The organism is Roseivivax sp. GX 12232, assembly GCF_021272185.1.
Taxonomy (GTDB): domain Bacteria; phylum Pseudomonadota; class Alphaproteobacteria; order Rhodobacterales; family Rhodobacteraceae; genus Roseivivax.
Genome location: NZ_JAJSEC010000002.1, coordinates 279,671 through 334,418, shown reverse-complemented (window position 1 = coordinate 334,418; position 54,748 = coordinate 279,671). Strand labels below are relative to the sequence as shown.

53 protein-coding genes and 1 riboswitch (1 of these 54 only partly in view) are annotated in these 54,748 nt (G+C 71.0%); of the genes, 26 read left to right on the top strand and 27 right to left on the bottom strand.

Annotated elements, in window-relative coordinates; translation table 11 throughout:
* Together LR948_RS05535 and LR948_RS05530 are read left to right on the top strand one after the other, a co-directional pair.
* A protein-coding gene (locus tag LR948_RS05535) for a CbtA family protein (protein WP_232752983.1) crosses the window boundary here: on the top strand, positions 1-236 show its end. It extends 469 nt beyond the left edge of the window; only the last 236 of its 705 coding nucleotides appear in the window; its start codon lies off the left edge, out of view; its stop codon occupies positions 234-236.
* A gap of 26 nt (positions 237-262) precedes the next feature.
* Positions 263-769, top strand: coding sequence for a hypothetical protein (locus LR948_RS05530; RefSeq protein WP_232752982.1), 507 nt, complete (start codon positions 263-265; stop codon positions 767-769).
* 34 nt (positions 770-803) lie between these two features.
* On the opposite strand, the gene LR948_RS05525 is transcribed toward LR948_RS05530, so the two are convergent.
* From LR948_RS05525 to cbiE, 7 genes are read right to left on the bottom strand one after another with little or no spacing between them, the layout of a single operon-like run.
* Positions 804-1,130, bottom strand: coding sequence for a DUF1636 family protein (locus LR948_RS05525; protein ID WP_232752981.1), 327 nt, complete (start codon positions 1,128-1,130; stop codon positions 804-806).
* Positions 1,127-1,867: a precorrin-6A synthase (deacetylating) gene (gene cobF / locus LR948_RS05520; protein ID WP_232752980.1), complete on the bottom strand. Its 741-nt coding sequence runs from the start codon at positions 1,865-1,867 to the stop codon at positions 1,127-1,129. The genes LR948_RS05525 and cobF overlap by 4 nt, the downstream gene beginning before the upstream one ends.
* Positions 1,864-2,592 (bottom strand): uroporphyrinogen-III C-methyltransferase, encoded by a 729-nt coding sequence (cobA, locus tag LR948_RS05515; protein WP_232752979.1) that lies wholly within the window; start codon positions 2,590-2,592, stop codon positions 1,864-1,866. The genes cobF and cobA overlap by 4 nt, the downstream gene beginning before the upstream one ends.
* Complete coding sequence (locus LR948_RS05510; protein ID WP_232752978.1) at positions 2,589-3,917, bottom strand: cobyrinate a,c-diamide synthase; 1,329 nt, start codon at positions 3,915-3,917, stop codon at positions 2,589-2,591. Before LR948_RS05510 ends, cobA begins: the two co-directional genes overlap by 4 nt.
* On the bottom strand, positions 3,910-4,704 hold the full coding sequence (cobM, locus tag LR948_RS05505) for a precorrin-4 C(11)-methyltransferase (RefSeq protein ID WP_232752977.1): 795 nt from the start codon (positions 4,702-4,704) through the stop codon (positions 3,910-3,912). The genes LR948_RS05510 and cobM overlap by 8 nt, the downstream gene beginning before the upstream one ends.
* Positions 4,701-5,069 carry a cobalamin biosynthesis protein gene (locus LR948_RS05500; RefSeq protein WP_232752976.1) on the bottom strand — a complete coding sequence of 123 codons (369 nt, stop codon included), beginning with the start codon at positions 5,067-5,069 and terminating at the stop codon, positions 4,701-4,703. The genes cobM and LR948_RS05500 overlap by 4 nt, the downstream gene beginning before the upstream one ends.
* The gene (cbiE, locus tag LR948_RS05495) at positions 5,066-6,259 is read right to left on the bottom strand and encodes a precorrin-6y C5,15-methyltransferase (decarboxylating) subunit CbiE (RefSeq protein ID WP_232752975.1); all 1,194 of its coding nucleotides are present in this window, start codon (positions 6,257-6,259) and stop codon (positions 5,066-5,068) included. Before cbiE ends, LR948_RS05500 begins: the two co-directional genes overlap by 4 nt.
* Here cbiE and LR948_RS05490 point away from each other — a divergent pair.
* Positions 6,258-7,010, top strand: coding sequence for a cobalt-precorrin-6A reductase (locus tag LR948_RS05490; protein ID WP_232752974.1), 753 nt, complete (start codon positions 6,258-6,260; stop codon positions 7,008-7,010). The genes cbiE and LR948_RS05490 overlap by 2 nt on opposite strands.
* Here the strand turns inward: LR948_RS05490 and cobJ are convergent.
* Genes cobJ through LR948_RS05455 form a run of 7 tightly spaced genes read right to left on the bottom strand, consistent with a single transcriptional unit; the run spans position 6,983 to position 15,019 of the window.
* Positions 6,983-7,738 (bottom strand): precorrin-3B C(17)-methyltransferase, encoded by a 756-nt coding sequence (gene cobJ / locus LR948_RS05485; RefSeq protein WP_232752973.1) that lies wholly within the window; start codon positions 7,736-7,738, stop codon positions 6,983-6,985. The two genes, LR948_RS05490 and cobJ, sit on opposite strands and share 28 nt — an antisense overlap.
* Positions 7,735-8,466 carry a precorrin-2 C(20)-methyltransferase gene (locus LR948_RS05480; RefSeq protein WP_232752972.1) on the bottom strand — a complete coding sequence of 244 codons (732 nt, stop codon included), beginning with the start codon at positions 8,464-8,466 and terminating at the stop codon, positions 7,735-7,737. Before LR948_RS05480 ends, cobJ begins: the two co-directional genes overlap by 4 nt.
* Positions 8,463-9,092 (bottom strand): precorrin-8X methylmutase, encoded by a 630-nt coding sequence (locus LR948_RS05475; RefSeq protein ID WP_232752971.1) that lies wholly within the window; start codon positions 9,090-9,092, stop codon positions 8,463-8,465. Before LR948_RS05475 ends, LR948_RS05480 begins: the two co-directional genes overlap by 4 nt.
* A 1-nt stretch (position 9,093) precedes the next feature.
* Entirely contained in the window at positions 9,094-10,245 is a 1,152-nt protein-coding gene (locus LR948_RS05470) for a hypothetical protein (RefSeq protein ID WP_232752970.1), read from the bottom strand.
* Positions 10,242-13,583 carry a cobaltochelatase subunit CobN gene (gene cobN, locus LR948_RS05465; RefSeq protein WP_232752969.1) on the bottom strand — a complete coding sequence of 1,114 codons (3,342 nt, stop codon included), beginning with the start codon at positions 13,581-13,583 and terminating at the stop codon, positions 10,242-10,244. Before cobN ends, LR948_RS05470 begins: the two co-directional genes overlap by 4 nt.
* Positions 13,584-13,587: 4 nt before the next feature.
* Positions 13,588-14,640, bottom strand: a complete 1,053-nt coding sequence (gene cobW / locus LR948_RS05460; RefSeq protein ID WP_232752968.1) for a cobalamin biosynthesis protein CobW — start codon at positions 14,638-14,640, stop codon at positions 13,588-13,590.
* Between the two features lies 1 nt (position 14,641).
* Complete coding sequence (locus LR948_RS05455; protein WP_232752967.1) at positions 14,642-15,019, bottom strand: DUF1636 domain-containing protein; 378 nt, start codon at positions 15,017-15,019, stop codon at positions 14,642-14,644.
* A gap of 88 nt (positions 15,020-15,107) precedes the next feature.
* Positions 15,108-15,329, bottom strand: a riboswitch (cobalamin riboswitch).
* Positions 15,330-15,432: 103 nt separating this feature from the next.
* Here LR948_RS05455 and cobO point away from each other — a divergent pair.
* On the top strand, positions 15,433-16,041 hold the full coding sequence (gene cobO / locus LR948_RS05450) for a cob(I)yrinic acid a,c-diamide adenosyltransferase (RefSeq protein WP_232752966.1): 609 nt from the start codon (positions 15,433-15,435) through the stop codon (positions 16,039-16,041).
* A gap of 433 nt (positions 16,042-16,474) precedes the next feature.
* A complete protein-coding gene (locus tag LR948_RS05445) occupies positions 16,475-17,920 on the top strand; it encodes a cobyric acid synthase (RefSeq protein ID WP_232752965.1) in 1,446 nt (481 codons plus the stop codon).
* 132 nt (positions 17,921-18,052) lie between these two features.
* On the opposite strand, the gene cobD is transcribed toward LR948_RS05445, so the two are convergent.
* The 4 genes from cobD to LR948_RS05425 are packed head-to-tail and all read right to left on the bottom strand — an operon-like array spanning position 18,053 to position 21,393.
* A complete protein-coding gene (gene cobD / locus LR948_RS05440) occupies positions 18,053-19,048 on the bottom strand; it encodes a threonine-phosphate decarboxylase CobD (RefSeq protein WP_232752964.1) in 996 nt (331 codons plus the stop codon).
* 13 nt (positions 19,049-19,061) lie between these two features.
* On the bottom strand, positions 19,062-20,021 hold the full coding sequence (gene cbiB, locus LR948_RS05435; RefSeq protein WP_232752963.1) for an adenosylcobinamide-phosphate synthase CbiB: 960 nt from the start codon (positions 20,019-20,021) through the stop codon (positions 19,062-19,064).
* Entirely contained in the window at positions 20,018-20,803 is a 786-nt protein-coding gene (locus tag LR948_RS05430; RefSeq protein ID WP_232752962.1) for a propanediol utilization protein, read from the bottom strand. Before LR948_RS05430 ends, cbiB begins: the two co-directional genes overlap by 4 nt.
* On the bottom strand, positions 20,800-21,393 hold the full coding sequence (locus LR948_RS05425) for a histidine phosphatase family protein (protein ID WP_232752961.1): 594 nt from the start codon (positions 21,391-21,393) through the stop codon (positions 20,800-20,802). Before LR948_RS05425 ends, LR948_RS05430 begins: the two co-directional genes overlap by 4 nt.
* Before the next feature lie 43 nt (positions 21,394-21,436).
* Between LR948_RS05425 and cobU the strand changes: the two genes are divergently transcribed.
* The 4 genes from cobU (at position 21,437) to LR948_RS05405 (ending at position 24,807) form a co-directional block, all read left to right on the top strand.
* Positions 21,437-21,946 carry a bifunctional adenosylcobinamide kinase/adenosylcobinamide-phosphate guanylyltransferase gene (cobU, locus tag LR948_RS05420; RefSeq protein WP_232752960.1) on the top strand — a complete coding sequence of 170 codons (510 nt, stop codon included), beginning with the start codon at positions 21,437-21,439 and terminating at the stop codon, positions 21,944-21,946.
* Complete coding sequence (gene cobT / locus LR948_RS05415; protein WP_232752959.1) at positions 21,943-22,959, top strand: nicotinate-nucleotide--dimethylbenzimidazole phosphoribosyltransferase; 1,017 nt, start codon at positions 21,943-21,945, stop codon at positions 22,957-22,959. Before cobU ends, cobT begins: the two co-directional genes overlap by 4 nt.
* Positions 22,956-23,705, top strand: coding sequence for an adenosylcobinamide-GDP ribazoletransferase (locus LR948_RS05410; RefSeq protein WP_232752958.1), 750 nt, complete (start codon positions 22,956-22,958; stop codon positions 23,703-23,705). The genes cobT and LR948_RS05410 overlap by 4 nt, the downstream gene beginning before the upstream one ends.
* A 73-nt stretch (positions 23,706-23,778) precedes the next feature.
* On the top strand, positions 23,779-24,807 hold the full coding sequence (locus LR948_RS05405) for an extracellular solute-binding protein (RefSeq protein ID WP_232752957.1): 1,029 nt from the start codon (positions 23,779-23,781) through the stop codon (positions 24,805-24,807).
* Positions 24,808-25,548: 741 nt separating this feature from the next.
* On the opposite strand, the gene bluB is transcribed toward LR948_RS05405, so the two are convergent.
* Entirely contained in the window at positions 25,549-26,172 is a 624-nt protein-coding gene (bluB, locus tag LR948_RS05400) for a 5,6-dimethylbenzimidazole synthase (RefSeq protein WP_232752956.1), read from the bottom strand.
* Positions 26,173-26,176: 4 nt separating this feature from the next.
* Positions 26,177-27,829, bottom strand: coding sequence for an iron ABC transporter permease (locus LR948_RS05395; protein WP_232752955.1), 1,653 nt, complete (start codon positions 27,827-27,829; stop codon positions 26,177-26,179).
* A 165-nt stretch (positions 27,830-27,994) separates the two neighbouring features.
* Between LR948_RS05395 and LR948_RS05390 the strand changes: the two genes are divergently transcribed.
* From LR948_RS05390 to dusA, 4 genes are all read left to right on the top strand, one after another.
* Positions 27,995-30,475, top strand: coding sequence for a heavy metal translocating P-type ATPase (locus LR948_RS05390; protein WP_232752954.1), 2,481 nt, complete (start codon positions 27,995-27,997; stop codon positions 30,473-30,475).
* On the top strand, positions 30,472-30,861 hold the full coding sequence (gene cueR, locus LR948_RS05385) for a Cu(I)-responsive transcriptional regulator (protein WP_232752953.1): 390 nt from the start codon (positions 30,472-30,474) through the stop codon (positions 30,859-30,861). Before LR948_RS05390 ends, cueR begins: the two co-directional genes overlap by 4 nt.
* Before the next feature lie 418 nt (positions 30,862-31,279).
* Positions 31,280-32,284, top strand: coding sequence for a sulfotransferase (locus tag LR948_RS05380; protein WP_232752952.1), 1,005 nt, complete (start codon positions 31,280-31,282; stop codon positions 32,282-32,284).
* Between the two features lie 230 nt (positions 32,285-32,514).
* On the top strand, positions 32,515-33,519 hold the full coding sequence (dusA, locus tag LR948_RS05375) for a tRNA dihydrouridine(20/20a) synthase DusA (protein ID WP_232752951.1): 1,005 nt from the start codon (positions 32,515-32,517) through the stop codon (positions 33,517-33,519).
* Between the two features lie 169 nt (positions 33,520-33,688).
* On the opposite strand, the gene LR948_RS05370 is transcribed toward dusA, so the two are convergent.
* The 3 genes from LR948_RS05370 to ccmI are packed head-to-tail and all read right to left on the bottom strand — an operon-like array spanning position 33,689 to position 35,652.
* A complete protein-coding gene (locus tag LR948_RS05370) occupies positions 33,689-33,934 on the bottom strand; it encodes a DUF1289 domain-containing protein (RefSeq protein WP_232752950.1) in 246 nt (81 codons plus the stop codon).
* Between the two features lie 12 nt (positions 33,935-33,946).
* Positions 33,947-34,420: a Holliday junction resolvase RuvX gene (gene ruvX, locus LR948_RS05365; protein ID WP_232752949.1), complete on the bottom strand. Its 474-nt coding sequence runs from the start codon at positions 34,418-34,420 to the stop codon at positions 33,947-33,949.
* Positions 34,417-35,652: a c-type cytochrome biogenesis protein CcmI gene (ccmI, locus tag LR948_RS05360; RefSeq protein WP_232752948.1), complete on the bottom strand. Its 1,236-nt coding sequence runs from the start codon at positions 35,650-35,652 to the stop codon at positions 34,417-34,419. Before ccmI ends, ruvX begins: the two co-directional genes overlap by 4 nt.
* A gap of 204 nt (positions 35,653-35,856) precedes the next feature.
* On the opposite strand from ccmI, the gene LR948_RS05355 reads away from it, so the two are divergent.
* The 9 genes from LR948_RS05355 (at position 35,857) to rarD (ending at position 44,178) form a co-directional block, all read left to right on the top strand.
* A complete protein-coding gene (locus tag LR948_RS05355; RefSeq protein WP_232752947.1) occupies positions 35,857-37,101 on the top strand; it encodes a sarcosine oxidase subunit beta family protein in 1,245 nt (414 codons plus the stop codon).
* A gap of 142 nt (positions 37,102-37,243) precedes the next feature.
* A complete protein-coding gene (locus LR948_RS05350; RefSeq protein WP_232752946.1) occupies positions 37,244-37,606 on the top strand; it encodes a hypothetical protein in 363 nt (120 codons plus the stop codon).
* 90 nt (positions 37,607-37,696) lie between these two features.
* Positions 37,697-38,026: a sarcosine oxidase subunit delta gene (locus LR948_RS05345; RefSeq protein ID WP_232752945.1), complete on the top strand. Its 330-nt coding sequence runs from the start codon at positions 37,697-37,699 to the stop codon at positions 38,024-38,026.
* Complete coding sequence (locus tag LR948_RS05340) at positions 38,023-41,025, top strand: sarcosine oxidase subunit alpha family protein (protein ID WP_232752944.1); 3,003 nt, start codon at positions 38,023-38,025, stop codon at positions 41,023-41,025. The genes LR948_RS05345 and LR948_RS05340 overlap by 4 nt, the downstream gene beginning before the upstream one ends.
* A complete protein-coding gene (locus LR948_RS05335) occupies positions 41,018-41,578 on the top strand; it encodes a sarcosine oxidase subunit gamma (RefSeq protein ID WP_232752943.1) in 561 nt (186 codons plus the stop codon). Before LR948_RS05340 ends, LR948_RS05335 begins: the two co-directional genes overlap by 8 nt.
* A gap of 163 nt (positions 41,579-41,741) precedes the next feature.
* Positions 41,742-42,350, top strand: a complete 609-nt coding sequence (locus tag LR948_RS05330; RefSeq protein WP_232752942.1) for a superoxide dismutase — start codon at positions 41,742-41,744, stop codon at positions 42,348-42,350.
* A gap of 129 nt (positions 42,351-42,479) precedes the next feature.
* Positions 42,480-42,710: a hypothetical protein gene (locus tag LR948_RS05325; RefSeq protein WP_232752941.1), complete on the top strand. Its 231-nt coding sequence runs from the start codon at positions 42,480-42,482 to the stop codon at positions 42,708-42,710.
* On the top strand, positions 42,710-43,165 hold the full coding sequence (locus tag LR948_RS05320; RefSeq protein ID WP_232752940.1) for a host attachment family protein: 456 nt from the start codon (positions 42,710-42,712) through the stop codon (positions 43,163-43,165). The genes LR948_RS05325 and LR948_RS05320 overlap by 1 nt, the downstream gene beginning before the upstream one ends.
* A 95-nt stretch (positions 43,166-43,260) precedes the next feature.
* Positions 43,261-44,178 (top strand): EamA family transporter RarD, encoded by a 918-nt coding sequence (gene rarD / locus LR948_RS05315; protein WP_232752939.1) that lies wholly within the window; start codon positions 43,261-43,263, stop codon positions 44,176-44,178.
* Here the strand turns inward: rarD and LR948_RS05310 are convergent.
* Positions 44,100-44,672, bottom strand: a complete 573-nt coding sequence (locus tag LR948_RS05310; RefSeq protein WP_232752938.1) for a TIGR00730 family Rossman fold protein — start codon at positions 44,670-44,672, stop codon at positions 44,100-44,102. The genes rarD and LR948_RS05310 overlap by 79 nt on opposite strands.
* A gap of 127 nt (positions 44,673-44,799) precedes the next feature.
* Between LR948_RS05310 and LR948_RS05305 the strand changes: the two genes are divergently transcribed.
* The gene (locus LR948_RS05305; protein WP_232752937.1) at positions 44,800-46,854 is read left to right on the top strand and encodes a LysM peptidoglycan-binding domain-containing protein; all 2,055 of its coding nucleotides are present in this window, start codon (positions 44,800-44,802) and stop codon (positions 46,852-46,854) included.
* Between the two features lie 140 nt (positions 46,855-46,994).
* Here LR948_RS05305 and LR948_RS05300 read toward each other — a convergent pair whose 3' ends face one another.
* Positions 46,995-47,921, bottom strand: coding sequence for a LysR substrate-binding domain-containing protein (locus LR948_RS05300; protein ID WP_232752936.1), 927 nt, complete (start codon positions 47,919-47,921; stop codon positions 46,995-46,997).
* Between the two features lie 76 nt (positions 47,922-47,997).
* On the opposite strand from LR948_RS05300, the gene LR948_RS05295 reads away from it, so the two are divergent.
* The 3 genes from LR948_RS05295 (at position 47,998) to LR948_RS05285 (ending at position 52,564) form a co-directional block, all read left to right on the top strand.
* Positions 47,998-49,227, top strand: a complete 1,230-nt coding sequence (locus LR948_RS05295; protein ID WP_232752935.1) for an acyl-CoA dehydrogenase — start codon at positions 47,998-48,000, stop codon at positions 49,225-49,227.
* Positions 49,228-49,316: 89 nt separating this feature from the next.
* The gene (locus LR948_RS05290) at positions 49,317-51,473 is read left to right on the top strand and encodes a thiamine pyrophosphate-dependent enzyme (protein ID WP_232752934.1); all 2,157 of its coding nucleotides are present in this window, start codon (positions 49,317-49,319) and stop codon (positions 51,471-51,473) included.
* 287 nt (positions 51,474-51,760) lie between these two features.
* Positions 51,761-52,564: a LuxR family transcriptional regulator gene (locus LR948_RS05285; RefSeq protein WP_232752933.1), complete on the top strand. Its 804-nt coding sequence runs from the start codon at positions 51,761-51,763 to the stop codon at positions 52,562-52,564.
* A gap of 347 nt (positions 52,565-52,911) precedes the next feature.
* Here LR948_RS05285 and tsf read toward each other — a convergent pair whose 3' ends face one another.
* A complete protein-coding gene (gene tsf / locus LR948_RS05280) occupies positions 52,912-53,790 on the bottom strand; it encodes a translation elongation factor Ts (protein ID WP_232752932.1) in 879 nt (292 codons plus the stop codon).
* Between the two features lie 108 nt (positions 53,791-53,898).
* Positions 53,899-54,669: a 30S ribosomal protein S2 gene (gene rpsB / locus LR948_RS05275; RefSeq protein WP_232752931.1), complete on the bottom strand. Its 771-nt coding sequence runs from the start codon at positions 54,667-54,669 to the stop codon at positions 53,899-53,901.
* Positions 54,670-54,748: the final 79 nt, after the last annotated feature.

Below are 54,748 nucleotides of genomic sequence, written 5' to 3'. Positions count from 1 at the left end.
CCTTCGGGCGGAGCTGGGCGGCCTGGGGCGGCGCCGTGGTGCTGCTGCTCGCGCCGCATCTCGTCGGCGCGCCGTCGCCCGAGGTCTTCTCGGGGCCGGTCCCGACCGAGCTGGGCGCGCTTTTCGCGGCGCGGGCGCTTGGCATCGGGCTCGCGGCCTGGGTGCTGCTGGGCGGTTTCGCCGGGTTCTTCTGGGCCCGCGAGACGCAAGGGCGGGGCGCGGCGCAGACCGCCTGAGCCCCGCCTGACAGGAGAGCACCGGCATGGACCGATCCATTCCGCTTCTGGTGATCGGGCTCGTCCTCGGGGGCGGGCTCGGCTTCACCTTCGCGGCCGGCCAGGGCATCACGCTGGACGGCCACGACCATTCCGACCCCGCCCATCACGGCGCCCATGCGGGCGGCGCGGGCGGCGGCCAGGGTGCGGCCCACGACCACGGCGAGATGCTGGAGCTGCCTGCAGGGCCCGAAGCCCCGGCGCTTGCGCTTGCGCTGAGCGAGGATCCGGTCTCGGGCTGGAACCTGCGGATCGAGACGCAGAACTTCACCTTCGCGCCCGGAAACGCCAGCACCGCGCATGTGCCCGGAGAGGGTCACGCTCATCTCTACGTGAACGGCGAAAAGCGCGCGCGGCTCTACGGCCCCTGGGTGCACTTGGCCGATATGCCTGACGGCCCGGTCGAACTGACGGTGACGCTGAACGCCAATGATCACCGGCTTCTGGCGGTCGAAGGTGAGGCACTGCGTGAAGTCGTGACGCTGCAGAACTGAGCGCCCGAGGGGCCGCGCGGCGGCCCCTGTCGCCTCACTCGGGCAGCGCGGGCACCCGGCCTTTCAGGCAATGCCGAAGCCGCCCGCAGGGGCGCGCATCCTCGATCCAACCCCCGGGCGCGTCGAGGTAGGCGCGCAGCGTGCCGATGATGTCGGCGCGGTCGGCCTCCGGGTCGACGCCCGCGAAGAAATAGGTCGCCCGCCCGGGCGCCTGCAGCGCCATGGAGACCGGCGCGCCGCAGCCGTTCATGCAGTCCTGCGCGGCGATCCGCACCTCGAGCCCCGCCGCCGCGATCTCGGCCCGGAGCGCGTCCCAGCCCGGCCCCTCGCAGGTCCGGCAAAGGCGCAGCACCGCCGTCATGGCGCCTCGCGGCGCAAGAGGTAGGTGTCCATGATCCAGCCATGCGCCGCGCGCGCCTTGGCCCGGGCCTCCACCACGCGCGGGCCGGCCTCGGCCAGCGGCCCGGCGTCGAGCAACTGGTTCTCCATCCCGAGGTAGGCGCCCCACCAGAGGTGCAGCCCCTCGGGCGCGAGCCCCTGGAAGCTGCACTCCCCGTCGAGCATGACCACCACACTCTCGGCGCCCTCGGGCCAGCCGTGGTCGCGCAGCCGCCGCCCGGTGGTCACAGTCACCGCGCCGTTCACCGTGTTGAAGGGGATCGCGTGGGCCGAGGTCAGCGCCTGCAGCGCGGTGACGCCGGGCACGACCCGCAGGCGCGGCGCGGGCGAGAGACGTTCCGCGATGCGCAGCGTGCTGTCGTAGAGCCCCGGGTCCCCCCAGACCAGAAGCGCCACCGGCCCGTCGACCTCGGCGCCCGCGATCGCGTCCTGCCAGCGCGCCGCGATCTCGTCGTGCCAGCGCGCGACGCGGGTCTGGTAAGGCAGGCTTTCGTCGCGGACCGGCATGTCGAAGGGCACGACGCGGGCCGTGGCCCCGGCCTCTTCGATGATCCGCAGGCGCAGCTCGGCCAGGTCGTCCTTCCCGGGGCCTTTGCGCGGCACCAGGATCAGCCCCGCCTCGGAGAGCGCGCGCAGGCCTTCGCGGGTCACGTGATCGGGGCTGCCGGTGCCGATGCCGATGAGCCAGAGGTCCCTCACACCGCCGTCTCCTCGGCCAGGGGACCGTAGAGGATCAGCGCGGGCAGCGGGCTTGTCGCCCCTTCGAGCGCCGTGGCGAGCCCGCCCACCGTGGTGCGGGTCAGCCGCTGGTCGGGGGTCGAGACGGCCTCGGCCAGAAGCGCGGGCGTCTCGGGTGGCAGTCCGCGCTCGATCAGCATGGAAGCCAGCGCCGGGAAGGTGCGCTTGCCCATGTAGACCACCGTGCAGGCGCGGGGATCGGCCAGCGCCGTGAGGTCCAGGTCGCGCGGCAGCTCGCCGGTGACGTCATGACCGGTCACGAATTGCACCCGCCGCGCGGTCAGCCGCCGGGTCAGCGGGATGCCCGCCGCGGCGGCAGCTGCGAAGGCCGAGGGCAGGCCGGGCACGATCTCGTAGGCCACGCCAGCGGCGCGCAGCGCCACAAGCTCTTCCTCGAGCCGCCCGAAAAGCCCGCCGTCGCCGGATTTCAGCCGCACGATGCGCCCGCCTTCCAGCGCGTAATCCACCAGGAGCTGCGAGACATGACCCTGTTTCGGTGAAGGCCGCCCGGCGCGTTTGCCGACGCCCACCAGGTCCGCTCCGGGCCGCGCGTAGGACAGGATCGGCCCCGAGGAGAGGTCGTCGAAGAGCACCGCATCGGCGCGCTTCAGCCGGTCCACCGCCTTCAGGGTCAGAAGCTCCGGGTCGCCCGGCCCGCTGCCGACGAAGCTGACAAACCCGGTCATGCCGCCTCCTCCGCCGCGATCAGGTGGAAGAAGGTGCCCGAGACATGGCCCCGGCGCGAGCCGGTCTCCGGCACAGCGTTGCCATCGGCGTCGGCGACCTCGGCCAGCGGGGCGTCGGGCTGCTCGAGGATGGTGGAATAGTGGAACTCATGGCCCCTGAGCGCGGCGCCCGGCGCATGGCCCGGCATCTCCGCGACCAGCCGCGCGCGGCGGTAGCCGAGGTGGAACTTGCGCTTCTCGTAGGAGGTCACGAGCCCCAGGAGCCCCGCCATCTCGTGGCGCCTGCCCTCCTTGTCGATCAGCGCCGCGCCAAGCGCCATGTAGCCCCCGCATTCGCCGTGCACGGGGCGCGTCTCGGCGTGGCGGCACAGGCCCGCCCGGAATTTCGCGGCGGCGGCGAGCTGCCCGGCGTAGAGCTCCGGGTAGCCGCCCGGCAGCCATACGAGGTCCGCCTGCGGGTCCGGCGCCTCGTCGGCCAGCGGCGAGAAGGGCAGGATCTCGGCCCCCGCCGCGCGCCAGCCCTCGAGGAGATGCGGATAGGTGAAGGAGAAGGCCGCGTCGCGGGCAATCGCGATGCGCTGCGCGGGCGGGGCCGGCAGGCGGCCCGCCTCGGGCCGGGCCCCGCCAAGCGCCGCGGCGCGGATCGCGGGCAGATCGACGTGCTCACGCAGGAAGGCCGCGTAACCCGCGATGGCGGCCTCGAGGTCGGGATGTTCCACCGCCTGGATCAGCCCCAGGTGCCGCTCGGGCAGGGCCAGGTCGCCCCGGCGCGGCAGCACGCCCAGGACCGGCAGGCCCGCGCGCTCCATCCCGAGCCGGATCAGCCGCTCGTGGCGCGGGCTCGCGACGCGGTTCAGGATGACCCCGGCGAAAGGCAGGTCGGGCTGATAGGCGGCAAAGCCCATGGCCGTGGCGGCGGCGGATTGCGCCTGGCCGCCCGCATCGACGACCAGCACCACCGGCCAGCCCATGCGCCGCGCGGTCTCGGCCGAGGAGCCGAAGCCCGTCTGGCCTTGCGTCGCGACCCCGTCGTAGAGCCCCATGGAGCCCTCGCCGAGGCAGATGTCGGCGCCCGCGCTTTGGCCCGCGATGGCGCCGAGAAGCCCGCCGTCCATCGCCCAGGTGTCGAGGTTGAAGCTTGCCCGCCCGGCGGCGGCGAGGTGAAAGGCCGGGTCGATGTAATCCGGCCCCGACTTGAAGGGCTGGACCGACAGGCCGTCCTCGGCGAGCGCGCGCAGGAGGCCCAGCATGACCGTGGTCTTGCCGGTGCCCGAGGCGGGGGCCGAGACCAGAAGCCCCGGCGGCAGCAGTGCGGGATCAGTCATCGCCGGCGCTCCAGTCTGCCCAGGGGCTGTCGGCCGATTGCGGGCGGTAGCGGCGGTCGTAGTCGGTGGCGTAGAGGCGGCTCTCGGCAAAGCCCTCGCGCCCGAGCGCGGGGCCCACGAGGATCAGCGCGGTGCGCGAGATGCCTTCGGGCAGTTGCGCCGCGATGTCGCCCAGCGTGCCGCGCAGCACCCGCTCGTCGGGCCAGCTCGCGCGCCAGACCACGGCGGTGGGGCAATCGGCGCCGTAATGCGGGGTCAGGTCCGCGACCACCTGCGCGAGGTTCTGGATCGAGAGATGGATGGCCAGCGTCGCCCCGGTGCGGGCGAAGGCGGTCAGCGTCTCGCCCTCGGGCATGGAGCTCGCGCGCCCCGGCGTCCGGGTCAGCACCACCGATTGCGCGAGGCCCGGCAGGGTCAGCTCGGCGCCAAGCGCCGCGGCGCTGGCCGAGAAGGCCGGCACGCCCGGCGTCACCGTATAGGCGATGCCAAGCGCCTCGAGCCGGCGGATCTGCTCGCCCATGGCCGACCAGACCGAGAGGTCGCCCGAATGCAGCCGCGCCACGTCCTGCCCGCGGGCCTCGGCGGCCTCGATCTCGGCGATGATGCCGTCGAGGTCCATGGGCGCGGTGTTCACCACCCGGGCGCCCTCGGGGCAATGGCCCAGCACCGCCTCGGGCACCAGCGAGCCCGCGTAGAGGCAGACCGGGCAGGCCGCGATCAGGTCGCGCCCGCGCAGGGTCAGAAGGTCCGGCGCGCCGGGGCCGGCGCCGATGAAATGCACCGTCACAAGGTCTCTCCCATAGCCAGGGCACAGGTTGCCATGCGGTCGCCCGAGATCACACGCGGGCCGATCAGACGGGCCCCGGGGCCGGCGGCGGCCAGGGCGGCCGCCTCGGCGAGGCTTCCGGTGCCGCGCGCGGCCCGCGCGGCGGGCGATTGCGTGGCGGTCTGTTGGCGGGCGAGCGCGGCGCTGTCAACGCCCCGCGCGGGCAGGCCCGCCTCTCGGGCGAAGGCGGTGAAGGCCGGGGCGCGGGCCTTGTCCTCGGCCGTTGCGAGGATCTGCGCGCGGGCCGCCCCGCCGGCCTTCTCGAAGGCATCGGCGAGGCTCGCGGCGCTGGCGCCCGCGCGGAAGCCGAAGCCCGCGACGATCACAGCCGCCCCCGGTATTGCACCACCGGATAGGCGGCGGCCCAGCCGCGCCGGCTGCCGAGCGGGCGGGCCTCGGCCAGCTCGATCCGCAGGAGCTCTCCGCCCTGCGTGGCCTGCCAATCGGCAAGCAGCGCCTCGCTTTCGAGCGTCACCGCATGGGCCACGAGCCGCGCGCCGGGGGCCTGTTCTGTCAGCGCGTCAAGAAGCGCGCGCGACAGCCCGCCGCCGATGAAGACGACCTCCGGTGCGGGCAGCTCCATGAGCGCCTCGGGGGCCGTGCCCTCGACGACCTGCAAGCGGTCGACGCCAAGGGCCGTGGCATTGGCGCGGATGTTCGCGGCGCGCGCCGGGCGGGGTTCGATCGAGGTGGCTTGGGTCGTGTGGTGGGCCAGCAGCCATTCGATGGCGATCGAGCCCGAGCCGCCGCCGATGTCCCAGAGCCGCTCTCCGGGCCGGGGCGCGAGCGCCGAGAGCGCCAGCGCCCGCACCGGCCGCTTGGTCATCTGCCCGTCGCTGGCGAACAGCGCATCCTCGCGGCCGCTGGCGCAGGTCATCACCGTGCCTTGGCCCGCGATTTCGAGGCCCACAGCGACCGGGTGACTGGCGCCGCCCGTCCAGTCGCAGGCCCTGACCTGCAGGACCCGTTCGCGCGGACCGCCAAGCGCCTCGCAAAGCGTCAGGCTGCTCTCACCGAAGCCCAGCTCGCACAGGAGCTCCGCCACGGCATCCACCGCCGCGCCGTCGCGCAGCAGCGCCAGGATCCGGGCGCCCGGCGCGAGATGTGGGCGCAACCGGGTCAGCGGTGCCGCATGCAGGCCCAGGCAGGTGGTCCGCTCCAACCCCCAGCCCAGCCGTGCGGCGGCCAGCGAGAAGGTCGAAGGCCCGGGCAGGGCGCGCCATTCGCCGGGCTCCAGCGCCTCGGCCAGGACCCGGCCCGCGCCGAACCAGAAGGGATCGCCCGAGGCCAGCGCCACGGTGGGTGTCCCGCGCCGGGCGAGGATCAGCGGCAGCCCTTCGGCGAAGGGCACCGGCCACTCGATGCGATGGGCGGAGAGATCGGGCAGCAGCGCCAGGTGGCGCGCCGGGCCGATCACGCAGTCGGCAGCTTCCAGAGCGGCGCGGCTTGCAGGCGGCAGCCCTTCCGGTCCATCTTCGCCGAGACCGAGAATGGTAAGCCAGGGTCGATCAGCCATGACGCCGAACCTCCTGATCCTCGCGGGCACAAGCGAGGCCACCGCCTTTGCGCGCCGCGCCGCCGATGCCGGGCTCGCCGGCACGGTGTCCTTCGCGGGCCGCGTCGCGCGGCCCCTGCGCCAGCCCTTGCCGCAGCGGATCGGCGGCTTCGGCGGGTCTGAGGGGCTGGCCGACTACCTGCGCGCGGAGAAGATTACGCACCTCGTTGATGCGACCCATCCCTTCGCCTCGCAGATGAGCCGCAACGCCGTGGAAGCGGCCCGGGTCACCGGCGTGCCGCTCGTGGCGCTGACCCGTCCGCCCTGGCAGGCCTTGGCGGGCGACGCCTGGCAGCATGTGCCCGACATCGCGGGCGCGGTCGCGGCGCTTTCCCGTCCGGCGGCGCGGGTCATGCTGGCGGTGGGGCGGATGCACCTCGCGGAGTTTGCGCCGAACCCGCAGCATTTCTACCTGCTGCGGCTCGTCGATCCGCCCGAGGCGCCGCCGCCCTTTCCCGATCATGCCGTGGTGGTCGACCGCGGGCCTTTCGACGAAGCCGCCGACCGGGCGCTGATGGAGGCGCACGGGATCGACCTCGTGGTCTCCAAGAACGCCGGGGGCAGCGGGGCCTATGCGAAGATCGCCGCCGCCCGCGCGCTTGGCCTGCCGGTCGTGATGATCGACCGCCCGGCGCTGCCCGCGCGAGACGAGGTCCATGACATCGAGGCGGCGCTGGCCTGGGTTCATGCGGGCACCGAGCGGGGCGTATAGACGAAGGGCGCGCCTTCGGGCCGGTTGATCACCCGGGTCGCCGAGGAGCCGACCAGGACCGCGGTGCGCATGTCGGCCATCTCCGGGGTGGCCTCGGCCAGGGTGGTGACGCGGAGCGCCTCGTCCGGGGTCGAGACGGCGCGGGCGAAGATGATGACCCGGGACGGCTCGCAGCCTTCGCGCAGCACCTCCAGCGTGCGGGCGAAGCCCTCGGGCCGCGACTTGGAGCGCGGGTTGTAGAAGGCCATGGCAAAATCCGCCTCGGCGGCGAGCCGCAGCCGTTTCTCGATCAGCGCCCAGGGCTTGAGGTTGTCCGAGAGGTTGATGGCGCAGAAGTCATGCCCCAGGGGCGCGCCCGCGCGGGCCGCGGCGGCGAGCATGGCGGTGATCCCGGGCAGGACGCCGATCTCCAGCGCGCGCCATGCCGCGGGCCCGTCCTCCACCGCCTCGAAGACCGCCGAGGCCATGGCGAAGACCCCGGGATCACCCGAGCTGACCACCACCACGCGGCGGCCTTCAGAGGCCATCTCGAGCGCATGGCGCGCGCGGTCGATCTCGACCCGGTTGTCGCTTTCGTGCAGGCGCAGGTCGGGGCGCGGGGCCACGCGGCGGACATAGGGGATGTAGCCCACCACATCCGTCGCCTCCGCCAGAGCCGCCTGCACCTCAGGGGTCACCAGCGCCTCGGCGCCCGGCCCGAGGCCCGCGATCCGCACCCAGCCGCTCATGGCCGGCGTCCCTCGCCATGCACCACGACAATGGAGAAATAGGGCAGCGCCCGGTCGCCGATCTGATCGAGCGGCGTGACCGCCTGGCGCTCCATGCTGGCGTATTCGATGACCTGGGCGCGCGCGGCCTTGCCCGCGGCCTGAAGCGCGCGGGCGATCTTCGGCAGGTTGCGCCCGACCTTCATCACGACCAGCGCGTCGGCCTCGCGGGCGCGGGTCGCCAGCACCTCTTCGTCCAGCGTGCCCATCAGCACCGAAAGCACGTCGTCGCCCCAGGTGATCGGCGCGCCGGTCGCCGTCCAGGCCGCCGACATGCCGGTGATCGCGGGCACCACCCGCACCGGCACATGCGGCGAAAGCCGCGTGTAGAGATGCATGAAGGAGCCGTAGAAGAAGGGGTCGCCCTCGCAGAGGACCACCACGTCCTCGCCGCCTTCCGCGATGGCGCGCAGCTTGGCGGTGACCTCTTCGTAGAAGGCCGAGAGGCACTGGTTGTAGCGCGGATCGGACAGCGGGATCTCGGTCGTAACCGGGTATTCCATGGCGATCTCGCGGGCCTCGGGGTGCAGCATGCCCTCGACGATGGCGCGGGACTGGCCGCGCCGCCCGGCCTTGCGGAAGAAGGCGACGTGCCGCGCGCCGCGCACCAGCCGGTCGGCGCGCACCGACATGAGGTCGGGATCGCCGGGGCCGAGGCCGACGCCGTGGATGGTGCCCGGCGCGGTCATTCGGCGCGGCTCGCGATGGCGTTGATCGCGGCGACCGTGATGGCGCTGCCGCCGAGCCGGCCCTCGACGATGATCGCGGGCACCGGCTGGGCGGCCCAGAGCGCATCCTTCGACTCGCGCGCGCCGACGAAGCCGACGGGGCAGCCGATGATCGCCGCGGGGCGCGGGCAGGCCGGGTCTTCCAGCATCTCGAGCAGGTGGAACAGCGCCGTCGGCGCGTTGCCGATGGCGACCAGCGCGCCCTCCAGCTTGTCGCGCCAAAGCTCCAGCGCCGCGGCCGAGCGGGTGGTGCCCAGCTCCTGGGCCAGCCCCGGCACGCGCGGATCCTGCAGGGTGCAGATCACCTCGTTCTCGGCAGGCAGGCGCTTGCGGGTCACGCCCTCGCTGACCATGCGCGCATCGCAGAGGATCGGCGCGCCGCCCTCGAGCGCCCGGCGGGCGGCGGCGACCGCGCCGTCGGAGATCCGCACATGCGCCTCGAGCCCGACCATGCCCGCGGCATGGATCATCCGCACCACCACCTGTTCGGCATCGGGCGCGAGCCCGGCGAGGTCGGCCTCGGCCCGGATGGTGGCGAAGCTTTCGGCATAGATCGCCGCGCCGTCCTTTTCGTAGGCGTAAGGCATGTCAGTCGTCCCAGAGATCAGTGAGGTCGTCGGGCGCGAGGCCCCGGCGGAAGGGCTCATCCCATGCCGCCCCGCCCTGCACAAGGTCGAAGCGCCCGGCGCGGCCGGTCAGGGTGAGATCGGCGCTGCCGCTGCCCGCGCAGCCCTTGGCGCAGCCCGAGACATGCAGGCTTTTGTGGGTCGGCAGGCGCGCGGCGAGGCGGCGGGCGGTGTCTTCGGTCGGCATCTCGCCCTGCGGACAGGCGGGCGCGCCGGGGCAGGCCTCGACGCGCAGGAGCGGATCGTCAGGCGTGGTGATGAGACCGGGGAGGGTGGCGCAATCGGCGGCGCTGCGGCCCGGCGTGAAGACCATGCGCCAGGGGGTGATCGCGAGCGGACCTTCGGGGAGGGCGGCGAAACTGCTGGCGGGGAAGCGTCCGAAGGCGGCGGCGAGGAGCGCGCCGCCTGCCGTGTCGCCGGGCTCCGGGCGCGGGGCCTCGGGGGCCGGCTCTGCGTCTCCGGCGAGCTCGGGCAGCAGCGCCGCGCCGCTCTCCAGGTGCCGCGCCATGCGGCCGCGCCCGTCGGGACCGACGCCGCCCGAGGCGAGGAACCAGCGCGCCAACTCCAGCGCGGCGCGGATCGCGGCGGGGGCATCACTGACGGTGCGGCCCGTGGGGGCGCCCTCGGCGCGGACCAGGAGGCCGCCCTCCGCCGAACCCTCGATCCGTATGTCGCCGCTGATGCCCGAGAGCATGCGGGACGGCCCGGGATCGAGCGCGAAGCCGAATTTCGAGGGCAGGGGGGCGAGGTCCTCAGCCTCGGCCAGAGCCACTTCCAGAGCCTTGGAGAGCGCGCGGGTCTCGGAGCCGCCGAAGGGATCGCTGACGAGGTTGCGCCGGGCCTCGACCGCCGGGTCGATGTCCAGCAGATCGAGCGCGGCAAGACGCGCGCGCAGCGGCGCGAGCGCATCCTCGGCGACGCCCCGGATCTGCAGATTGGCGCGGCGCGTCAGGGCGATCTCGCCATTGCCAAACGCCTCCGCCGCCGCACCCAGCCCCGCGACCTGTTCGGGCGACAGGTGCCCCGCGCGCGGGCGCACCCGCAGCACGTAGCCGTCGCCCGAAGCCATGGGCCGCAGCGCCCCGGGGCACCAGCCGCGCACCGCGCCGCTCATGCCTCGGCCTCGAGCGCGGGACCGGTGGCGTTGCGGCGGCTCTGCCAGAGGCCCGCCGCGCGCAGCGCCTCGAAGCGGGCGCGCATGGCCTCGAGCGCCTCGGGGTTGGCCTCGGCCAGGAAGTCGCGCACCTCGGCGTCCCCGAGCGTCGCGGCGTGGAAGGCGTCGAAGAGATGCGGCGCGACCGCGTCGGCCAGATGCGCGAAGGCGGCCATGTTCTCGAGCGTGGCGGCGATCTCGGCGGCACCCCGGAAGCCGTGCCGCGCCATGCCCGCGATCCAGCCGGGATGGGTGGCGCGGGCGCGGACCACGCGGGCGACCTCCTCGGAAAGCGCCCGGGCGCGCGGCGCCTCGGGGTTGGTCGCATCGAGATGCCAGAGCCGCGCCGCGCCGCCCGCGACGCCCTGGGCGGCGGCAAAGCCCGCCTCGTGGCTGGCGTAATCCTCGGCCAGAAGAATGTCGGTCTCGGGCAAGTCCTGAAGGTGCACGAAAGCCTCGGCGCCCGCCACCCGGTCGCGGATCGCGGATCGGTCCTCGACCGCCGCCTCGCCGTCGAGCGCCCAGGCCGAGGCCGCCAGCCAGGCCTCGCCCGCCCGGACCCGGGCTTCCTCGCTGTAGTCGGTGAGCTCGGGCCCCATGGCGAGGCCGAAGGAGCCGGGCGCGGGCCCGAAGACCCGCGCGCCGTCGTGGCCGACATAGGGGTTCCAGTCCGCCGCCTCGTCGCGGGCGGCCAGCGCGCGCACCGCCTGCTGGAAAAGCGCGGTCAGCACCGGGAAGACATCGCGGAAGAGGCCCGAGACCCGCAGGGTGACGTCGATGCGCGGGCGCTCCAGTTCGGCGATGGGCAGGACCTCGATGCCCGAGACCCGCTCGGTGCCCTCGTCCCAGACCGGGCGCACGCCCAGAAGCGCCAGCGCCATGGCGAACTCCTCGCCCGCCGTGCGCATGGTGGCCGAGCCCCAGAGGTCCACGACCACGCTTTTTGGCCAGTCGCCCTCGTCCTGCAGGTGGCGGCGGACCAGCTCCTCGGCGAGGCGGCCGCCCTGGGCGTAGGCCGCCCGGCTCGGCACCGCGCGGGGGTCTGTGGTGAAGAGGTTGCGCCCCGTCGGCAGCACGTCGCGCCGGCCCCGCCAGGGCGAGCCCGAAGGCCCGGGCGCGATGCGCCGCCCGGAAAGCGCATCGAGCAGCCCCTGCCGCTCGGCGCGGGCGGCTTCGGCCATGTCGTCCGGGTGGTCGTCCCGGGTGCGGCCCCAGACGTGCAGCCCGTCGCCGTAGCGGCTTTCCTTCACATCGCAGACGAAGCGGTCGATGCGGGTCACCGCCTCGGCCTCGCACATGGCGCCGTCGATGCCGAGGTCCTCTTCGACGCCCTCGGCGCGGGCCTCCATGCGGATGTCGTCGATCAGCCGGTCGCGGCGGCGCGGGTCGAGCCCGTCGGCGTTGGAGAACTCGTCGAGCAGCGCCTCGAGCCGCAGGAGCCGGTCCGGCGTCTTGCTGTCGGCCAGCGGCGGCGGGACATGGCCCAGCGTCACGGCGCCGATCCGGCGCTTGGCCTGGGCGGCCTCGCCGGGGTCGTTGACGATGAAGGGATAGATAACCGGCAGCGCGCCGGTCAGCGCTTCGGGCCAGCAAGCCGAAGACAGCGCCACCGATTTCCCCGGCAGCCATTCCAGCGTGCCATGGGCGCCGACATGCACCAGCGCGTCGGCCTGTTCGCGGAGCCAGAGGTAGAAGGCGACATAGGCATGGCAGGGCGTGCGACCGAGGTCGTGGTAGTCGTCCTCGCGCTCTGCCCGGTGCCCGCGGTCGGGCTGCAGCGCGATCAGCGCCTGGCCGCGGCGGAGCGCGCGGAAGCGCAGCGCGCCGTTGTCCGCGGCATCGCTGGCCGGCCCCCAGGCGGCTTCGAGGTCGTCGCGCAGCGCCTGCGGCAGCCGGGCCAGCGCGGCCTCGTAGTCGGCGAGCGGCCAGGTGATCTCGGCGGTCTCGAGCGCCTCGGCGAGCGGCGCACCGGGGGCGAGGGCATAGCCCGCCTCGGCCAGGTCGCCGAGGATCGCCTCGCCCGAGGCCAGCGCGTCGAGGCCCACCGCATGGGCCATGTTCCAGTCCCGCCCGGGATAGGTCGAGAGGACCAGCGCCACCCGCCGCCGGGCCGTGGGGCAGGCGGCGAGCCGGTGCCAGCCCGCCACCCGGTCGGCGAGCGCGGCGATGCGGTCGGGCTCGGGCATATGGCGCAGGCGGGCGAATTGCAGGTCGGGGTCGCGGGGCTCGGGCTCCTTGAAGCTCGCGACACCCGCGAAGAGCCGTCCGTCGACCTCGGGCAGCACGACATGCATGGCGAGGTCCGCGGGCGAGAGACCGCGCTCGGCCTCGGCCCAGGCTTTCCGGGTCGAGGTGGCGAGCGCCACCTGGAAGACCGGCACGCCGCCCGCATCGAGCGGCGAGCTGCCCGCGCTGCCCTTGCCGGAAAAGGCCGTGGCATTGACCACCGCGACCGGCCCGAGCCCCGCCACCTGCCGCTCGAGCCAGCCCGATGCGTCGGGCGCCTTGAGCGAGGGGGCGAAAAGGCCGAGGACGGAGAAGCCGCGGTGCCTGAGCGCGGTAAAAAGCGCCTCGACCGGGGCGAGGTCGGCGGCGGCGAGGAAGGATCGGTAGAAGACGACGAGGACCAGGGGTTTGTCGGGTGCCTCGGGGGCGCGCGCGGGCTCCGAGTCGCCCGGATCGGAAGCCGCCGCCTCCGGCAGCCCGCCGAGAGCCGCCAAGGCCGGGCAGGTCACGCCATGCTCCGGCGTCCAGGCGCCGACCAGCGGCAGCGCCTTCACGCCGCGCACCGGCCCCGCGTAGAGCCCCGCCGCCAGCGCCATCTGCGCCAGCGCCGCCTGGGCGGCCACCGCGCCGCCGGTGTCGCAGAGATGCGCCAGCCGCCGCAGGGTCGAGACCGGCACCGTAGATATTTCGTCGAGCCGGGGATCCTCGCGCCCGTCCGCCGGCAGGACCGCCAGCGCGATGCCCTTCTGCCGGGCGAGCGCCTCGATCTGCTGCAGCCCATAGGGCCAATAGGGCTGCCCGCCGATCAGCCGGATCAGGATGCCCTGGGCGCCCTCGAGCGTCTGTTCGACATAGGTGTCGACCGAGAGCGGGTGGCGCAGCGCGGCGATATTGGCCAGCCGCAGGCTCGGCAGCTTGCCCTGCCGCCCGCCGCCGCGCTCCCAGCCCGCCGCAAAGGCCCCGAGATCCGAATCCGAGAAGGACAGCGCCACGATCTCGGCCGGGCTCTGGCCCAGGTCGGTCGGCGTGTCGGTCTCGTCGAGCCCGTGGCTTTCGCGGAAGACGACATGCATGGTCTCAGGCGGTCTCTTCCGCCGCGGTCAGAATGCGGGTGATCGCGGCGCGGTCGATGTCGTCATGCTCGGCGATGACCACCAGGCGCCCCTCGCGGGCCTCGCCCGCGCCCCAGGGCCGGTCGAACTGGTGGCGCACCCGCGCACCCACCGCCTGCACGAGAAGCCGCATCGGCTTGCCCGCGACGCTGGCGTAGCCCTTGACCCGCAGGATGTTCTGCTCGCGCGCGAGACGTTCGATGCGCGCGGCCAGATCGGCGGGGGCGGTGAGCTCGGGCAGGGCGACCACGATGCTTTCGAAGTCGTCGTGGTCGTGCTCGGGCACCCCGTCGTGATGCGAGGGGCGCGCCTCGATGTCGTCCTCGGCGGCGGCGCCGAGGCCCAGGATCACCCGGGGATCGACGCGGCCCTCGGCGACCTCGACCACCGGCAGGCTGCGCGGCGCCTCGGCGGCGATGACCTCGCGGGCGCGGGTCACGCCCTCGGGGCCGGCGAGGTCGGGCTTGGTCAGAAGCACGATGTCGGCGCAGGAGATCTGGTCCTCGAAGACCTCGGACAGCGGGGTCTCGTGGTCGATGCTGTCGTCGGCCTGACGCTGGGCGTCGACGGCGGCCACGTCGGGAGCGAACCGGCCCGCGGCCACGGCCTCGGCATCGGCGAGGGCGACCACGCCGTCGACGGTGATCTTCGAGCGGATGTCCGGCCAGTCGAAGGCCTTCAGGAGCGGCTTCGGCAACGCCAGGCCCGAGGTCTCGATCAGGATGTGCTCGGGGCGCGGGTCGAGCTTCAGGAGCGCCTCGATGGTCGGGATGAAGTCGTCGGCCACGGTGCAGCAGATGCAGCCATTGGCCAGTTCCACCACGTTTTCCGCCGGGCAGTCGGGGATCGCGCAGCCCTTCAGGATCTCGCCGTCGACGCCGACGTCGCCGAACTCGTTCACGACCACGGCCAGGCGCTTGCCGCCGGGGTTCTTCATCAGCTCCGAGATCAGCGTGGTCTTGCCCGAGCCCAGGAAGCCGGTGACGATGGTGACGGGAAGTTTCTCGAGATCGGCCATGTCAGCCCTCCATTGGCGGCACGCGGGCCACGCAGTTTTTCTTGAAGTGTTGCGGACGCTCGCGCCAGGGGATCAGCCCGTTGGCGCTGGCGTGGTATTTCGCGGCGCCCTCGCGCAGGACCTCGAGGTCAGAGGCCTCGTGCAGGTTGCCGAAGACATAGGTCCAGCGGCCCGCGCCGCGCAGCGCCACGGTGCAGCCGCCCTCGCAGTTCTGCAGGCATTCCACCGCGCGCAGGGTGACGCCCTCGGGCATCGAGCCCTCGAGCGCCTCGTAAAGCGCGGCGCCGGGCCGGGTGCCGTCCTCGGCGACCTCCTGGCCACGGCGGCAGGTGGTGCAGATCAAGAGCTCCGCGGGCGGGCGGTCGGGCAGGTCTTTCAACGGGACGGTCCCATTCTGATCGGGGGAAGGGGCATGAAAGATGGCACGAAGGCTCTGAGCCCGCGGCCACCGGCACACCCCGTCCGGTTGCACTTCCTCGGCGCGAGGCAGGTCTCCCGGCTTTCCGGATGTGAGGCGCGGGCCTCTCGGGCGCCCTGCCTTCCCGACCCGTCATGGGGCCAGTGGCGGAGGGGCGACCTCTCCGGGTCACGGTCGCGGGGGCGGCTGCGGCTGCCTCCCGGGGGGCCGGGCGGTCCGCATTCCCTTTTCACCCCGGACGCGCCGGGGCACCTTGCGCATATGCCTTGTTGCGCCGCGACCCACGCGCTGTCAAGCGGCCAGAGACACCCCGGCGATTGACGGGCCGGGCGGCGCCTGCCAGTCAGTTGCCAAAGCCGCGAAGGAGCCCCGCCATGGACGACGCCACCGCCCGCCACAACGCCAAGATGAAGCGCATCAAGGCCGCACGTGACGAGATGATGAAGACCAAGACCGAGGAGAAGGGTCTGATCGTCGTGCACACCGGCAAGGGCAAGGGCAAGAGCTCCTCGGCCTTCGGGATGATCATGCGCTGCATCGCCCATGGCATGCCCTGCGCGGTGGTGCAGTTCATCAAGGGCGACTGGGAGACCGGCGAGCGGACCTTCCTGCGCGAGCGCTTCGCCGAGGAGTGCCGGTTCTTCGTCTCGGGCGAGGGCTTCACCTGGGAGACCCAGGACCGCGACCGCGACATCGCCGCCGCCCGCGCCGGCTGGGAGACCGCGAAGGAGCAGATCCGCGACCCGGAGATCTCCTTCGTGCTGCTCGACGAGATCAACATCGCGCTGCGCTACGACTACCTCGACATCGACGAGGTGGTGGACTTCCTGCTGACCGAGAAGCCCGAGATGACCCATGTCGTGCTGACCGGGCGCAACGCCAAGCCCGAGCTGATCGAGGCCGCCGACCTGGTGACCGAGTTCGAGCTGGTGAAACATCCTTTCCGCGAGGGGGTGCGCGCCCAGGCGGGCGTGGAGTTCTGATGTTCTTAGGTGCGGCCTCGGGGGACGCCAGCGCCGCTGCGCGACGCTCCGGGGGCTTTGCCCCCACCGCCCTCCGGGCGGTTCCCCCAAGGTATTGTCGCCAACCTGAAGCAAGGGTTTCTTTACACTTCGCGCGCTACCCTGGCGTCGCGGTGGAGGGAGAGGTCCCGATCGCCGCCCAAGCTGAAGGCGCCGCGCGCGACCCATCTGCAAAAGGGGCGCGTGCGGCGCTGGATGGCAAGTTTGGGTTGGTCGCGCGCCGGGCGGGCGGCGGTGCGGGTTGGTTTGTTAGTGTGTGGCGTGGGTCCGGCGGGGCACGCGAGGCGGTTGGTTTGGTTTGGGGCGCGTTTGTGGAGGTGTCGCGCGGTGTTTTGAGCGTTGGCGGCGGCGGCGTTAAGGTTAATGGCGCGGGTGCCGGTCCGGGTGTCCGCGCATGAGCCGGGCGCTGATGATCCAGGGCACCGGCAGCAATGTCGGCAAGTCCATGCTGGTGGCGGGGCTGATCCGGGCAGCGCGGCGGCGCGGGCTTTCGGTGGCGCCCTTCAAGCCGCAGAACATGTCGAACAACGCCGCGGTGACCTCGGATGGCGGCGAGATCGGCCGCGCCCAGGCGCTGCAGGCGCGGGCGGCGGGGCTTGCGCCGCGGGTCGACATGAACCCGGTGCTTCTGAAGCCCGAGACCGACACCGGCGCGCAGGTGGTGGTCCAGGGCAAGCGCCTGACCACCGCCCGGGCGCGGGACTACGCGGCGCTGAAGCCCAAGCTCATGGGCGCGGTGCAGGAGAGCTTTGCCCGGCTCCGGGCCGCGCATGACCTGGTGGTAGTCGAAGGTGCGGGCAGCCCCGCCGAGGTCAATCTCCGGTCCGGCGATATCGCCAACATGGGCTTCGCCCGGGCCGCGGATGTGCCGGTGGTGCTGGCCGGCGACATCGACCGGGGCGGGGTGATCGCGCAGATCGTCGGCACCGAGGCGCTGCTCGAGCCCGGCGACCGGGCGATGGTCGCGGGCTTCCTGGTGAACAAGTTCCGCGGCGACCCGCGGCTCTTCGACGAGGGTTACGCGCTGATCGAGGCGCGCACCGGCTGGCGGGGCTTCGGCGTCCTGCCCTGGTTCCCCGAGGCCTGGAAGCTGCCCGCCGAGGATGCGCTCGACATCCGCTCGGGCCCCGGGGCGGAGGGGCTGCACGCCGTGTGCCTGCGGCTCTCGCGGATCGCGAATTTCGACGATCTCGACCCCTTGGCGCAGGAGCCCGGCGTGCGGCTGACCATGCTCGGCCCGGGCGAGGCGCTGCCCGGCGACGCGGACCTGGTGATCCTGCCCGGCAGCAAGGCGACCCGCGCCGACCTGGCCTTCCTGCGCGCCCAGGGCTGGGACATCGACCTTGCCGCGCATCTGCGGCGCGGCGGCCATGTGCTGGGGATCTGCGGCGGCTACCAGATGCTCGGGCGGGTCATCGCGGACCCCGAGGGGCTCGAGGGCGCGCCGGGCGAGGATGCGGGGCTGGGGCTCCTCGACGTCGAGACGCGGATGACGCCGGACAAGCATCTGACCGAGGTCGCCGCCCGGCATGCCGCCAGCGGCGCGGACTTCCGGGGCTACGAGATCCACATCGGTGTGACGGAAGGCCCCGACCGCGCGCGGCCCTTCGCCCATGTGCGCGGCGCGCCGGAAGGCGCGGTCAGCGCCAACGGCCGCGTCGCGGGCAGCTACCTGCACGGGATGTTCGCCGATGACGCCTTCCGCGCGGCCTATCTGGCGGGCTTCGGTGCGCGGTCGACCGGAGGCTATGAGGCGGGGGTAGACGCGGCGCTCGATGCGCTGGCCGAACATCTCGAGGCACATCTCGACGTGGCGGGATTGCTGGGCGTGGCGCGGTAGGCGGGCAGGCGGGAGGCCGGAGGTGACGTTGAGAGCGGCAGGGCTGGGTGCGTCGTCGCTTCGATAACGGCCGTTTCCCGCCTCGACTGGCTTCGGCTGCGTCCTCTTGGACCCGCCCCGGCTCCACCCGCGTCAGCGCGCGCCTTCCGCCCCGACCAGCGCCGCCTCCAGCCGCTGCCAGCCGGTGCGGTCGCCGGGCAACCCGAGGCGCAGCCAGCCGGTGGAATAAGGGAAGGCCCGGCTCCAGATATGCGCGCGGGCGAGGTGGTCCCGGGCCTTTTGCGCATCGCCGGTCTCATAGGTGCGGAAGAGCGGCGTGCCGCCGACCAGCGTCCAGCCCGCGCGCGCGGCGAGCCCGTCGAGCCGCGCCGCGTCGCGGCCGAGGCGCGTGGTGGTGGCCTGCTGCCAGGCGCGGTCCTCCAGCGCCGCGCGGCCGGTCGCGATGGACGGGCCGCTGACCGCCCAGGGGCCGGCGGCGGCCCGGATCGTGCGGGCCAGCTCGGGGCCGCTCAGGGTGAAGCCCAGGCGAAGGCCCGCGAGACCGTAGAACTTGCCGAAGGAGCGCAGGATCAGGAGGTTCTCGCGGGCCGCGCCCGAGGCCGACGCCCCGAAGCGCGGGGCGAGCGACAAAGCGGGCTCGGGGTCGCAGAAGCTCTCGTCGATGACGAGGAGACCGACCTGAGCCGCCAGCGCCTCCAATGCCTCGGGCGCATGACGCCGCCCGTCGGGGTTGTTGGGGTTCACCACCACGGCCACCGCCGCGCCGGCGAGTGCCTCGAGCGTCGTGACTTCCGTGACCGCGCGGCCCTGCGCCGCCAAAGCCGCCGCGTGTTCGTTGTAGGTCGGCCCCAGCACCCGCGCCGGGCCGTCCGGGCCGAGCCGGGGCACAAGCTGGATCGCCGCCTGCGCCCCGGCGAGCGCCACCGGCGTCAGCGCGGTCCCATAGGCGCGGGCCGCCGCCGCTTCGAGCGCAGCGATCTCGCCCGCCTCGGGCAGCGCGGCGAAGGCGCGCGCGGGCAGCTCGGGCACCGGGTAGGGCCGGGCGTTGATGCCGGTCGAGAGGTCGAGCCAGTCGCCCGCCCCGTGGCGCGCCCGCGCCTGGTCCAGATCGCCGCCGTGATCGCGCATGAGACCTCCGATCCTAGCCCGCCGCGAGAAACGCGGGCAGCGCCAGCAGGGCCAGCGCGCCCGCCATGCAGAGCATCGCCCGGGCGTAAAGCGCAAGCCCCCGCGCCAGGTCCCGCGGGGCCGGGTCGGGGGCGCCGGGGTTGATCCAGGGCTCCTCGGCGACGCGCGTGGCATAGACCCGCGGGCCCGAGAGCCGGACGCCAAGCGCGCCCGCCATGGCGCCCTCGGGCCAGCCGGCATTGGGCGAGCGATGGCCGGGCGCGTCGCGCAGCATGACCGCAAAGGCGGCGCGCGGGCGGGCCGAGACCAGCGCGAAGAGCCCGCCCGTCAGCCGCGAAGCCGGCAGGTTCACCAGGTCGTCGAGCCGCGCCGCCGCGCGGCCGAAATCCTCGTGCCGGGGCGTGCGGTGGCCGATCATCGAATCGAGCGTGTTCACCGCCTTGTAGGCCGCGATCCCCGGCAGCCCGGCGATCAGACCCCAGAAAAGCGGCGCGACGATCCCGTCCGAGGTGTTCTCGGCCAGGCTTTCGAGCCCGGCGCGGGCGATGCCGGGCGGATCGAGCTGCGCCGGGTCGCGGCCGACGATCATCGCCACGGCGGCGCGGGCGGCCTCGGTCTCCCCGGCGACAAGCGGGCGGGCGACGGCGGCGACATGGTCGTGCATGGAGCGCAGCGCCAGGAGCGGCCAGGCGAGCACCCCGCCGAGGAGCCAGCCAAGCGGGCCCTCGGGCAGCAGGAGCTGTAGCGCCAGCGCGGGCAGGAGCACGGCGAGAAGCACCAGCGCGACCGCCATGTGCCCCCGCGCGCGGCGGCGGGCCGGGCTCTCGCCCTCGCGGTTGAGGCCCGCGTCGAGCCGGGCGATCAGCGCCCCGATCCAGGTCACCGGATGGCCGATCCGGGCGAACAGCCAGGCGGGCCAGCCCAGGCTCGCGTCGATCACCAGCGCGACCAGCATCATCGCGGCAAAACTCATGCCCGCCCCCCGGTGCGGAAGGTGAAAACGCGCGCGAAGCCGGCCTCGGCGAGCCGCGCGGGGCCCTCCTCGGGCAGGGTTCCGGGGGCGAAGATCAGCCCCCGGGCGGAGCCTGTGTGGGCGCGGAGATGCCCAAGCGCGCCAAGCTCTTGCGCCAGTGCCTCGGTCGGGTCACCGCCGGGGCCGCGCAGCGCACTGGTGCGGGTCGCCGAGAGGCTCGCGAGGCGGGCGGCCTCGGGCAGATCCGGCGCGCGGCTCCAGGCCTCGGCGAGATCGGCGATGTCGGGGAAACGCGCGTCCTCGGGGTCGGTGCGGCTGGGTGCGCCGAAGAAGCCGCCGAGGATCTCGGCCTCGGGCGGCGGCGGCAGCGGGTGCAGCGCGCGGGCCTCGCGCGAGGCCCAGAGACAGCCGTCGGGCGTGGCGCGCATCAAGGGGTCGCTCGCGCCCTCGGCGGCAAGGCAGGCGGCGGCCAGCATCTCGGGCGTGCCGGCGAAACCCGCCGCCCGTGCCAGCGCCACCAGCGCGGCGGTCGAGGCACCGGCCCCGGCGCCCAATGGCATCTCGGCGCGGATCTCGAAATGGCCCTCGGGCAGGTCGAGCGCGGTAAGAAGCGCGCGCGCCGGGCCGGGCTCGAGCGGCCCGTCGAGCCGCAGCGGCCCGGGTCCGCGCCGGGTCGCACTCACCCCGAGCCGCGCGCAGGCGCAGGTCACCAGGACCACCGGCCCCTCGGGCCCGAGCCGCCCCTGCAGCCATTCCCCGAAATGCCCCGCCACGCGGATCATGCGGAAAGCTGTCCGGTCACATTGCAGGCGATCACCGAGAGCCCGCCGTCATAGGCCCGGAGCCGGGTGAGCGAGAGCGGTGCGATCTCGAAGGCGAGGCCCGCGTCGGGCAGCCCGAGCGCCAGCGAGAGCCCGGCGCGCGCCACGCCCGCATGGGCGACAACCGCGATGGGGCCCTGGCCCTTTGCGGCCTCGCCGGCCAGCTCTTCGAGAGCGGGGCGGCAGCGGGAGACGAGATCGGTGAAGCTTTCGCCGCCGGGCGGGCGGCGGGTGGCAAGCGCGCCCCGGCTCAGAGGGCCGAGGTCCGGCAGCTCGGCAAAGGGCAGACCGTCCTCGGCGCCGAAATCCTGCTCCCAGAGCCGCGCGTCCTGGGGCGCCTCGGCGCCGGGAAACAGCGCCTCGGCGGTCTGGCGGCAGCGCAGGGCCGGGCTTGTGACCACGCGCGCCCCGGAAAGGAGCCGCACCAGCGGCGCCAGCGCCCCGGGTTCGGGCAGCAGCGCGGGCACATCGGTGCGCCCGACGAGCCGCCCGCCGTGGTCGGCGGGGGCATGTCGAATCAGCACAAGTTCAGATGCGCCGATGGCGGTCATCGGGGGTTCCCTCCGTGCGGAAAGTCTGCTTTCTCACGTCGCCATGGGAAAGTCGATCCTGATCACCGGAGGCGCCCGTTCGGGCAAAAGCGGCCTGGCCGAGCGGCTCACGCTCGAGCTTGGGCGCCCGGCGATCTACATCGCCACGGCCGAGGCGCATGACGCCGAGATGGCCGCGCGGATCGCCGAACACCAGGCCCGGCGCGGTGCGGAATGGGAGACGCTGAACGCCCCGCGCGACCTGGCCGAGGCGCTCCGCGAGAGCGACGCGCGCGGCCAGCCCCGGCTGGTCGACTGCCTGACGCTCTGGCTGTCGAACCTGACCTTCGCCGAGGCGGACCTGACCGCAGAGGGCGCGAAACTGGCCGAGGTGCTGGCCGCGCAGCAGGCCCCCGTGGTACTGGTCACCAACGAGGTCGGCAGCGGCATCGTGCCCGAAAACGCGCTGGCCCGGCGGTTCCGCGACGCGGCCGGGCGGCTCAACCAGGAGATCGCCCGGGCGGTCGACGAGGTGCATCTGTGTGTCGCGGGCTACCCGATGAGAGTGAAATGACCAGCCTGCCCGAATTCGACGACCTCGACGCCATCGCCCGCTGGGCCGGGGAGCTTCCCGCCTTCGACGAGGCCGCCGCGCAGGCCGCCCGCGCGCGCCAGGGTGAGTTGACCAAGCCGCCGGGCTCGCTGGGCCGGCTCGAGGAGATCGCGGTCTGGATCGCCGGCTGGCAGGGCGAGGCAAAGCCCGCGCTCGACCGGGCGCAGGCGCTGGTCTTCGCGGGCAACCACGGGATCTGCGCCCAGGGGGTGAACCCCTTCCCGCAGGAGGTGACCGCCCAGATGGTCGGTAATTTCGAGGCCGGGGGCGCCGCGATCAACCAACTCTGCCGGGTCTCGGGGGCGGAGCTGTCGGTGGTGGCGCTGGAGCTCGACCGGCCCACGGCGGATTTCACCGAAGGCCCGGCGATGAGCGAGGCCGACTGCCTGGCCGCCATGGCGCGCGGCGCGGGCGCGGTCGACCCGGACGCGCAGATCCTGGTGCTGGGCGAGATGGGCATCGGCAATTCCACCATCGCGGCGGCCCTGGCGGCGGTCTCCCTCGGCGGCGCGGCCGAGACCTGGGTCGGGCGCGGCACCGGCTCGGACAGCGCCGGCATCTCGCTCAAGGCGCGGGTGATCGAGGCAGGGCTGGCGCGGCACAGGGGGCTCTCACCGATGCAGCGGCTGGCGGCGCTCGGCGGGCGCGAACAGGCGGCCCTGTGCGGCGCGGTCCTGGCGGCGCGAGCGGCGCGGATCCCGGTGCTGCTCGACGGCTATATCTGCAGCGCCGCGGTGGCGCCGCTGGCCGCGGCGGACCCCGCGCTTCTGGATCATTGCATGATCGGCCACGCGAGCGCCGAGCCCGGCCACGCCCGGCTCTGCGCGGCTTTGGAGAAACAGCCGATCCTCGACCTGGGCATGGCGCTTGGCGAGGGTTCGGGCGCGGCGCTGGCGCTTTCGGTGGTCAAAGGCGCGGTGGCCTGCCACAGCGGCATGGCGACCTTCGCCGAGGCGGGCGTCGCCGGGGCATGAGGGCCGTCCGGCGCATCCGCGAGGCGCGGCTGGCGCTGATGCTGCTGACCCGGCTGCCGGCCGGGAGTTTCCCCGAGGATCCGCCCGCGCTCCCCGAGAGCCGCTGGGCCTGGCCGCTGGTCGGGCTGGTCACAGGCGCGTCGAGCTGGGGTGTCTTCGCCCTCGCGGGTGCGCTGGGGCTGGCGCCCGGCATCGCGGCGCTTCTGGTGATCGGCGCGGGCGTTCTGCTGACCGGCGGGCTGCACCACGACGGGCTGGCCGACAGCGCCGATGGGCTCTGGGGCGGGCAGAGCCCCGAGCGCCGGCTCGAGATCATGCGCGACAGCCGGATCGGCAGTTACGGCGTGCTGGCGTTGATCCTGACGCTGGGGCTCGAATGGCAGGCGCTCGGCGCGGCGGGCGCGGTGGTGGGGTTTCCGGGCTTCCTGCTTGTCGGCGTGGCGAGCCGGCTGGCGATGCTGCTGGTCTCGGACCTGGTGCCGCTGGCGCGGGGTGACGGGCTCGGTGCCTCGGCGCGCGGGGCCGGAGGGCTTGAGGTCTGGTGGCCGGGGGCGCTGGCCCTACTGGTCGCTGCACTGGCGACAGGCCCGGGCGCGCTCTGGGCGCTGGGTGTCATGGCGGCGCTGACCCTCGGGGTGGCGCGGCTCGCCCGGGCCAAGATCGGCGGGCAGACCGGCGACATCCTGGGCGCCGTGCAGGTGCTGACGGGGCTTGCCGGATGGCTCGCGCTGGCCGCCGCGCATTAATCCGACAATTTCACTTTGCTTTCCCGCGACCGCGTGATACCCGAGCAAAAGTATCAGAGATGGGAGCGATACAATGAACGCATTGAGCATCCGCGCAACGCTCGCCTCGGTGGCCGCGCTGGCCGTCGCAGCGCCGGCACTGGCGCAGGACAATGGCGAACTGAACCTTTATTCCTCGCGGCACTATGACACCGACGAACGGCTCTATTCCGACTTCGAGGACCAGACCGGCATCACCATCAACCGCATCGAAGGCAATGCCGACGAGCTGATCGCGCGGCTCCAGGCCGAGGGCGAGAACTCGCCCGCCGACGTCTTCCTGACCGTCGACACCTCGCGGCTCGAGCGGGCCAAGGACGCCGGCATCCTGCAGGCGGTCGAGAGCGACCTGCTCGAAGAGCGCGTGCCCGGCCAGTACCAGGACAGCGACAACCAGTGGTTCGGCTTCTCGCTGCGCGGCCGCATCATCTTCTACGACAAGACCGACGTGGAGAACCCGCCGGCGACCTACATGGATCTCGCCAGCGACGATTACGAAGGCCAGGTCTGCATCCGCTCCTCGACCAACACCTACAACCAGACGCTGCTGGCCTCGATCATCGAGAACGAGGGTGCAGAGGCGGCGCGCACCTGGGCGCAGGGCGTGGTCGACAACATGGCCCGCGCGCCCCAGGGCGGCGACACCGACCAGCTGCGCGGCATCGTCTCGGGTGAATGTGACCTCGCGGTCTCCAACACCTATTACTTCGCCCGCGCCATCGCGAGCGACGTGGACGGCGTGTCCGGCTCGCTCGACCAGATCGGCTGGGTCTTCCCGAACCAGGACAGCTACGGCGCGCACGTGAACCTCTCGGGCGGCGGCATCGCGGCCAATGCGCCGAACCGCGAGAACGCGGTGGCCTTCCTGGAGTATCTCGCCTCGGACAGCGCGCAGCAGTATTTCGCCGCGGGCAACAACGAGTACCCGGTGGTCGAGGGCGTCGAGACCACCGAGGCCGTCGACGAGCTGGGCGAGTTCCAGGCCGACACGGTGGACCTCTCGGCGGTGGCCAAGCAGCTGCCGACCGCCCAGGAGATCTTCAACGAGGTCGGCTGGGAGTGATCCCGAAGCCGGGTTGGAGATGACCTGAGATGTGAAGGAGGCCCGGGCGGAGACGTCCGGGTCTTTTTTGTGTGTGGGGGCGGGGTGTTTGCGTGGTTTTTGGCTGGGCTGGAGGAAGTGGCCGCTGGCAGGTGGCTCTGTTGGATTAGGCCCGACAAAGAACGCCGCTCAGAGCATGGCGATTACACCGCTCCAAATTCAGCACCGCAATACCCCAACGCGCACCCCCTTGCGCCCGAATAGCATCGAAGATGCCGGGCGCGCGCCGGACCGGCCCGATGGGCCGGCGCTCGTTTGGTTGGCGCGCTTAGATCGCAGATCATCCTGACCTTGCATGGATAAAGCGCGCCGTTCGACTGTCGGCAGCGCCGGCCCCCGGTCCGGCGCGCGCCCTCTGGTGGGGCGGGTTGTGAGGCGGCTTGTGGGGATGTCGGGTCTCGGAGACGCCGGGCTGTCGGGTTGAAAGCTTCAGAAGAGCTGGTGCCCCTCGCTTCGCTTCATAGAAAAAGATGGGCCAGCACAGGTGGGCCAGGACAGTCTTTCTCGGAAGCGTGCAGGACGGCTCAAAGAAACCGAACGTCAGTGGCGCAGAACACTTGAGCCAACCCAGCTAGTCCGAACCTCGATTTCCCTTCGGCGATCCCGAGCCCATCCACCCTCAGCCGCACAACGCTCACCCACATAAGCCGCAAGCAACACCACCCGCCAAACCCCTCAGGCGCCCCGTCAGCCTCACCCCGGTCACACCACCTGCCAGCGCGTCGGACTGTTCTCCTGCCACCCGCTCTCGTGCAGAAGCGGCGCGTCGCGGTCCTCTTCGGCCACCCCGAGGCAGAGATACCCCGTCAGCACCCAGCTTCCCGGCACCTCGAAGATCGCCGTCACCTCCTCGGGGTCGAGGATCGACACCCAGCCGAGCCCCAGGTTCTCGGCCCGCGCTGCGAGCCAGAGCGTGTGGATCGCCATGACCGTCGAATAGGCCAGCGTCTCGGGCATGGTCTGCCGGCCAAGCCCGCGGCCCTCGGCGGGGTCGGTCTCGGTGAAGACCGCCAGATGCACCGGCGCCTCGCGCAGCCCGGCGAGCTTCAGCGCCAGGTAGTCGGCCCGGGCCTCGGCGCCGTAGCCCGAGGCGGCCACAGCGTTGCAGCGCTCGAAGCTCTCGATCACCCGGGAACGCGCCTCGGGGCTCTCGACCTGCAGCACCCGCCAGGGCCGCGAATTGCCCACCGAGGGCGCCCGGTCCATGGCGGTCCGCAGCCGCGAAAGTACCTCGGGCGCCACCGGGTCGGGGCGGAAATGGCGCACGTCGCGGCGCCAGTGCAGCACCTCGGCCAGGGCCTCGCGGTGGGCGCGGGTGAGCCGCATGGCGCTATTGCCGCCCGATCCGGCGGATCAGCAGGATCACCGGCAGAAGCCCGATCGCCGCGATCACCAGGCTTGGCACCGCCGCCCCGTCGAGCCGCTCGTCGGCGGCCAGCCGATGCGCCTGCACCGCCAGCGTGTCGTAGTTGAAGGGCCGCAGGATCAGCGTCGCGGGCAGCTCCTTCATCACGTCGACGAAAACGATCAGCAGCGCGGTCAGAAGGCTCGGCGAGAGGATCGGCAGGTGCACCCGCATCAGCGTCTTGTAAGGGCCTTTACCAAGCGCCCGGGCGGCGGCGTCGTAATTGGGGTTCATCGCCGCCTGGCCGCCCTCGTAGGCGCCGATCGCCGCGGCGAGGAAGCGGATCATGTATGCCGCCACCATGAGCCAGATCGAGCCGGTGACCAGAAGGCCGGTGGAAATGCCGAAGCGCGCCTCCATGAAGGCGTCGAGCGCGTTGTCGAAGGCCGCGAAGGGCACCAGGAGGCCCACGGCGATCACCCCGCCGGGCACCGCGTAGCCGATCCGCCCGACCTGCAGCACCCCGTGCGAGAGCCGCCCCGGCCGCAGCCGGTCGTAATACCCAAGTGCGATGGCCGCGAGCACCGTGAGCCCCGCGGCCACGGCGGCCAGCGTCACCGAGTTCTGCGCGAAATCGAGGTAGCGCTCGGACAAAAGCGACTGCCCCGAGCCCACAGCCATGGTCGCAAGCGTCACCGCCGGCACCAGCGCGCCAAGCGCCATGGGCAGGGCGCAGGCCAGCATCGCGGCCAGGCCCCGCCAGCCGGTCAGGGTGATCCGGGGCAGGGCGCCCGGCCCGGCGTTGGAATGAAAGCGCGCGGCACCCCGCGTCTTGCGCTCGAGCAGTGCGAGCAGCAGCGCGGCGCTCAGAAGCCCCAGCGCCAGCTGCGCCGCCGCCGCGCGGTCGGCCATGCTGAACCAGCTCTGGTAGATGCCCGTGGCGAAGGTCTGCACGCCGAAATAGGCGGCGGTGCCGTAGTCGGCCAGCGTCTCCATGCAGGCCAAGAGCACCCCCGCCGCGATCGAGGGCCGCGCCAGCGGCAGGGCGGCGCGCAGGAAAGCCCGCCCGGGGCCGAGACCCAGCGTGCGGGCGATGTTGAAGGGCCGCGCGCCCTGCGCCAGGAAGGCCGCCCGCGCCAGCAGGTAGACGTAAGGATAAAGCACCAGCGTCAGCATGGCCGCCGCGCCCCCGGTCGAGCGGATCTCGGGGAACCAGTAGTCGCGCGGCCCCCAGCCGGTCACCGCCCGCAGCGCTGTCTGCACCGCGCCGGGATGGTCCAGAAGGTCGGTATAGGCATAGGCCAGCACATAGGCCGGGAAGGCCAGCGGCAGGACCAGCGCCACCTCGAGAAGCCGCCGCCCGGGAAAGGCGCAGGCCGTCACCAGCCAGGCGGTGCCCGCGCCGATCACGCAGGTGCCGCTGGCCACCACGACCAGAAGCACCAGCGTCGTCGAGACATAGCGCGGCAGGACCGTGGCCCAGAGATGCGCCAGCGTGTCGAAACTGCCGCCCGCCGCCGCCAGCGCCACCGCCAGCATCGGCAGCAGAACCAGCGCGGCCACCCCGAGACTGACCAGCGTGAAGGGCGCCGCGGCGGTGTCCTTGCGGGGACGGGGCAGGGACCAGCTCTGGCTCACGGGGGACGTTCCCTTGCTTCGGAGGGGGGGTGTTTCGGGAGCGCAGACAGTCGCGTTTCAGCGCCCCGAGCGCAAGAGGGTGAAAAAGCCGCAGGCTGGGCTTGAGCTTCCCGTTGCTGGAACCCTTATGTGAGCTCTGACGCTTGGATTCCCACCGGAGGCCCGATGACCCAGACCGCCGCACATACGCTCTCGGTCGAGAACATGACCTGCGCCGGATGCGCCGGACGGGTGGAGCGTGCGCTGCAGGGCGCCGATGGGCTGAGCGGCGTCTCGGTCAACCTCGCCCGCGAGGAGGCCCGCTTCGAGGCCCCGGGTCCCGAAGGCGCGCTGGTGGCCGCCCGGGCGCTTGATGCCGCGGGCTATCCCGCCCGCCGCGCGCAGCTCACGCTGGCGGTCGAGGGCATGACCTGCGCCTCCTGCACGGCGCGGGTCGAGGCGGCGCTGAGTGCCGTGCCCGGGGTCGAAAGCGCCGCGGTGAACCTCGCGAGCGAGACCGCGCAGATCCGCTACCTTGACGGGGTGACCAGCCCCGAGGCGCTGGCCCGCGCCGCCGGAGAGGCGGGCTATCCGGCCCGCCCGCAGGGCGCCGTGGCCGAGGACGCCGAGACCCGCCGCGCGCTCGAAGCCCGCTCTCTGAAGCGGCGGGCGATCGGCGCGGCGGTGCTGGCGCTGCCGGTGGTCCTCCTGGCCATGGGGCCGCATATGGTGCCCGGCGCGGGCGCGCTCATCGAGGCGTCGATCGGCACGCAGGCCTCCTGGCTGATCCAGTTCGCGCTGACGAGCCTTGTCCTCTTCGGTCCGGGGCGGATCTTCTTCCGGCGCGGCCTGCCGGCGCTCGCCAAGGGCGCGCCGGACATGAACAGCCTCGTGGCGCTCGGCACCGCGGCGGCCTGGGGCTATTCCACGGTCGCGACCTTCCTGCCCGGGCTCCTGCCCGATGCCATGCGCGCGGTCTACTTCGAGGCCGCCGCGGTGATCGTCCTCCTGATCCTCATTGGCCGCTGGCTCGAGGCCCGCGCCAAGGGCCGCACCGGCGCCGCGATCCGCGCGCTTCTGGACCTGCGCCCGGCCATGGCGCGCCGGATCGAAGACGGCACCCCGCGCGAGGTCCCGGTCGAGGCGCTGGCGGTGGGCGATCTCCTGCAGATCCGCCCGGGTGAGCGCATCCCCGTCGACGGCGTCGTGACCGAAGGCCAAAGCCGGCTCGACGAAAGCATGCTGACCGGCGAGCCCGCGCCGGTCGCCAAGGGCCCCGGCGACAGCGTCACCGGCGGCACGGTCAACGGCGCGGGCGGGCTGATGTTGCGCGCCGAACGGGTTGGCGCGGACACCGCGCTGGCACAGATCGTCCGCATGGTCGAAGAGGCCCAGGGCGCCAAGCTGCCGATCCAGGGGCTGGTCGACCGGGTCACGCTCTGGTTCGTGCCCGCGGTCATGGCGCTGGCGGCGCTGACGGTGCTGGTCTGGCTGGTGCTCGGCCCCGATCCGACGCTGACCCATGCGCTGGTGGCCGGGGTCTCGGTGCTGATCATCGCCTGCCCCTGCGCCATGGGGCTGGCGACGCCGACCTCGATCATGGTGGGCACCGGGCGCGCGGCGGAACTGGGCGTGCTCTTCCGCCGGGGCGAGGCTCTGCAGTCGCTGGCGGGCGTGGAGCTTCTGGCCTTCGACAAGACCGGCACGCTGACCGAGGGGCGCCCGAAGCTGACGGCCTTCGAGCTCGCCGAGGGCTGGGACCGCACGGCGCTCCTGCAGCTTGTCGCGGGCGCCGAGGCGGGCTCGGAACACCCCGTGGCCCGCGCCCTGACCGAGGCGGCGGAGGCCGAGGGCCTGACGCCCGCGCCGGCCCAAGGGTTCACCGCTGTGCCGGGGCAGGGCGTCCGCGCCGAGGTGGACGGCTTTGCCCTAGCTCTCGGCAATGCCGCGCTGATGGCCGAGGAGCGCGCCGAGACCGCCCCCTTCGAGGCCCGCGCCAGCGCGCTGGCCCGCGAGGGCCGGACGGTGCTTTACGCCGCCGTCGACGGCAGGATCGCCGCGCTGATCGCGGTGTCAGACCCGCTGAAGCCCGGCAGCGCCGAGGTCATCGCCGGGCTCAAGGCCCGCGGCATCGAGGTCGCGCTGATCACCGGCGACCGCGAGGAGACCGGCGCCGCCATCGCGCAGAGCCTCGGCATCGACCGGCTGGTCGCCGAGGTCCGCCCCGAAGGCAAGGTCGCCGCCCTGGAAGAGCTGGCCCAAGGCCGCCGCACCGGCTTTGTCGGCGACGGCATCAACGACGCCCCGGCGCTCGCCCGCGCCGACATCGGGCTGGCCATCGGCACCGGCACGGACGTTGCCATCGAAAGCGCCGACGTGGTGCTGATGTCCGGCGATCCGCGCGGCGTCCTGACCGCCGTCGAGGTCTCGCGCCGGACCATGGCCAACATCCGCCAGAACCTCGGCTGGGCCTTCGGCTACAACGCCGCGCTGATCCCGGTTGCGGCGGGGGTGCTCTATCCGGCCTTCGGGCTCCTGCTCTCGCCGGTCTTCGCCGCCGGGGCCATGGCGCTCTCCTCGGTCTCGGTCCTGACGAACGCCCTGCGCCTGCGCCGGCTCACCCCCGCCGGCGCGCCCTCCAGTGAAGCGAAAGGAACCCCTGCATGAATATCGGAGAAGTGGCCGACCGCTCGGGCGTGCCCGCCAAGACCATCCGCTACTACGAGGAGATCGGCCTGGTGCGCCCGGCCCGCAGCGCCAACGGCTACCGCGCCTTCGCCGAGACCGAGCTGCACAAGCTGGCCTTCCTGGGCCGCGCCCGGACGCTGGGCTTCTCGATCGAGGAATGCCGGCGGCTCCTGGCGCTCTACGAGGACGACAACCGCGAGAGCGCCCAGGTCAAGGCCCTGGCCGAGGAGCACCTCGCCGAGGTCGACGCCCGGATCGCCGGCCTGCAAGCCATGCGCGAGACCCTGGCCCGGCTGGTGCGCTCCTGCCACGGCGACGACCGGCCGGATTGCCCGATCCTGGATGACCTGGCGCAGGGCGGGTGAGGGGGCTTGCCTCGGCTGGCGGTGGTCTTGCTGGAAGCTCGACCAACAAGGTTTTCTCGGCTCGAGCCGTTGCAGGCTTCTCGACTGGCACGCCGTGTGGTCGAGACCTCTCCCGGACACGGGCACTCTTTGCGTCCTGCGGGCCCGGATTGTCTTCCCCGGCGCAAAGGTTGTATCGGCATTGCGTGAGACCAGCGGAAGCCGAGGAGACCGTGCGGTGAACTTAGGGAGCAGGAAAACCGTGGTTCCGGAGCGCCTAGCCGCCGTCGGCGGTGCTCGCGCCCGAGCCCTCGGAACCATTTTTCATTCCCCTGCCATCGGATGTGTGGCGTCCCACGCGTTCAAGACTGTCGCTACCGAGAGCGGTCACAATCCGGAGAAAGGCGCCGGCTTTCCAGGCGCGATCGGAGCCTAGCCCATGAGCCGCCAAGCCCCCATCGTGCATATCGGCTTGCCCAAGACCGGCACGACGTCTCTGCAAAAGCACCTCCTTCCGAAAATCTGCGAGGAGAAGGACTTCCTGTATAACCCGGCGGAATTCAGGAAGATCAAGAAGCAGAGATTTACCTACAGCGCGGATGACAAAGCGCGTCTGCACGAGGTTCTCAACACCCGCAGCGTCCTTGTCAGCCAGGAGGGTCTTGTCGACTGGAACCCACGCAACTGCGAGAGCGCGGCAGACAAGGTTCTGGACTTGTTCGGCCCCGAGGCCCGCATCATCATCACCTATCGGGATCCGATCGACTACCTGACCTCGCTCTATGTTCAGAAAGTGCACGAAGGCAATGTGATCGCGGCGGAAGACTTCTTCGTCTCGTCAGAGGATTACGAGAACCTGGATGAATTCCTGCCGGAAAAAAGCATGTTAAGATACGACCATGACAGGCTGGATTACCAATTCCTCGAAAAGACGTACAAGGACCGGTTCTCCAATGTCTTCCCTGTTCCCTTGAGCAGGATGAAAACGCTTTATCCCTTCACCCAATTGATTGATCTGAGCGATCGCCAAGTTGAAGCTCTGCGCACCCTGTTGAGCACCGCGCCAAGAGAAAACAGGTCGTATTCCCAAGCCGCATTGAATCTCACCTTCATTCGGGAAAGGGGTTTGAATAGGCTAGGATTGAAGTCCTTGGGGTCGGAGGACTACCCGGAGACAAACGCGTTTCTCGAAAGCACGACGGGTGTCCCGAAAGATCCGAACGCCCGGAAGAAGACACGCAGAGACCCCCGGTCTGGACGCAGCAACAAGGGTCTGCTCAAGCCCTGGCGCTGGTGGATGCAGAATGTCTTCGACAGGATCTACCCCTACAAGAAGTACAAGCTGCCCCAGAGTGTTCTGGAGCGTCTCGATACCGACGTGATGCGCAGGAACGCGGCGTATGTTGCGGAGTTGGAGAAGTCGCTGGATGAGAAGCTGTCCTGATTTCAGAGGGCATCCGGCGGCCGACGATCCCATAGCGGCTAAGAAAGCCTGGACGCGGTAGCTTTTCGGTCGTCAATGCAGCCGCCTCTCTAGGCGCTCTCAAGCGCATCAAAACGCGTCCCAGGCCACGCCTAGCCACCGCCCCCACCTGGTTCCGGGCTGGCCCCGCGCCTAGATTGCGCGTATGAGAGCCGCCACTCCGACCCAAACGCGCCCTAGGGAGCTTTGCCATGCCCTCTGACGCCCTTCGCAGTGCCGCCCGCCTGAGCGTGGCGCCGATGATGGAATGGACCGACCGGCATTGCCGGGTCTTCCATCGCCAGCTCAGCCGCGAGGCGCTGCTTTATACCGAGATGGTCACCGCGCCGGCGCTGGTCCGGGGCGGGGCGCTGCATCTCCTCGACCACGACGCCGCGGAGCATCCGCTGGCGCTGCAGCTTGGCGGCAGCGATCCCGAGGAGCTGGCCGAAGCGGCGCGGCTCGGGGAAGAGGCGGGCTACGATGAGATCAACCTCAACTGCGGCTGCCCCTCAGACCGGGTGCAATCGGGCACCTTCGGGGCGGTCCTGATGCGCGACCCGGCGTTGGTGGCGCGCGGCGTCGCGGCGATGCGCCGGGCGGTCTCGGTGCCGGTCACGGTGAAATGCCGGATCGGGGTCGACGACCAGGAGCCCGCGGAGGTGCTGCCGGCCTTCCTCGAGGCCGTGGCCGAGGCGGGCGCCACGCGGCTCATCGTGCATGCGCGCAAGGCCTGGCTGCAGGGGCTGTCGCCCAAGGAGAACCGCGACATCCCGCCGCTCGACTACGAGCTCGTGATGGAGATGAAGCGGCGGTTTCCCGAGCTGCACCTCTCGATCAACGGGGGCATCACCTCGCTCGAACAGGCGCGGGGCTTCCTGGAGGCGGGGCTCGACGGGGTCATGGTGGGCCGCGCGGCCTATCACCAGCCCTGGGACGTGCTGGCTGGGGCGGATGCGGAGATCTACGGCGCCGACCGCGCGCCGGTGGCGCCGGAAGAGGCGGCGCGGGGGATGCTCGACTACATCGACGCCCATGTGGCCTCGGGCGGCAAGGTGCACCAGGTCACGCGGCACATGCTGGGGCTCTTCGCGGGCCGGCCCGGCGCGCGGATCTGGCGGCGGGTGCTGTCCGAGAACGCCACCAAGCCGGGCATGGACTCGGGGCTGGTGCTGCGGGCGCTGGACGAAATGACGGCGGCGCGGGCGGCGGCCTGAGCGGGAGGCGGGAGGGCCGGTTTAGGCGGTGTCTCCGGTCTAAGCGGCCTGTGGAGCCTTCATTGGCTTGCCTGCAAAGACGCGCGCGGCCTTCGATTCGCTCTGCCGAACAGCAGCCGCGTTGACCTCAACTCTCTGAAAACCTGGCACAAAACCGCCCCGCACCCCCTCAGCCCTGCCGGGCCATCCGGGCGCGACGGCCACCGCGGCGCTTCTGCAGGCGGGGAGCGCGGGCGGGCAGGGCCTCCATGACCTCGCGCCGCTCCTCGGGGCTCATCCGCGCCCAGGAGGTGATCTCCTCGATGCTGCGGAAACAGCCCACGCAGATGCGTTCCTCGGGGTGCACGACGCAGGTCTGCACGCAGGGGCTCTCGATCGCCCCGCCGGTCGCGCCGCCTGTCCTGCTCTTGCCCATGAAAGCCTCGTCTCAGCCCTGGCGGAGATGCCTAATCCGGTCGAGCGCGCCCTGCAAGATGTAGCTCGCCGCGACGTGATCGATGCGCTCGGCGCGCTTGGCGCGCGAGGTGTCCGCCTCGAGCAGCGCGCGCTCCGCGGCCACGGTCGAGAGGCGCTCGTCCCAGTAGGTGATCACCCCCGGCCAGAGCCGGGTCAGGTTGCGCGCGAAGGCGCGGGTCGATTGGCAGCGGGGCCCCTCGGTGCCGTCCATGTTGCGCGGCAGGCCGAGGACCACGCCGCCGATCTCGCGCTCCGCGAGGATCGCCATGAGCCGCTCGGCGTCCTGGGTGAACTTCTTCCGGCGGATCGTCTCGAGCGGGGTGGCGACCGACAGGAGCCGGTCCGAGACCGCCACGCCGATGGTCTTGTCGCCGAGGTCGAGCCCGGCCAGCGCCGCCATGGGCGGCAGTTCCGCGACGGCCTCTTCGATGCTTTCGTGGATCATTGGACCACCCCCGCCTCGCGGGCCCCGGCGCGCACAGTCTCGAGCGCCTCCTCGTTGCCCAGGAAGACCTCCTGCGCGTTGCGCCAGATCTCGCGGGCCTGGTCAGTCTCGCCGAGGACGCCATAGGCGGCGATCAACCGGGCCCATTCCTCGGGCGAGCCGCCCTGGTTGGCGAGCCGGTCCGAGAGCCGCGCGACCATGCCGGCGATCATGCCCTGGCGGTCCTCGGCGCTCATCTCGCCCGCGGCCTCGATGTCCTCGGCGCTGGGGCCGGAGAGGGCCGAGGCGGGCACCGGCGGCTGGTAGTCGTTGACGCCCGCGCGCCAGGCGATCTCGGGGATCTGCGCCATGACCGGCGGCACCCAGGGGTCGGTCTCGGACGAGCGGCGCAAAAGCGCGTCCCAGATGCGGAAGGCGCGGTCGGGGCGGCCGGTCTGGGCCATGGTCAGCCCGGCGTAATAATTGCCGACGCCGCTTTCGGGGTCGCGGCGCAGCGCCTCCTGGACCGCGATCTCGGCCTCGGGCGAGACATAGCCACCCGCGGCCAGCACCATCATGTCGGCGAGATCGGCGTAATCCTTGGCGGTGGCCTCCTCGCCCTTGAGCGCGATGATCCGCTCCTGCGCCGCATAGGCCGCGCGGTAATTGCCAAGCGCGGCCTCGGAGCGCGCCAGAAGCTGGAAGCCGCGCAGGTCGTCCTGCCGCTCGGCGACCGCCTGGCGGAGCCGGTTGACCAGCGCGAGATACTCCTCGGTCGGGGCCTCCTCGGGGGACGCGGCGGGCACCTCGGCCTCGGCGGCGGCCTGGTCGGGGCGGTTGCGGCGGGCCTCCTCGGCCTGGGCGATGCGCGCCTCGAGGCCGAGGTCGCCGTAGCCCGGCGCGCCGAGGCTGAGGTAGATCCCGATGGAACCCACCAGCAGGAACAGCGCCAGCGCCGCCAGGGTCAGCCGCGAGAGCCCGCGCGCCTCGCCTCCCGGACCGGGCGCGGAACCGGACCGCGCGTCGGCGGCCAGAAGCCGGCGCGAGACCTCGGTGCGCAGCCGCTCGGCCTCCTCGGGCGCGATGATGCCGCGTTCGGCGTCGCGATCGACCTCGGTGAGCTGCTGGCGATAGACCTCGATGTCCGACTGCGCGGCGTCGCGCGTGCGCCCGTGGCCGCGCAGAAGCGCAAGCCCGATCAGCGCCGCGACCAGCAGCGCCATGGCACCGGCTACGATCCAGAAGGCGATCATGGGGTCTCCTCAGACGTTTGGCCTGACATATCCGCGCGCCCTTCCGACCAAAAGGCAAAAAACCCCCGGGGCGCGCCCATGTCGCAAAGCGCCGCGGGCGATGTCGCAACTGCGCCGAAATATGACGGGTCCCGGCATGGCGCGGCGCCCGCACCCATGCGAGGAGGGCAGGCAAGGGGACATCGAGCCGGGAATCGCCACTCCATGACACGCTACTCCGCCTTCGCGCTGGCCCGCGAGGCCTTCCGCAACCACCAGGGCTGGGGCCGCGCCTGGCGCGATGCCACGCCCAAGGGGCATTACGACGCGGTGATCGTCGGGGCCGGCGGCCACGGGCTGGCGACGGCCTATTACCTCGGCAAGAACCACGGCATCCGCAATGTCGCGATCCTCGAGAAGGGCTGGCTCGGCGGCGGCAACACCGGGCGCAACACCACGATCATCCGGTCGAACTACCTGCAGGACCCCTCGGCGGCGATCTACGAGAAGTCGCGCAGCCTCTACGAGACGCTGAGCCAGGACCTGAACTACAACATCATGTACAGCCCGCGCGGCGTGATGATGCTGGCGCAGACCGAACACGAGGTGCGGGGCTACCGGCGCACCGCCCATGCCAATGCGCTGCAGGACGTCGAGACCCGCTTCATCGGCCCCGAGGAGGTCAAGCGCCTGGTGCCGATCATCGAGCTGAAGGGCCCGCGCTACCCGGTCCTCGGCGCGCTCTGGCAGCCGCGGGCGGGCACCGCGCGGCACGACGCGGTGGCCTGGGGCTATGCGCGCGCCTGTTCCGACATGGGCATGGACATCGTCCAGAAATGCGAGGTCACCGGCGTGCGCACCGAGGGCGGCCGCGTCACCGGCGTCTCCACCACCCGCGGCGAGATCGGCTGCGACAAGCTCGGCCTCGTGGTCGCGGGCCATTCGGGGCACCTGGCCGACATGGCGGGCTTCCGGCTGCCGGTGGAAAGCGTGGCGCTGCAGGCGCTGGTGTCCGAGCCGATCAAACCCTGCATGGACGTGGTGGTCATGGCCAATACCGTGCACGGCTACATGAGCCAGTCCGACAAGGGCGAGATGGTGATCGGCGGCGGCGCGGACGGCTACAACAACTACACCCAGCGCGGCTCCTTCCACCACATCGAGGAGACGGTGCGCGCGCTTTGCGAGACCTTCCCGATGATCTCGCGGCTGAAGATGCTGCGGCAATGGGGCGGCATCGTGGACATGACCGGCGACCGCTCGCCGATCCTGTCGAAGACCCCGGTGGAGAACTGCTTCATCAACTGCGGCTGGGGCACCGGCGGGTTCAAGGCGATCCCGGGCTCGGGCTGGGGCTTCGCCGAGCTGATGGCCAAGGGCCATTCGCCGCTGACCGAGGCCTTCGGGCTCGACCGCTTCCGCGAAGGCCGCTTCGTCGACGAGTCGGTCGCGGCAGGGGTGGCGCATTGAGCCTCGGGCGGGAACCCGCCGAGGCGCACCTGCCGTCTTTGGCAAGCCTTCGCCGATCCGCGCGCCAGGCCGGCGCGGCGGGAACGGCGCGGGGGGTGGCTCTCGTTGTCTGCGCAAATATCGCAGTCACGGAGGCATCCAGATGTCCGACACGAACCACAGCCATCACACCCGCGAAACCCACGTCGAGAAGTCCGGCGCGAGCGGGCCGATCGTCTTCATCGTCGGCGGCCTCGTCGTCGCCGTCGGCGTCCTGGCCTGGGCCCTCACCGGCAACGCGCCCGAGGGCGGCAGCGCCGCGAACGGCAATGGCGACGTCTCGATCTCGGTCGACGGCGGGGATGCCGCCGCCGAAGGCAGCGCCGGCGCCGGTGAAGGCGCCGAAGCCGGGGCCGCGGCCTCGGGTGGCACTGCTGCCGAAAGTTCGGGCGCTGCCGAGGCCGAAGCCGACGCGACAGCCGGCGACGGTGGCGCGGCCGCAGGCGCGGACGCCCAGCAGAACTAAGACCGCGTGCGGGGTTGTCCCGCCGCGCACCCCTGACCACGCCCCGACCGCTCCGCGCGGCCGGGGCGCTTTGCGTGCCCGGAGGTCCCCGTGCTGATCCTGACCTGTCCCTATTGCGGCGTCGCCGCCGACGAGACCGAGCTGCATCCCGGCGGCGAGGCGCATCTGACGCGCGAGGGCCCCGAAAGCGATGACGCCGCCTTCGAGGGCTACCTTTTCCACCGCAAGAACCCCAAGGGCGTGCATTTCGAGCGCTGGCGCCATTCCCATGGCTGCGGCAAGTGGTTCCACGCCGCGCGCTGCACCGTCACGCTCGAGGTCTTCGGCTCCTATGCCGCCCAGACCACGGAACCCCCGCAGGAGATCCGCGAGATCCTCACCGCGCGCCGTCCCGGCTGGGACCAGGAGGCAAAGGCATGAGCACCCGTCTGGCCCAGGGCGGCCGCCTGATCGACCGCGCCAAGACCCTGCGTTTCACCTTCAACGGCCGCCAGATGAAGGGCTATGCCGGCGACACGCTGGCCGCCGCCCTCCTGGCGGGCGACCAGATGCTGGTGGGGCGCAGCTTCAAGTATCACCGCCCGCGCGGCATCCTGGCCTCGGGCGCCGAGGAGCCCAACGCGCTCGTGGGCCTCGGCACCGGCGACCGCTTCGAGCCGAACCAGCGCGCCACGGTGACCGAGCTTTTCGAGGGGCTCTCGGCGGGGTCGCAGAACCATTGGCCGAGCCTCGAATACGACATCGGCGCGATCAACACCAAGCTGGCGCGCTTCCTGCCGGCGGGCTTCTACTACAAGACCTTCATGCAGCCTCGGGCCTTTTGGAAGCATGTCTACGAGCCTTTCATCCGCCGCTCGGCGGGGCTCGGCAAGGCGCCCGCCGCCGAGGCGCGCGACCCCGATGATTACGAGCATTACTACGCCCATGTGGACCTCCTGGTGATCGGCGGCGGCGTCGCGGGACTGCAGGCCGCGCGCATCGCGGGGCAGGCGGGCCGCTCGGTTCTGCTGATCGAACAGGGGCCCGTCTGGGGCGGCCGCGCGCCCGTCGACGGCGGCGAGATCGAGGGGCTTCCGGCCGAGGAATGGGTCGACCGCACGCTCGAGGAACTCACCGCCATGCCCAACGTGCGGCTGCGCGCGCGGACGCTGGGCGCGGGGCTTTACGACCACGGCTATGCCATCGCGCAGGAGCGGGTCTCGGACCACGCGCCGGGCGCGCAGGGGCCGCGACACCGGCTCTGGCGCATCCGCGCCGAGCGCATCGTCACCGCGACCGGCGCGATCGAGCGGCCGCTGTCCTTCGCGGGCAACGATCTGCCCGGGGTCATGCTGGCCTCGGCGGTGCGCGACTACCTGGTGAACTACGCCGTCTCGCCGGGCGACCGGACGGTCGTGGTCACCAACAACGACGACGCTTATCGCACGGCGCTGGCGCTTCTGGACGCGGGCCTCAGCTTGCCCGCCATCATCGACGCCCGGCCCGCGGGCGGCGGCGCGCTCATGGCCGAGGCCGAGGCGCGCGGCATCCGGGTGCTTAAGGGCAAGGGCATCGCCAAGGCGACGGGCGGCGCGCGGATCACCGCGGTCGAGGTCTGCGCCCAGGCGGGCGAGGGCGCCTGCGAAGAGACGATCACCTGCGACGCCCTGGCGATGTCGGGCGGCTGGTCGCCGGTGGTGCACCTCTGGTCCCATGTCGGCGGCAAGCTCAATTGGGACGAGAGCGAGAACTTCTTCCGCCCCGACCCGCAGCGCGGGCCGGTCAACCACGACGGCAACGCGCATGTCGCCGTGGCGGGCGCGGCCAACGGCCACCTGGGCCTGTCGGAGATCCTCGAGGATGCGGGCAGCGCAGCGGCGCGGCTTTTCGGCAGCGCGGTGCCCGAGGCCCCCGAGGCCAGCCCCCGCGACGAGGCGCCCATGGCGCCGGTCTGGCTGATGCCGCAGGGCGCGAAACAGGCGCTGCGCGCCAAGGCCTGGCTCGACTTCCAGAACGACGTGAAGGTGACCGACGTGCAGCTCGCCGCGCAGGAGGGCTTCACCTCGGTCGAACACACCAAGCGCTACACCACGCTCGGCATGGCCACGGATCAGGGCAAACTGAGCAATATCAACGGTCTCGCCGTGCTTTCTCAGGCGCTGGGTGAAGGCATTCCGCAGGTTGGCACGACCACCTTCCGGCCGCCCTACACCCCGATCTCGCTGGCCTCCATCGCCGGCGAGGCCAAGGGTGCGCTGTTCCAGCCGGTCCGCAAGACCGCGCTGCACGGCTGGCACGAGGCCCATGGCGCCACCTGGGAACCGGTGGGCCACTGGCGCCGCCCCTATGCCTACCCGCGCCCCGGCGAAAGCGTCGAGGATGCGGTCAACCGCGAGGTCACGGCGGTGCGCGAGGGCCTCGGCCTGCTCGACGCCTCGACCCTGGGCAAGATCCTGGTGAAGGGCCCCGACGCGGGACGCTTCATGGACATGCTCTACACCAACATGATGTCGAGCCTGAAACCCGGCGCCTGCCGCTACGGGCTGATGTGCAGTGAGAACGGCTTTCTCTCCGACGACGGCGTGGTGGCGCGGCTCGACGAGGAGACCTTCCTTTGCCACACCACCACCGGCGGGGCCGAGCGCATCCATGCCCATATGGAGGAATGGCTGCAGACCGAATGGTGGGACTGGCAGGTCTGGGTGCTGAACCTGACCGAGCAATACACCCAGATCGGCGTGGTCGGCCCGAAGTCGCGCGCGGTGCTGGAAAAGCTCGGCGGCACGGATGTCTCGGCGGAGGCGCTGCCCTTCATGCGCTGGTGCGACGGAGAGATCGGAGGGCTGCCGGTGCGGATCTTCCGCATCTCCTTCTCGGGCGAGCTGTCCTTCGAGCTGGCGACGCCCGCGCATCACGGCCGCGAGCTTTGGGACAAACTTGTCGCGGCGGGTGAGGAGTTCGGCGTAACCCCTTATGGCACCGAGGCAATGCACGTGCTGCGCGCCGAGAAGGGCTTCATCATGATTGGCGAGGAAACCGACGGCACGGTGATCCCGCAGGACCTGGGCCTCAACTGGGCGATCTCCAAGAAGAAGACCGATTACATCGGCAAGCGCGCCCAGGCCCGCAGCTTCATGGACAATCCCGACCGCTGGCAGCTCGTCGGCCTCGAGACGCTGGACGGCGGCGTCCTGCCGGACGGCGCCTATGCGGTGGCGCCCGGCAAGAACGACAACGGCCAGGTGAACACCCAAGGCCGGGTCACCTCGAGCTACCATTCGCCGACGCTGGGGCGCGGCATCGCCATGGCGCTGGTGCACAATGGCCCCGAGCGCATGGGCGAGGTGCTGGAGTTCGCCATGACCGACGGCCGGCGGGTGCCGGCGAAGATCACCGGCACGGTTTTCTTTGATCCCGAGGGGGAGAAGCAGAATGTCTAACATCGCGCGCGACGGCGCCCGGGCCGAGGGCGAGGTGCTGGTCGAAGGGCAGGGTCCGCAGGGCATGATCTCCTTGCGCTGCGACCTCGGGGCGGCGGCACTGAAGACCGCGCTCGCGGGTGAGGGGCTGGCGCTGCCCGCGCCCCTGTCGCTCACCCGCGAAGGCGCGCGGGCCGTCCTCTGGATGTCGCCGGACGAGTTGATGCTGCTCTGCCCCTACGACGAAGCGCCCGCGCTTTGCGCCCGGCTCTCCGAGGCGCTCTCCGGCACCCATGCGCTGGTGGCCGTGGTCTCCGACGCCCGCGCGGCCTTCAGGCTCACCGGCGAAGAGGCGCTTTTGCGCGAGACCCTGGCCAAGCTGACGCCCGCCGACATGCGCCCCGAGGCCATGCCCGAGGGCTGCGTGCGGCGCACAAGGCTGGCCCAGGTCGCCGCCGCGATCTGGTTCGAGGCGGGCGCCGCCCATGTTCTGGCCTTCCGCTCGGGCGCCGATTACGTCTTCGGCGCGCTGGCCTACGCGGGCCGCAGCGGCGCGCGGGTGGGCCACCTCTGAGGCGACACCCCGGGGCCCCGAACCAGGCTTCCACCCGCCGGAACCACGGCGCGCGCCTGGCGTTGATCCCGTGACCGCAGGCGCCGGCTATTGACCCCGTCCTCTTGTCGGCGCACGAACGGCACTACGTCGCAGATTAACGTTTCATCGAACGAGGACTGTCATGGCATTTGAACTTCCCGATCTTCCCTATCCCCACGACGCGCTCGCCTCGAAGGGCATGTCGCAGGAGACGCTCGAGTTTCACCACGACATTCACCACAAGGCCTATGTCGACAACGGCAACAAGGCGATCGCCGGCACCGAGTGGGAAAACAAATCCGTCGAAGAGATCATCAAGGGCACCTATGACCCGAAGGCCGTCGCGCAGTCGGGCATCTTCAACAACGCCTCGCAGTACTGGAACCACAACCAGTTCTGGGAAATGATGACCCCCGACAACGTCGGCATGCCCGGCGAGCTGGAAAAGGCCCTGGTCGAGAGCTTCGGCTCGGTCGACAAGTTCAAGGAAGACTTCGCCGCCGCGGGCGCGGGCCAGTTCGGCTCGGGCTGGGCCTGGCTGGTGAAGGACACCGACGGCGGGCTGAAGGTCACCAAGACCGAGAACGGCGTGAACCCGCTGTGCTTCGACCAGACCGCGCTGCTCGGCGTCGACGTCTGGGAGCACTCCTACTACATCGACTTCCGCAACAAGCGCCCGGCCTATCTCTCGAACTTCCTCGAGAACCTGGTCAACTGGGAGAACGTCGCGGAGCGTTTGTCCAAAGCCTAAGCGACGCCGCGTAAGTCATTGACTTGCAAGCGCCTCGGCCCCTCGGCCGGGGCGTTTTTTATGGCCGGGTTCGGAACGTGACTTCTGGTTACGCGTTTTTATTCCAGCAACGGTCAAAGGAGACAGGTCATGGCAGAACGCATCAGATCCAAGGACGGCGACCGCGAAACGGAGAAGGTGCTCGGCGAGAAACCCGAGGACCTGCCCGAGGCGCCCGACCAGGCCGGACGCGCCGGCGGCGAGATCAGCCGCAAGGTCGGCACCCGCGACGAGGAAAAGCGCCGCGATGCCACATCGAACGGCCCGACGCGGCCCAAGGCACAGGATCAGGACGGAAGCGGCGACAAGGAGAACGTGTGATGGCAACGCTGACGAATGGCACCTGGGTTCTGATCGCAGACGGCGAGAAGGCGATGTTCCTGCGCAACGACGTGGACGCGATGAACCCCGATCTGAACGTCGTCCGGCTCGAAGAGCAGGACAACCCCTCGGACTACGACCAGTCGGCCAACCGCCCGGGCCGCATGGGCGACACCGGCGTCGGCCAGCGCTCGGCCTTGGATGACACCGACTGGCACGAGCTGGCGAAGGAGCGGTTCGCCGACGAGCTTTCCGAGATCCTCTACAAGCAGGCCCATGCCAAGCGCTTCGAGCGCATCGTGCTGGTGGCCCCGCCGGTGGTGCTGGGCGAGATGCGCGACAAGCTGCACCAGGAGGTCCGCGAGAAGGTGGTGGCCGAGGTCGACAAGACCCTGACCAACCACCCGCTCGACAAGATCGAGCAGCTCCTGCACGACGAGCTGGAAGCGGCCTGAGGCCTGCGCGGCGCCCGGTGTGACAGCCGGGCGCCGATTGCCTTCGCCGCCTGGCTCTGCCACACCGCTCGGGCAGGGCCGGGCGAGGAGACGACATGCAGGACAGGCAAACCGGGATCGCGGCCGTTGTGGCCGCCTGCGTGATCTGGGGCCTGTCGCCGATCTACTACAAGCTCCTGGCCGATGTGCCGCCCGACGAGGTGCTGGCCCATCGCACGCTCTGGTCCTTCGTCTTCTTCGCCGCGGTGCTGGCGGTGCAGGGGCGGCTCGGCGCGATCCGCGCGGCGCTTTCGGACCGGACGCGCTTCCTGACCATCGCCTTCGCCGCGGTGGTCATCTCGAACAACTGGTTCCTTTTCATCTACGCGATCCAGATCGGCCGGGCGACCGAGGCGAGCCTGGGCTATTACATCTTCCCGCTGGTGGCCGTGCTGATGGGCGTGGTCTTCTTCCGCGAGAGGCTGGGCCCGGCGCAGATCCTGGCGGTGGGTCTCGCGGCGCTGGCGGTGATCTTCCTGTCGGTCCGGCTTGGCGCGCCGCCCTGGCTGTCGCTCATCCTGTCCTTCAGCTTCGGGCTCTATACCGTTGCGAAGAAACGGCTGGACGTGGGGCCGGTGGTCTCGGTCACCGCCGAGGTGCTGCTTCTGACCCCGCTGGCGCTGGCCTGGCTCTGGGTCCTGCACGCGGGCCCTGAAGGCGGCACCTTCGGCGCGGACCTCAAGACCTCGATCCTGCTGATCTTTTCCGGGCCGCTGACGGCGCTGCCGCTGATCCTCTTCAGCGTCGCCTCGCGGCGCGTGGCGCTCTCGACCGTGGGGCTCATCCAATACCTGAACCCCACGCTGCAATTCCTTGTGGCCACGCTGATTTTCCGCGAACCCTTCGGCCTGTCGCAGGCCCTGGCCTTCGCGCTGATCTGGACCGCGCTGGCGATCTATTCGACCGCGAGCTGGCGCTCCGAGAGGGCGCGGCGCAGGGCCGCGACGGTGCTCTCCACATCGTCCGAGACCTGAACCGAGGCGCGGGTCTCGGCGCCCGCGAAGCCCTCGGCCACCACGTGGTCGAGCAGCGCCACCAGCGGATCCCAGTATCCCGCGACGTTCATCAGCACGATCGGCTTGTCGTGCAGCCCGAGCTGGCGCCAGGTCAGCACCTCGAAGAACTCGTCGAGCGAGCCCGCGCCGCCGGGCAGCACCACGATGGCATCGGCGTTCATCACCATGACCTTCTTGCGCTCGTGCATGGTCTCGGTGACGACGAAATGGGTCAGGTCCCGCTTGCCGACTTCCCAGCGCACGAGGTGCTCGGGGATCACCCCGAAGGTTTCGGCGCCAGCCGATTGCGCGGCGCGCGCCACGCGGCCCATGAGCCCCACGTCGCCGGCGCCGTAGACCAGCCGCCAGCCGGTCTGGCCGATGGCGCGTCCCAGCGCCTCGGCGGCTTCCGCATAGGCCGGGCGGGCGCCGTCGCGGGCCCCGCAATAGACGCAGATCGAGGCTTGTTGCATTGCAGTGACTCCGGGATTGCGAGGCTTTTGACCGGCTATAACGGCGTTGCTATACACGCTCAACTGACCTTGGCTGTCTTTCAGGGTCTTTCGGCATGCGCCGACATGTCTTGGGGATGGGACGAAAATGACAACAAAAGCGGGCCTTTCCGGACCGGGTGGTGCCGTCTTCCTGGTGGCCGGCGTGCTGGCGCTGGCGCTTGGCGGGCTTTACGCGACAGGGCAGCTGGACCCGCTTCTGGAGCGCGAGGCCGGGGCCGAAGTTGGCGCGGCGGACGGGTCTGCGACGGGTGCAGAGGACGCGCCCGCGCCTGAGACGGAGACCGCAGCCACGCCTGAGAGCCCGGCGGAGGCCCCCGCAGCAGAGGGGGCGGAGAGCGCCGAAGCTGACGCGGACACGGACGCACAAGACACACCCACCGAAGACGCGACCCCGGACACCACCGAAGAGGCCGCGACCGACGAAGACCCCGCCGCCGACGACAGCGCCAGCACCGAGACCCCGCCCAGCTTCGATCTCGTCCGCGTCTCGCCCGACGGCAACGCGGTGATCGCCGGGCGCGCGACGCCGGGGGCGCTGGTCACGCTCTACCTCGGCGGCGCGCACGTGGGCGAGGCCGAGGCGGATGCCTCGGGCAGCTTCGTCTTCCTGACCGACCTCGGCACCAGCGCGGCGCCGCGCGTGCTGACCCTCTCCGAGCGCCCCGAGGGCGCCGAGGAGGAACGCTTCGCCGAGGCCGAGGTCATCCTTGCCCCCGCCGCCCAAGTGGCCGAGGCCCCGGAGACCCCGGAGGAGGCGGAAGAGGTCGCGGCGCTGGAAAGTGCCGAGGCGGGCGATGAGATACCTACCGACGGTGCGGCTGCGGACGGCGGCACGACCGAGATGACGGAGGAGGCGACACCTGAGGCCGAGAGCCCCGAGACCTCCGAGCAGGTGGCCGCGGCGGATGATGCTCAGGCCGCCGGAGCGATCTCGACGCAGAACGCGCAGACCGGTGCAGCGGCCACGACGCCGGGCGTTTCGACGACGGGGGATGGCGAGACGGAGCAGGCCGACGCTATGGCTGCGGCGGACGTTCAGGACGCGACCTCGAAAGCTGAGACTGACGAGACCACTTCCGAAACCGAAACGGCCGCTGCAGGATCGGAAGCGGACATCAACGGTAGCACGGCGTCGGAGCAGAGTGCTGCGAGCGACGGGGACACCACCGGTTCTCAGACAACTCAAACGCCTGACGCGAGCGACGCGACCCAAACCGCTAAAGCGCCCACTGGCAGCGAAGACCGCGCGACAGGCGAGGACGCCCAAGTCACGGCCGAAGCACCCCAAACGACCGGCGACGGCCCGGCGCAGAACGCCGAGGCGGGGGATGACAGCGCCCAGAGCGGGACGGGCGAGACCGCAGAAGCCACCGCTGCAAGCACGGGCGACGACGCCGCCACGGTCTCGCCGGGCACCACCGCCGAGACAGACACCACCACCGACACCGCCGCCAATACCAACACCACAACCGACACCACCCCCGGCCAGCCCCAGCCAACCGAGGCCCAGCCCCAGGTCGCGCTATCCGCCCCGGAGGCCCCGCAGGCCTCCGCCGGCAGCGCGCCTGTCGCGGATGACGCCCCGGCACCGGGGGCGGCGCCGACCGCCGTTCTCCTCTCGGGCCCCGAGGGCGTCGAGGTGGTCCAGCCCGCCACCGAACCCGCCCTGCCGCCCGAGGGCGAGTTCGTGGCGCTCGACGCGATTTCCTACGACGACAGCGGCGCCGTCTCGCTTGCGGGGCGCGCGACGCCGGGGGGCAGCGTGCGCATCTACCTCGACAACCGCGAGATCGCGCTGACCGATGTGGGCGAGGCGGGCCGCTGGCGCAGCAAACTGCCCGAGACCGGCGCGGGCACCTATACGCTGCGGCTCGACCGGGTCGACGGAGAGGGCCGGGTGCTGGCGCGCATCGAAAGCCCCTTCCAACGCGAGAGCCGCGCGGCGCTCGAGGCGGCATCGCCGGGCGAGGACGCGCCGGTCTACGCGGTGACCGTGCAGCCCGGCAACACCCTCTGGGGTATCTCGCGGGAGCGCTACGGCGAGGGCATCCTCTACGTGAAGGTCTTCGAGGCCAACCGCGGGCAGATCCGCGACCCGGACCTGATCTACCCCGGGCAGGTCTTCGCGCTGCCGGAGTAGGCGGCGCGGGATGGGGGGAGGCTGCGCGCTGGCGGTAAGCCCGCGGCCAGCTTAGGCGTTGGAGCTCTACACACACGGGACGTCAGCAAGCGGGTCGAGGGCGCTGCGGCACGCCTTCAGATCACCACACCACAAACACCCTACCTCGGCAGCGGGTCGTCCTCGGGCTGACCGGCATTGGCCAGCCAGTCGCGGAAGGCGGCGAGGGCAGGGGTCACGGGCCGGCTGTCGGGCCAGGCCAGGTGATAGGCCCCGAGGCTCGCGGGCTCGGCCTCGGCGGCCAGCACCAGCCGGCCGCGCGCGCGGTCCTCCTCGCTCAGGTAGTCCGGCAGAAGTGCCACACCGAGCCCGTGCAGCGCCGCCTCGAGGATCGTGGTGAACTGGTCGAAGGAGGTGCCGGGCAGAGCGCCGGTCTGCATGCCCTGCGCCGCGAACCAGCTCTCCCAGGCCTTGGGGCGCGTGTCGATATGCAGAAGCGGCAGGGTCGCCAGCACCCGCAGGCTCACCGGCCCCTGCGGCAGCACGCCGGGCGCGGCCACGGGCATCACCCGCTCGGGGCGCAGCATCAGCCGCTGGGTGCCGGGGCGCGCATCGGTGCCGTATTCGATCGCCGCGTCGAAGCCCTCGGCGTCGAAATCGGGCGGCCGCAGCCGGGTGGTGAAATTGATCGTCACTTCCGGGTGGCGGCGGGTGAAATCCGGCAGCCGGGGCACCAGCCAGCGCATCCCGAAGGACGGCAGGATCGCCAGCGACAGCGAGCCCGCCCGCGAGGGCATCCGCAGGCTGAGCGAGGCTTGCGCGATGCGGTTCAGCGCGGCGCGCACCTCGGTCGCATAGCCGCGCGCCTCGGGGGTGAGCGCCAGCGCCCGGCCTTCGCGGCTGACCAGGCTGACGCCCAGCTGGTCCTCGAGGGTGCGGATCTGCCGCGAGATCGCGCTCTGGCTCAGGTCGAGCTCGCGCGCGACCGCCGCCGCGGTGCCGAGCCGGTCCAGCGCCTCGAGCGCGCGCAGCGCGGGCAGGGGCGGCAGAAGCCGCCGCGAGAGGGGGGATGCTTGCGTTTCCTGCATCTTTACTTGCGGGATAGTCGCTTTTTATTGCCGTGCACGCAAGATAGCCTTCGCGCAAATTGTCGGAGGAGTCGATATGAAAGACCTCGAACAAACCCCCGAGCTCAAGGCCAAGGACGCGCCGAACCTGGGCTCGTTCGATTGGGAAGATCCGTTCCGCCTGGTGGACCAGCTCGAAGAAGACGAGCGCATGATCGCCGAAAGCGCGCGCACCTTCGCCCAGGAGAAGCTGCAGCCGCGCGTGCTGGAGGCCTTCGAGAAGGAGACCGTCGAGCCCGGAATCTTCCGTGAGATGGGCGAGATGGGCCTTCTGGGCACCACCGTCCCCGAGGAATACGGCGGGCTGGGTGCGGGCTATGTCTCTTACGGGCTTGTCGCCCGCGAGATCGAGCGCGTGGACTCGGGCTACCGCTCGATGATGTCGGTGCAGAGCTCGCTGGTGATGTATCCGATCTACGCCTATGGCACCGAGGCGCAGCGCAAGAAATACCTGCCGAAGCTCGCCTCGGGCGAATGGATCGGCTGTTTCGGCCTGACCGAACCGGACGCGGGCTCGGACCCCGCGGGCATGAAGACCCGCGCCGAGAAGACCGCCAATGGCTACAAGCTGACCGGCTCGAAGATGTGGATCTCCAACTCGCCGATCGCGGATGTCTTCGTGGTCTGGGCGAAATCCGAGGAACACGGCGGCAAGATCCGCGGCTTCGTGCTGGAAAAGGGCATGAAGGGCCTGTCGGCCCCGAAGGTCGGCAACAAGATCTCGCTGCGCGCCTCGGTCACCGGCGAGATCGTCATGGAGGGCGTCGAGGTCGGCGAAGATGCGCTCCTGCCCAATGTCGAAGGCCTCAAGGGCCCCTTCGGCTGCCTCAACCGGGCGCGCTACGGCATCGCCTGGGGCGTCATGGGCGCCTCGGAGTTCTGCTGGCAGGCGGCGCGCGGCTACGGGCTCGACCGCAAGCAGTTCGGCAAGCCGATCGCCCAGACGCAGCTGTTCCAGAAGAAGCTCGCCGACATGCAGACCGAGATCGCGCTGGGGCTGCAGGCCAGCCTGCGCGTCGGCAGGCTCATGGACGAGGCCAAAGCCGCGCCCGAGATGATCTCGATCATCAAGCGCAACAACTGCGGCAAGGCGCTCGACATCGCGCGCATGGCCCGCGACATGCACGGCGGCAACGGCATCTCGGCCGAATTCCAGGTGATCCGCCACATGGTCAACCTCGAGACGGTGAACACCTACGAGGGCACCCATGACGTGCACGCGCTGATCCTGGGCCGGGCGCAGACCGGACTGCAGGCCTTCTTCTGAGGCCCTGGGTTGCGGTCCGCGGGCCGCGGCGACATCTTGGCGGCGCGGGGTGAAAACCTCGCGCCGTTTTCATGAAGGAGATCAAAGGCATGGATGCAGCGACGCGGGTGCACGAGGGATTTCTGGAGCGGGTGCGATCGGGCGGGCTGCCGGATCTGCCCGAGGCGCAGATCGACCGCGACACGCTGCTGACGCTCTGGCGCGCCCAGCTCATCTCGCGTCACATGGACCGCGCCGGGCGCTGGCTGCAATCGCGGGGGCAGGGGTTCTACACCATCGGCTCCTCGGGGCACGAGGGCATGGCCGGCGTGGCCCTGGCGCTGTCGGTCGAGGACCCGGCCTTCCTGCATTACCGCGACGGCGCCTTCCAGGCGGCCCGGGCGCTGCAGGCGGGTCATGATCCGATCATGGATTTCGCGCTCTCCTTCGCGGCCTCCTCCGAGGATCCGATCTCCGGCGGGCGGCACAAGGTGCTGGGCTCGCGCGCGCTGAACATCCCGCCACAGACCTCGACCATCGCGAGCCACCTGCCGAAGGCGGTGGGCAGTGCCTTCGCGCTGGGGCTGAACAAGCGGCAGGGACGCGCGGAGAACCGGCTGGCCTTCTGCTCTTTCGGCGATGCCTCGATGAACCATTCGACCGCGCTCGGCGCGCTCAACACCGCCGGATGGACCGCCTGGCAGGGCGCGCCGCTGCCGCTGATGTTCGTCTGCGAGGACAATGGCATCGGCATCTCGGTGAAATCGCCCGAAGGCTGGGTCGAGGCGGTGCTGCGCGGCCGTCCGGGGCTGAGCTACGCCCAGGCCGACGGCTGCGACGTGGTCGCGGCCTATGAAGCGGCGCAGCGCATGGCGGGCGAGATCCGGCGCGGCCGGCGGCCGGGGCTCCTGCATCTGACCTGCGTGCGGCTCTATGGGCACGCCGGGGCGGATGTCGAGAAAGCCTATCGCCCCGAGGCCGAGATCCTCGCCGAAGAGGCCCGCGATCCCTTGCTCTTCACCGCGCGGCGGCTGCTTCACGCAGGACTTGAAGAAAGAGATATTGTTCAGTCTTACGAGGACGTTGAAGGCCAATGCTTCAGCGCCGCTGAAAGCGCCGCGACGCGGCCGCGGCTCACCTCGGCGGCCGATGTGAAAGCCGCCTTGCTGCCGCCGAAGCGCACACTGCCGAAGTCCAACACGCCGACGCCCGAGGACCGCAAGGCCGCTTTCGGGCCCGCCGACATGCGCGCGCTCGGCGAGCGGCAGCCGATGAACAAGCTCATCAACCTCGGTCTTTCGGACCTGATGCTGGAGCACCCCGAGATCGTCATGGCCGGCGAGGATGTCGGCAAGAAGGGCGGCGTCTACGGCATCACCCGGGGCCTTCAGGCGCGCTTCGGCGCGATGCGGGTCATGGACACGCTTCTCGACGAACAGTCGATCCTGGGGCTGGCCATCGGGCTCGGCCAGCAGGGCTATCTGCCGATCCCGGAGATCCAGTTCCTGGCTTACCTGCACAACGCCGAGGACCAGATCCGCGGCGAGGCGGCGACGCTGCCGTTCTTCTCCAAGGGCCAATACGCCAACCCCATGGTGCTGCGCATCGCGGGGCTGGGCTACCAGAAGGGCTTCGGCGGGCATTTCCACAACGACAACTCGCTGGCGGTGCTGCGCGACGTGCCGGGCATCGTGATCGGCTGTCCCTCGGACGGCGCCGACGCGGTGCGCATGTATCGCGAGGCAGTGCGCCTGGCGCGCGAGGAGGCCCGCGTGGTGGTCATGGTCGAGCCCATCGCGCTTTATCCCATGCGCGATCTTCTGGAGGATGGCGACGGCCTCTGGATGCGGGACTACCCGGAGGCCGGCGAGACCGCGCCGCTGTCCGAGCCGCGGCGGCTGGGGGACGGCACGGACCTTGCCATCGTGACCTATGGCAACGGCACGTATCTGTCCGAACAGGCGCGCCACGATCTGGAGGCTTCCGGCGTCTCGGCGCGCGTGGTGGACCTGCGCTGGCTGGCGCCGCTGAACGAGGAAGCGATCCTGCGCGAGATCGAGGGCTGCGGCGCGGTGCTGGTGGTCGACGAATGCCGCCGGACGGGCTCTCAGTCCGAGGCGCTGATGACCTTGCTCTCTGAACAGAGCGCGCTGCCGCGGGCGCGGGTGACGGCCGAGGATTGCTTCATCGCCACCGGGCCGGCCTATGCCGCGACGCTGCCGTCGCGCGAGGGCATCGTCGAAGCCGCGCGGGCGCTTCTGGGCTGACCTTCGGCAGACGCGCAGGTCCACGCGCACGAAATCCGCCGCCGCGACCCGACAGGGGGCCTTCGCGGCGGCGCGACACGGGGGTCCGTTTCCACCCTGGCTTGATTCGTATAATCAGTATTATGTTAAATACAGAATCCAGAACCTCCGATAATGGCCTGAATTTCTTGCGACTGTGCAACGGAACTCCCCCGGCGTCACCCTGAGCGGCCCGCATATGGCGGAATAACTGGACTCCTTTTTCCGCCCTTCGCTACAACTCTGGGGCCGAGCCTTGGGGAGACAGGATGACTTCGAAACCGACCGTGGAGCAGCCAGCGGACTCGCTGGAGACGCGCCTTCTGCGCCTGACCCATTGCGACCGGATCGAGGAAGTCTGGACCGCGCATCTCGAGGCCATGGCGCTTTATGGCTTCGACCGGCTGCTCTACGGCTTCACGCGCTTCTGGTCCGGCTACAGCTTCGGCGATCCCGACGACTTCCTGGTGCTGACCAATCTCGACCCGGCCTATACCGAGCGCTTCATCGGCGAAGGCATGTATCGCGAAGCGCCCATGGCCCGCTGGGCGCTGCACAACGAAGGCGCCTGTTCCTGGAGCGTGCTGCAACAGATGAGCGATGCCGGCGTGCTCAGCGACACCGAGCGCAAGATCATCGAGTTCAACCGCACGCATGGTCTGACCGCGGGCTATTCGATTTCCTTCCGCTCGGTCTCGCGCCGCTCCAAGGGCGCGATCGCGCTCATGGCGCGCGACGGCATGAGCCAGGCCGAGGTCGACGCGGTCTGGGAGGCCCATGGCGACGAGATCCAGCTGTTCAACAACATCCTGCATCTCAAGGTGCTCACCCTGCCCTACACGCCGCCCAACCAGATGCTGACGCCGCGCCAGCGCGAGGCGCTGGAATGGGTCGGCGACGGCAAGACCACGGCCGATATCGCGACCATCATGGGGCTGACCTCGGCGACGGTGGAAAAGCACCTGCGGCTCGCCCGCGCGGCGCTGAACGTGGAGACCACGGCCCAGGCGGTTCTCAAGGCCGCCTTTCAGAATCAGATGTTTGTCGTCGATCTGGACGCGCACCAGACCTAAAGGTCAGGAATTCCAGACTATCGGGAATCGCGGTTAATCTGGCAACTTATACGTGTCCCGTGAGTGATGGCCCTTTGGCCAGGGACAGGAGGTGCGTAAATACCCCTGTAATTTCAGGGCTCTACGATGCTTCTAGAGGCGAAAGCTTTCCCGTCGCAGGCTCGAATTTCCGGGCATGCGCGGGGCCCGACCGGCCTTACTCTCATCCCCAATGTCTTGGGCCGGTCGGGGAAACCACTTGTTCAACCAAAGGGTTGGGCGCGATCGTTGACCACGACACGCGAAAAGGCCGCCGGGCATCCCCGGCGGCCTTTCTTCATCTCACAACCCTCGCGGGTGGCGCGGACTTAGCCGCCCTGGGCCGCTTTCGCGACCTCGGCTGCGAAGTCCTCTTCCTTCTTCTCGATGCCTTCGCCGACCTGCATCCGGATGAAGCCGGTGATCTCGGCGCCGGCGTCCTTGGCCGCTTCGCCGACGGTCTTGTCGGGGTCGATGACAAAGGCCTGGCCGAGCAGCGTGACCTCGGCGAGGAACTTCTTCATGCGGCCCTCGATCATCTTCTCGATGACCTGCTCGGGCTTGCCGGATTCGCGCGCGATGTCGATCTGGATCTGGCGCTCCTTCTCGACGATGGCGGGGTCCAGATCGGCCTCGGAGAGCGAGGCGGGGTTCGCCGCGGCGATATGCATCGCCACCTGGCGGCCGAAGGCCTCGTCACCGCCGGTCGTGGCGACCAGCACGCCGATGTTGCCCATGCCCTCGGTCGCGGCGTTGTGGATGTAGGAGGCGACGGCGCCGCCCTCGATCTTCTGCATCCGGCGCAGGGTCATGTTCTCGCCGATCTTGGCGATCTTGTCGGTGATGACCTCGGAGACCTTCTTGCCGCCGACCTCGGCCTCGGCCAGCGCCTCGACGCTGTCCTGGTTCAGGGCGGCCTTGGAGATGTCGGCCACCATCGACTGGAACTCGCCGTTCTTGGCGACGAAGTCGGTTTCGGCGTTGATCTCGACGGCGACGCCGGTGCCACCCTCGACGGCCACGGCGACGAGGCCCTCGGCCGCGGTGCGGCCCGACTTCTTCGCGGCCTTGGCCAGGCCCTTGGTGCGCAGCCAGTCAACGGCGGTGTCCATGTCGCCATCGGCCTCGGTCAGCGCCTTCTTGGCATCCATCATGCCTGCGCCGGTCATTTCGCGCAGTTCTTTCACCTGTGCAGCAGTGATCGCCATGTCGGCTCTCCTCAATCTCGGATCAGTTTCCGGGCGGCTCCCCCTGGGGTGTGCCGCCCGGTCAATGCAATCGGTCCGTGACAGCGCCGTGACGGCGCCGTGCAGGGATCAGGATTCCGCGGGGGCCTCGGCGGCGGCCTCTTCGGCGGGCGCTTCTTCAAGCGCGCCCAGGTCGACGCCTGCGGCCTCCATCTGGCCGGACATGCCGTCGAGCGCGGCGCGGCTGGCGAGATCGCAGTAGAGCGAGATCGCGCGCGCGGCGTCATCGTTGCCGGGGATGATGTAGTCCACGCCCTCGGGCGAGCAGTTGGTGTCGACCACGGCCACGACCGGGATGCCGAGCTTCTTGGCTTCCGCCACGGCGAGCTGCTCTTTCTTGACGTCGATGACGAAGAGCAGGTCCGGCAGGCCGCCCATTTCGCGGATGCCGCCGAGCGAGAGGGTCAGCTTTTCCTGCTCGCGCTCCATGCCCAGGCGCTCTTTCTTGGTGAGGCCCTCGGCGCCGCCTTCCATCTGCTCGTCGATCGACTTCAGACGGTTGATCGACTGCGAGACGGTCTGCCAGTTGGTCAGCGTGCCGCCGAGCCAGCGGTGGTTCATGTAGAACTGCGCGCATTTCTCGGCCGCCTCGGCGATCGGCGCCTGTGCCTGGCGCTTGGTGCCGACGAAGAGCACCGAGCCGCCCTTGGCGACGGTCTCGCGGATGACGTTCAGCGCCGCGTCCAGCATGGGCACGGTCTGCGTCAGGTCGACGATGTGGATGCTGTTGCGCTCGCCGTAGATGAACTCGCCCATGCGGGGGTTCCAGCGCTGCGTCTGGTGGCCGAAGTGAACGCCAGCTTCGAGCAGCTGACGCATGGAGAACTCGGGAAGAGCCATGCCGTTTTCCTTTCCGGTTTACGCCTTGGCGGGGCAAGAGGGCGCGGAGTGCGCCAACCGGTGGACACCTGGGGATGTC

Bases quoted from the DNA above. Each gene is read 5' to 3' on its own strand.
- LR948_RS05530 (WP_232752982.1), top strand. From the start codon at position 263: ATGGACCGATCCATTCCGCTTCTGGTGATCGGGCTCGTCCTCGGGGGC.
- LR948_RS05525 (WP_232752981.1), bottom strand. From the start codon at position 1,130: ATGACGGCGGTGCTGCGCCTTTGCCGGACCTGCGAGGGGCCGGGCTGG.
- cobA (WP_232752979.1), bottom strand. From the start codon at position 2,592: ATGACCGGGTTTGTCAGCTTCGTCGGCAGCGGGCCGGGCGACCCGGAG.
- LR948_RS05510 (WP_232752978.1), bottom strand. From the start codon at position 3,917: ATGACTGATCCCGCACTGCTGCCGCCGGGGCTTCTGGTCTCGGCCCCC.
- LR948_RS05490 (WP_232752974.1), top strand. From the start codon at position 6,258: ATGACGCCGAACCTCCTGATCCTCGCGGGCACAAGCGAGGCCACCGCC.
- cbiE (WP_232752975.1), bottom strand. From the start codon at position 6,259: ATGGCTGATCGACCCTGGCTTACCATTCTCGGTCTCGGCGAAGATGGA.
- cobJ (WP_232752973.1), bottom strand. From the start codon at position 7,738: ATGAGCGGCTGGGTGCGGATCGCGGGCCTCGGGCCGGGCGCCGAGGCG.
- LR948_RS05480 (WP_232752972.1), bottom strand. From the start codon at position 8,466: ATGACCGCGCCGGGCACCATCCACGGCGTCGGCCTCGGCCCCGGCGAT.
- LR948_RS05475 (WP_232752971.1), bottom strand. From the start codon at position 9,092: ATGCCTTACGCCTACGAAAAGGACGGCGCGGCGATCTATGCCGAAAGC.
- LR948_RS05470 (WP_232752970.1), bottom strand. From the start codon at position 10,245: ATGAGCGGCGCGGTGCGCGGCTGGTGCCCCGGGGCGCTGCGGCCCATG.
- cobN (WP_232752969.1), bottom strand. From the start codon at position 13,583: ATGCATGTCGTCTTCCGCGAAAGCCACGGGCTCGACGAGACCGACACG.
- cobW (WP_232752968.1), bottom strand. From the start codon at position 14,640: ATGGCCGATCTCGAGAAACTTCCCGTCACCATCGTCACCGGCTTCCTG.
- cobO (WP_232752966.1), top strand. From the start codon at position 15,433: ATGGACGACGCCACCGCCCGCCACAACGCCAAGATGAAGCGCATCAAG.
- LR948_RS05445 (WP_232752965.1), top strand. From the start codon at position 16,475: ATGAGCCGGGCGCTGATGATCCAGGGCACCGGCAGCAATGTCGGCAAG.
- cobD (WP_232752964.1), bottom strand. From the start codon at position 19,048: ATGCGCGATCACGGCGGCGATCTGGACCAGGCGCGGGCGCGCCACGGG.
- cbiB (WP_232752963.1), bottom strand. From the start codon at position 20,021: ATGAGTTTTGCCGCGATGATGCTGGTCGCGCTGGTGATCGACGCGAGC.
- LR948_RS05430 (WP_232752962.1), bottom strand. From the start codon at position 20,803: ATGATCCGCGTGGCGGGGCATTTCGGGGAATGGCTGCAGGGGCGGCTC.
- LR948_RS05425 (WP_232752961.1), bottom strand. From the start codon at position 21,393: ATGACCGCCATCGGCGCATCTGAACTTGTGCTGATTCGACATGCCCCC.
- cobU (WP_232752960.1), top strand. From the start codon at position 21,437: ATGGGAAAGTCGATCCTGATCACCGGAGGCGCCCGTTCGGGCAAAAGC.
- cobT (WP_232752959.1), top strand. From the start codon at position 21,943: ATGACCAGCCTGCCCGAATTCGACGACCTCGACGCCATCGCCCGCTGG.
- LR948_RS05410 (WP_232752958.1), top strand. From the start codon at position 22,956: ATGAGGGCCGTCCGGCGCATCCGCGAGGCGCGGCTGGCGCTGATGCTG.
- LR948_RS05405 (WP_232752957.1), top strand. From the start codon at position 23,779: ATGAACGCATTGAGCATCCGCGCAACGCTCGCCTCGGTGGCCGCGCTG.
- bluB (WP_232752956.1), bottom strand. From the start codon at position 26,172: ATGCGGCTCACCCGCGCCCACCGCGAGGCCCTGGCCGAGGTGCTGCAC.
- LR948_RS05390 (WP_232752954.1), top strand. From the start codon at position 27,995: ATGACCCAGACCGCCGCACATACGCTCTCGGTCGAGAACATGACCTGC.
- cueR (WP_232752953.1), top strand. From the start codon at position 30,472: ATGAATATCGGAGAAGTGGCCGACCGCTCGGGCGTGCCCGCCAAGACC.
- LR948_RS05380 (WP_232752952.1), top strand. From the start codon at position 31,280: ATGAGCCGCCAAGCCCCCATCGTGCATATCGGCTTGCCCAAGACCGGC.
- dusA (WP_232752951.1), top strand. From the start codon at position 32,515: ATGCCCTCTGACGCCCTTCGCAGTGCCGCCCGCCTGAGCGTGGCGCCG.
- LR948_RS05370 (WP_232752950.1), bottom strand. From the start codon at position 33,934: ATGGGCAAGAGCAGGACAGGCGGCGCGACCGGCGGGGCGATCGAGAGC.
- ruvX (WP_232752949.1), bottom strand. From the start codon at position 34,420: ATGATCCACGAAAGCATCGAAGAGGCCGTCGCGGAACTGCCGCCCATG.
- ccmI (WP_232752948.1), bottom strand. From the start codon at position 35,652: ATGATCGCCTTCTGGATCGTAGCCGGTGCCATGGCGCTGCTGGTCGCG.
- LR948_RS05355 (WP_232752947.1), top strand. From the start codon at position 35,857: ATGACACGCTACTCCGCCTTCGCGCTGGCCCGCGAGGCCTTCCGCAAC.
- LR948_RS05350 (WP_232752946.1), top strand. From the start codon at position 37,244: ATGTCCGACACGAACCACAGCCATCACACCCGCGAAACCCACGTCGAG.
- LR948_RS05340 (WP_232752944.1), top strand. From the start codon at position 38,023: ATGAGCACCCGTCTGGCCCAGGGCGGCCGCCTGATCGACCGCGCCAAG.
- LR948_RS05335 (WP_232752943.1), top strand. From the start codon at position 41,018: ATGTCTAACATCGCGCGCGACGGCGCCCGGGCCGAGGGCGAGGTGCTG.
- LR948_RS05330 (WP_232752942.1), top strand. From the start codon at position 41,742: ATGGCATTTGAACTTCCCGATCTTCCCTATCCCCACGACGCGCTCGCC.
- LR948_RS05325 (WP_232752941.1), top strand. From the start codon at position 42,480: ATGGCAGAACGCATCAGATCCAAGGACGGCGACCGCGAAACGGAGAAG.
- LR948_RS05320 (WP_232752940.1), top strand. From the start codon at position 42,710: ATGGCAACGCTGACGAATGGCACCTGGGTTCTGATCGCAGACGGCGAG.
- rarD (WP_232752939.1), top strand. From the start codon at position 43,261: ATGCAGGACAGGCAAACCGGGATCGCGGCCGTTGTGGCCGCCTGCGTG.
- LR948_RS05310 (WP_232752938.1), bottom strand. From the start codon at position 44,672: ATGCAACAAGCCTCGATCTGCGTCTATTGCGGGGCCCGCGACGGCGCC.
- LR948_RS05305 (WP_232752937.1), top strand. From the start codon at position 44,800: ATGACAACAAAAGCGGGCCTTTCCGGACCGGGTGGTGCCGTCTTCCTG.
- LR948_RS05300 (WP_232752936.1), bottom strand. From the start codon at position 47,921: ATGCAGGAAACGCAAGCATCCCCCCTCTCGCGGCGGCTTCTGCCGCCC.
- LR948_RS05295 (WP_232752935.1), top strand. From the start codon at position 47,998: ATGAAAGACCTCGAACAAACCCCCGAGCTCAAGGCCAAGGACGCGCCG.
- LR948_RS05290 (WP_232752934.1), top strand. From the start codon at position 49,317: ATGGATGCAGCGACGCGGGTGCACGAGGGATTTCTGGAGCGGGTGCGA.
- LR948_RS05285 (WP_232752933.1), top strand. From the start codon at position 51,761: ATGACTTCGAAACCGACCGTGGAGCAGCCAGCGGACTCGCTGGAGACG.
- tsf (WP_232752932.1), bottom strand. From the start codon at position 53,790: ATGGCGATCACTGCTGCACAGGTGAAAGAACTGCGCGAAATGACCGGC.
- rpsB (WP_232752931.1), bottom strand. From the start codon at position 54,669: ATGGCTCTTCCCGAGTTCTCCATGCGTCAGCTGCTCGAAGCTGGCGTT.